A 57671-nucleotide genomic window follows, 5' to 3' on the forward strand; every position below is an offset into this window, starting at 1 on the left:
AAACAGAAAACACCCGCCGATCAACACACCGGCACGAACCAGCGACCATCACCGACCATCATGAAAAATCGAGGCTAACAAGGCAGCCACTGACCCAACAAAAGTGGAGTCCGGTGCGCCGACTCACACTGAATCTCAGGCAGGCGGTGCACCATGAAGCCTACTCACGCTGGGTCGTTCTTCAATCGCAGTGGTCCTCCGCTCTCAAAAAGCTGCACCGGCGAGACGCCAAGAAAGCGATCAAGGAGGCCAGGCTGTGGCGGACAAAGAACGGCCTTGAGCTGCGCTTTCTGGACTGCCGGCTGGAAGAGCGTCCCGGGAAAACCCGCATTAAGCGAGAGAGCGTCCCGGGAAGGGTTAGCTCCCCGAGTGCGCCTGCAGGAAGCTGTACACCTCGGTCTCGTCCACGCCGGGGAAAGCGCCCGGCGGCATGGCGGCCAGCAGGTGCGAGTGCGCCCGCGCCGACGGCCAGGCATTGCCCGCCCACTCGGAGGTCAGCGAAGCCGGCGGCCGGCGGCAGCAGTTCTCATCGGGGCAGGTGGACTTGGACCGCTCCGTGGTTTCCCGTCCGCGGAACCACTTCACCTGGGCGTACGGGACGCCAACGGAGAGGGAAAACTCGCCGGTGGCGGAGCGTTCCGTCCGCGCTGTGCACCAGTAGGTCCCCGACGGCGTGTCCGTGTACTGGCTGTAGGCACTGAACTTGTCCGGCACGTCGAAAACCACCCGCGACGTCCAGTTCTTGCACGACGGCTGGCCCTCAATGGCGCCGGTGTGATCCTGCGGGAACGTCACGCCGTCGTTCTCGTAGGCCTTGTAGATGATGCCGCTCTTGTGCGTCTTCTGGAAGTGCGTGCGGATGTCCAGGTGCTGCGTGGCCAGGTTGGTGAACCGGTGCGCCGCGGTCTCGTAGGACACGGCGAAGGCGTCCCGGATGTCCTCGACGGCGATTTCCTTGGCCTGCTTGGCCTTCTGCAGGAACTCCACGGTGGCCTGCTCCGGCAGCATCAGCGCCGCGGCGAAGTAGTTCGTGGCCACGCGCTGCATCAGGAAGTCCCCGTAGTTGGACGGCGTCTGGTGGCCCAGGACATAGTGTCCCAGCGCCTGCAGCAGCACCGAACGGGGGTCGTGATCGGTGCGCTGGTTCTGCGTGAGGTAAATTCTGCGGTTCTTAAGATCCGTCACCGAACGGGTGGAATGCGGCAGATCGCCCACGTGGTGGAGGCTGAAACCGAGGTGCCCGGCGATGTCCGCGATGACGTGGTGGGACAGCGGACCGCTGGTGTGACCCACCGACGCCAGGACCTTCTGCGCCTCCGCCTCGTACTCCGGGAAATAGTTGTTCCGCTCGCGCATCATGGCACGCAGCGCGCCGTTGGCACGGCGGGCCTCCTCAGGCGTCGCCGCCTGCTCATTGAGCCGGCGCTCCAGCTCGTGCTGCAGGCCCACCATGGACTCCAGCACATCCATCGGAAGCCGCGAGCTGATGCGGATTTTCGGCAGGTTCAAGGACTCGTAGAGGGGGCTCCGCTGGTAACGTTCCAGCTCGATCTCCAGCGCCGCACGACGGTTCGGCGGCTCCGCCCCGAGCAACTGGTCGATGCTGACATTGAGGGCGGCCGCCAGCTGCTGGAGCAGCCCCAGTTTGGGCTCCCGCTTCCCGTTCTCGATCAGGCTCAGCTGGCTCGGCGCGGTCCCGACGGCGGCACTCAGGTCATCGAGGGTCATGGCCGCCGCTTTACGCAGGTGGCGGACGCGGCGGCCCAGGCTGATGACGTCAAGTTCGGGGACCGAAGGGGACGACGGCGGGGTGGCGGCGGTGCGATTCCAGCTCGTAGGCGACATTTATTGAGAATACGCGAAGAAGTGCATTTCTTTCCAGACTTTTTCTCTAGCAACCCTCTTGAAAGTGCAGAAAAGTAGATCTCACGGAAAGAAACACCGCACCGGTCCAACCGGTCCCCCAACTGCAACGGCGCAGGGAAGGGGACCGGCCAGGACATCCGGAGCACAAACAAGGAGACAAAGATGACTGCAGCATTTGAGCCCACCCAGCAGACGCCCGAGCAGCAGGCCGCCGCACTGGAGCTCGAGTGGGCCGCCAACCCGCGCTGGGAAGGTGTGACCCGTGACTACAAGGCAACGGATGTCGTCCGCCTCCGCGGCCGCGTCTCCGAAGAGCACACGCTGGCCCGCCGCGGCTCCGAGAAGCTCTGGAAGCAGCTCACCGAAGAGCACAAGACCGGCGGCTACACCAACGCGCTCGGCGCCCTCACCGGCAACCAGGCCGTGCAGCAGGTCAAGGCCGGCCTCCGCGCCATCTACCTCTCCGGCTGGCAGGTCGCCGCCGACGCCAACAACTCCGGCCACACCTACCCGGACCAGTCGCTCTACCCGGCCAACTCCGTTCCCACCGTGGTACGCCGCATCAACAACGCCCTCCTCCGCGCCGACCAGATCGAATTCTCCGAAGGCATCCAGACCGTCGAGGACTGGATGGTGCCGATCGTCGCCGACGCCGAGGCCGGCTTCGGCGGTCCGCTGAACGCCTACGAGCTGATGAAGTCCATGATCCAGGCCGGCGCCTCAGGCGTTCACTGGGAGGACCAGCTCGCATCGGAGAAGAAGTGCGGCCACCTCGGCGGCAAGGTGCTCATCCCCACCCAGCAGCACGTCCGCACCCTGAACGCGGCCCGCCTGGCCGCCGATGTCGCCGGCACCCCGTCAGTGGTCATCGCCCGCACCGACGCCGAAGCCGCAACCCTGATCACCTCCGACGTCGACGAGCGCGATCAGGAATTCATCACCGGCGAGCGTACGGCCGAAGGCTTCTACAAGGTCCGCAACGGCATCGAACCCTGCATCGCCCGCGCCAAGGCCTACGCCCCGTACTCCGACCTCATCTGGATGGAAACGGGCACCCCGGACCTCGAGCTTGCCAAGAAGTTCGCCGAGGCCGTCAAGGCCGAGTTCCCGGACCAGATGCTCTCCTACAACTGCTCGCCGTCGTTCAACTGGCGCAAGCACCTGGATGACGCCACCATCGCCAAGTTCCAGCGTGAACTCGGCGCCATGGGCTTCACGTTCCAGTTCATCACCCTGGCCGGCTTCCACGCCCTGAACTACTCGATGTTCGACCTCGCCCACGGCTACGCCCGTGAAGGCATGAGCGCCTACGTCGAGCTCCAGGAGAAGGAATTCGCCTCCGAGTCCCGCGGCTACACCGCGACCAAGCACCAGCGCGAAGTCGGCACCGGCTACTTCGACGACATCGCCACTGCGCTCAACCCGAACGCATCCACCCTCGCCCTGGTCGGATCGACCGAAGAGGGCCAGTTCCACTAATTCTTCCCCAACTAGATAGCAGTAGGTGTCGTTTTGGAGGCTCAAAACGACACCTACTGCGACTCAGTTGGGCCTTGCACCAGGAGAACTCTCATGAACAGCTTCACTGACAACTTCACTATCAACGGGATCACGCTGACCGCGCAGCCTATTTGCCGGCAGGGCGAGGTTCTTACTCCGGACGCCCTGGCTTTTGTGGCCAAGCTGCACCGGGCGACGGCGGCGCGGCGCCAGGAGCTGCTGCAGGCCCGGCGGTCCCGCCGTGCGGACATCGCCAAGGGACTGGACCCGCGGTTCCTCCGCGAGACCGAGTCCGTCCGGAACGATCCGAACTGGCGCGTCGCTCCCCCGGCCCCGGGCCTCGAGGACCGCCGCGTGGAGATCACCGGCCCGGTGGACAAGAAGATGACTATCAACGCGCTGAACTCGGGCGCCAAGGTGTGGCTGGCCGACATGGAGGACTCCTCCACCCCGTCGTGGCGCAACGTCATCCAGGGCCAGCTGAACCTCACCGATGCCCTGGAACGCCGGATCGACTTCACCTCCCCGGAGGGCAAGGACTACAAGCTGCGTCCGGCGGACGAACTGCCCACCATCGTGGTCCGCCCCCGCGGCTGGCACCTGCCGGAAAAGCACATGCTGATCGACGGGACCCCGATCGCCGGCGGCATCGTGGACTTCGGCCTGTACTTCTTCCACAATGCCCGCCGCCTGCTGGCCCAGGGCAAGGGCCCGTACTTCTACCTGCCGAAGATCGAAAACCACCTCGAGGCACGCCTCTGGAACGACATCTTCATCCTGGCGCAGGACCTGCTGGGCATCCCGCAGGGCACCATCCGCGCCACCGTGCTGATCGAGACCATCACGGCCTCCTTCGAGATGGAAGAGATCCTCTACGAGCTCCGCGACCACGCGGCCGGCCTGAATGCCGGACGCTGGGACTACATCTTCTCGATGATCAAGAACTTCCGCACCCGCGGCCCCCGCTTCGTCCTGCCGGACCGCGTCCAGGTGACCATGACGGCCCCCTTCATGCGCGCCTACACCGAGCAGCTGGTCCGCGCATGCCACAAGCGCGGCGCCATGGCAATCGGCGGCATGGCCGCAGCTGTCCCCAACCGCAAGGACGAGGAAGCCAACGCGATCGCCTTTGAGAAGGTCCGCGCGGACAAGACCCGCGAGGCCGGCGACGGCTTTGACGGCTCCTGGGTGGCCCACCCGGACCTGGTCCCGGTGTGCCGCGAAGTGTTCGACGGCGTCCTCGGCGACCGCCCGAACCAGCTCGACCGCCTCCGCGAGGACGTCACCCCTGACGACCGCGCGCTGCTGGACATCGCCTCCACCACGGGCACCATCACCGAGCAGGGCATCCGGAACAACATCGAGGTGGGCATCCGCTACATCGAGTCCTGGCTGCGCGGCAACGGGGCTGTGGCCATCCACAACCTCATGGAGGACGCCGCCACCGCGGAGATCTCCCGCTCGCAGCTGTGGCAGTGGATCTACTCCCACGCCATCACCGACCACGGCGAAATCATCACCCGCGAGTGGGTGGAGGACCTGCTGGACGAGGAGTTCACCCGGCTGGAACGCTTCGAAGGCGACCGCTTCGCCGACGCGCGTGACATCTTCGAGGAAGTCACCCTGGCCGACGCGTTCCCCACGTTCCTGACCCTGCCTGCCTACGCCCGCTTCCTGCACGAGGCTCGGGACCGGTCAGAGGACCCCGTCGAGGACGCGGCGCTGGTGGCCGCCTGACCCCGCGCTAGTCCAGCCGAGATTTCCGTTCGCCGGGCAACCACGCCCTTCGCAACAGGCACCCCCGAAATCCGGGGCGGCGGCCCGGCAACGGAAGCACCATTAAGCGCGAACGGACAGTTGCGGCCCTTCTTCAAGGGGCCACAACTGTCCGTTCGCGCTTTTGCGTGGGGCTTAAGTGTACGTTCGCGCTTGGGGACACATAACAGGGAGTACGACGACGGCGGGACCCGTCAGCGGGTCTTCGGCACCTTCCGCACGGAGAGGGTGGTGCCCAGGAAGAACGCCGCCACCGAGCCGAGGATCAGCAGCAGCGGGTTGGTCCATGATCCGGACAGCCCGTGGACGTAGCCGAGGAGCGTCGGCGCAGTGGCGCCAACGGAGTAGCCCACGCCCTGGACCACCGCGGACATCCGCCCCGCGGACGCCTGGTCGCGGGCCAGTTTGATGATGGCAATGAAGATGACGGTGATGCCGCCGCCCTGCGCCGCGCCGCCCAGGGAGGACCAGAGCCACCACAGTTCCGGCGCCAGCAGCAGGCCAAGGGGAACGGTCAGCCACATAACGCCCAAGGTGACCGCCACCGCCGTCGTACTGGCAAACCTGGCCACCATGGGCACGCCGAGGCCGCCCACAATGGCGAGGATCTGGAAGAGCGAGGACCCGGCGCCGGCGGCGGAGGGCGCCATGCCCAGTTCGTCGATCAGGAAGGTCGGCAGCCAGGCCGTGACGCCGTAGTAGGAGAACGCCTGCCCGGCAAAACCGGCCGTGAGCCCCACAGTGATCCAGCGCGACGCCGGCCTGCCGCCGGCCGGACGGGGGTCTGAGTCCTCTACGGCGGCGGGCACGAAAGCCTGCCGGCCGGCGGCCAGCACCCAGAAAACGATGGCAGCCACGGCGAACAGCCCGCTGGCGGCCAGCGAGAGCCGCCACCCGGCCAGCTCGGCCAGCGGCGCGGTGACCACCGAGGTCAGGAACGATCCGATGTTCAGGGCTGCGGTATAGATGCCCATGGCAGTCCCCTGGCGCCGCGGCGAGAAGTCGCGCCGGATGATCAGGGGCACGGCGATGTTGCCGATGGTGATGGCCAGGCCGATGATCGCGGTGCCGAACAGCACCAGGACGCCGTTGCCGGCGGAGCGGACGATGACGCCGGCCAGCACACCCAGGAGGGTGAGCATGATGGCGAACTCAGCCCCGAATTTCCTGCCCGCGAAAGACGCGAGGGGCGCCGCGAGGGAAAAGCACAGCACCGGAATGCCGGTCAGCAGCCCCAGTTCCACCGGCGAGAAGCCAAGGTCCTGCTGCATCGGGCCCACCACGGGGGCAACCGCCACGAACGGGCCGCGCATGTTCAGTGCGATGAGTCCGATGCTCGCCAGCAGGATCCAGCCGCGCGGAACCCTGGCCAGGAAATTCGCCGTCATAAGGCGGGCTGCGGCTGGGTGCGGAAGCTGGAAATCGGTTTCATCCATTCATTGCTATCATGCCCGCGGCAAGATGACGGGCGTTATCCCGTTGCCTGCAGGGTGGCCTCGATCACGGCAGGTGACAACACATGTTGGGTGACCATTTGGCTGGCACCGAGGATCGCCGCCTGGTCGCCGGCCATCGCGAGCGCTATCCGCAGGTGCGACGTGGCCAGCGGCAGGGACCGCCGGTAGACCACCTCCCGGACTCCGGCCATCAGGTGGTCGCCGGCCTGGCCGAGGCTGCCGCCGATCACGATCACCGACGGATTCAACAGGTTGACCACCATGGCCAGCACATCCCCCACATCCCTGCCGGCCTGGCGGAGCGCCTGGATCGCCTGGAGGTTGCCCTCGCCGACGAGCCGCAGGACATCACCGCCCTTTTCAGCCGGAAGGCCCTGGCGTGCCAGTTCCCGGGCGACGGCGGGGCCGGATGCCAGCGCTTCGAGGCAACCGTAGTTGCCGCAGCGGCACAGGACGTCGTCGCCGCGCGGAACGCGCACGTGCCCCAGGTCTCCTGCTGTTCCGTTGGCGCCGCGCTGGAGTTCCCCGCTGCTGATGATGCCCGCGCCGATGCCCGTGGCCACTTTGATGAAGAGGAAGTTGTCGTGCTCGGGCCAATAGGCGGTGCGTTCGCCAAGGGCCATGATGTTGACGTCGTTGTCCACCAGCACCGGAACCGGCAGCGAGCGCTGGACGTAGCGGACCACGTCGAACCCGTCCCAGCCGGGCATGATGGGCGGCTTCACCGGCATCCCGGTGGCATGCTCCACGGGGCCCGGCAGTCCGATCCCGATGCCGGCGAGGTCCGCGGTGGTCCTGCCGGCTTCACCGAGGAGTGCCTTGCCCTCCTCGACCACCCGGCCCAGGACTGCTTCCGGGCCGTCGGCGACGTCCTGGGCCAGGCGGCGTTCGGACAGCACATTGCCGCCAAGGTCGGTGACGGCAACGATCACGTGCGTGGCCCCGACGTCGACCGCCAGGACGGCGCGGGCGGCGGGATTGAAGGCAAAGCGCGACGGCGGCCTGCCGCCGCTGGAGCTCGCCTCACCGGCGGGGCCCACCAGCCCGGAAGAGATCAGGGCGTCGATGCGGGCGGCCACGGTGGACCGCGCCAGCCCGGTGGTCAGGGCCAGTTCGGCCCGGGTGCGGGCTTTGCCGTCGCGGAGCAGCTGGAAGAGGTCGCCGGCCCGGGAAAGACTGCCCGCACCATCGGGGGCGGCGTCCGGTCCTGCTTCGGTGCCGGACTCTTTTCCAGGCGTGGGATTCATGAGTCAGTGATAGCACGAAGCTCTTATGCATGTCACGCCACCGAAAGATTGTCGGGAACTTTTCAACTTTTGCTTGACGATCGACAAAAGTAGTTCTAGCTTGATCTGTGAGCGGTGTCACTGAAAGCGGACGCCGGCCACCACGCTCCAGCTACTACAAAGAGGTAAGCAACTTGTCGAGCCAAGCACAGGCATCACCGGCCCTCCTGGGCGTCGGCATTCTGGGCGCCGGACCTGTAACCCAGGCCATCCACCTGCCGTCGCTCGCACGGTTGGGGAACATCCTGGAGGTCCGCCACATCATGGACGTCGACCCCGCAGTGGCAGCATCGGTGGCAGGCAGGGTCGGAGCACGCTTCAGCACCAGCATGGAGGAACTCCTCGCAGACACCGCCGTTGACATCGTGGCCATCTGCAGCCCGCACCAGTTCCACGCAGCCCAGGTCATCGCGGCCTGCCGGGCGGGCAAGAAGGCCGTCCTGTGCGAAAAGCCGTTTGCCATGAACGGCGAAGAGGCCGCCGCAATCTCCGCCGTATCAGCCGAGACCGGCGTCCCCATCATCGTCGGAGCCATGCACACCTTCGATCCCGGCTGGCTCGCGGCCGAAGATGCCTGGGGCGACCTGCCGGAGCAGGTGCACACCGTCCGGTCCTCCATCGTCCTTCCGCCGAACCCTCGCTTCGAAGACTTTGCCACGGAGATCGTGGGCCGCGTGTCCCTGCCGTCCAGTGACCCGACCGAGCCGGACGTCATCAAGGCCATGCTCACAGGCGGGGTGATGGGCCTGGCCATCCACGACCTTCCGCTGGTCCGCCGCTTCACCCCGGACTTCGCTGACGTGGAGGTCCTGCATGCTGAAATCGTCCGGCCTTTCGGCTACGTCATCTCCCTGCGGGCCGGAAACGTAACCATCGAGCTCCGTGCAGCCATGAACGCCACGTGGGAGCCCGCCTGGGAGTTTGAGGCCATCGGCGACGACGCGGCCCTGAAAATCGACTTCACCCCGTCCTACGTCCAGGCCGGCTCGGCAACCGCCCGGATCCGGACGGCCGGGCGCACCACGGTCCTTGGCCCCTTCGGCCACAACGGCTACGAGGGCGAGTGGCGAAAACTGGCCGAACTGGCCGGCGGCACCGGCCAGCCCCCGTCCGCCGAGACCCTGATCCATGACCTTGAGTTTGCACTGGCAATCGCCGATGCGGCCGCAGGCCGAGTGGATACAGGCCGGGTAGATACAGGCCGGGTTGATGCTGGCCGGGTTGATGCTGGCAGCGCCGCCAGCGGGACAACAGAAGACCAGGAGGTCAACGCATGACCACGCAGCTGTCCGTGTATGCGGATCCGCAGGCTGAAGCAGCAGGTGCGGTGTCCGCCGTCGTCGCTTCCCTGCCCTTGTCCTTTGCCCCCGCCGCCCCGGCAGCTTCCGCGCCGGACATCACCGCGGTCTCGGGCCATGCGGGCTGGACCGAACGGGCGGCCGCCGCGGTCCGCAAGGGAGCCAAGGGCATTGTGGTGTCCGCGCCGGTGGCTGAAGATCCCGCCGCACTGATCGGTGTCGCCGAAGCCGCCGGCTCCGTGGTGGTGCTCGACCAGCCGTGGGCCGGCAACCTGGCGCTGGCCGGCTCCAGCGAGAACGTGCACGGCGTCATCGCCGCTGCCCTCGAGGATGCCGTCCTGCTCGACTCGGTTGCCATTGGGGTACCCGGAACGGACCCCCGGGACCTGCTGACGGAACAGTTCTCCGTATTGGTCCAATGCGGGATAGCGGTGCAGAACGTGCGGATGGTACAGCGCAACGCAAACGGCTACACGGTTGCCGGAGTCCTGGCCAGCGGCGCACCGGTCGCTTTGCAGGGCATCCTCACCTCCGCGCTGCCGGCCACCGCGAGTGTCTCGATCCTCACCTCAACCGGCCGTGCCGACGTCGTGCTGCCGGACCCGGCAGCTGCATGGCCGGCCGTGGTCCGGGCTGTAACCAAAGAAGGAGCAACGGCGCTTCCCACCCTGTACGAATCGTCCCACCGGACCAGCTGGTCGAGGGTCCACTTGCATCTTTCGTCCGGGATCCCGGCCACCGACCTGGTCCAGTTCTCCACTGTCTTGTCCCTCGTCAGCCAACTCACCAGCTAGACAGCCTTACCGAACCACCAGCAGTTCCCGCTCTTCCAGTCAGCATCCACTCATTGTCGAGAAGGGCCCGGGCATTCAGTCACTCCGGGCCCTGAAAGGAAACCATCGTGTCTACCAAACCCTCCATCGCATCTTCCGCCTTCTCCCGGCGGGGGTTCCTGGGCTTCGCTGCCGCCGCGGCCTCCGTTCCCCTCCTCGCCGCCTGTGGCGGCGGTTCAGGTTCGCAGGGCGGAGGCGGCGGAGCCGGCGGAACCATCAAGTTCTGGGACATGCCGTGGGCCACCCCCGCCTACAACGACGCCGCCAAGAAGATCGCCGAAGGCTTCTCCGGAGCCAACAGCAAGGCCAGCTACCAGATCATCCAGTGGAACAACTTCTACCAGACGTTCTCCTCGGCGATCGCGTCCAAGACCGGCCCCGCGGTGTCCACCGGCGGCGGCTTCCAGGCCTTCCAGTTCGAGAAGCAGGGCCAGATTGCCTACGCGGACAAGGTCATCGAGACGCTGAAGAAGAACGGCCAGTTCGACGACTTCCTGCCGGGTGTGCTGGACCCGTTCAAGTCAGACAAGGGGTACGTAGCCGTTCCGTGGCAGCTGGACATGCGGGTGTTCTGGTACCGCAAGTCGCTGTTCGAGAAGGCCAACGTGGCCCTTCCGACCGACTGGCCGTCCCTCCTCGAAGCCGGCAAGGCACTCAAGAAGGTCGGCGCGTTCGGCTTCACCACCGGTGCCGGGTCAGGAAACAACTACGCCAACCACTCCATGATCATGATGATGGTCAACAACGGCGGCGGTGTCTTCACCAAGGACGGCGAACTTGACCTGATGAACGACCGCAACGTCGAAGCCATGGAATTCGTCCTGGAACTGGTGTCCAACGGAATCGTCGATCCCGCTGCCGTCAGCTACACCACCGACAACATGTCCGCCCAGTGGAAGGACGGCAAGGCCGGATACGGCCTGTTCCAGGCCAATGTCCCGCAGCGCGTCGGCGACACCTCCGGTGATCTGCTCGTCGCGGACCCCATCACAGGCCCGCACGGGGACAAGGCAACCATCGTTTTCCCGAACAACATCATGATGTACACGAACACCCCGTCGCAGGAGGCCTCCGAGGCGTTCCTGGTCTACTACCTGGGCCAGCTCAAGGAACTGTGGCGCCAGAAGCTCATGTCCGCCCTTCCGGTCTTCAAGTCCATCACCGAGCTGCCCGAGTTTGCCTCGGACCCCAACAACGTCAAGATCGTCAAGGATTGGCAGCCCATCGCCAAGACCTTCGCTTCCCAGGGCAACACGCTGAACGCGAACCTCGCAGCCCTCGACGGCGGCCAGGCGCTGAACCAGTTCACACAGACAATCATTACTGGCAAGTCTGATGCCAAGACCGCGCTGCAAACTTTCCAGTCCGCCCTCGAATCGGTCCTGAAAAAGTAGAGCGGCCCGTCCATGACAACCACCACAGCGCAGTCCGGACTTAGCCGGGCCCGCAAGGGAATCGCTCCCGGCGGGACCGGGAGCGGCAACCGCAAGAGCAAGCTGTCCGCTCAAACCACCAGGACCTTCTTCTGGCTCCTGCTCCCGTCCGTGGTCCTGCTGGTCCTGATCCACGGTTATCCCCTTATCTACGCGGCAGTCCAGGCCACGCATGACGGAGACCTCCTGCAAACTGGAGACTTCGTCGCAGGCGATAACTTCGCCAAGGTCCTGTCCTCCCCGGCATTCTGGAAAGCGGCGCAATTCACCCTGATGTTCACCATCGTGGGTGTCTTCGGATCGTGGCTGGTCGGCCTTGGACTCGCTCTCCTCCTGCGGACGAAGATCCCCGCCGGCGGCACCTTCAAGGTCCTCCTCCTGCTGCCCTGGGTGGTGCCGATCGTGGTGTCGTCCACCGCATGGAACTGGCTGGTGGCAACCCCGGACAGCCTGATTCCGTCCCTGTTCCGCAATCTGGGGCTTGGCACTCCGCTGTTCCTCGCCGATCCCAACCTCGCGGCCATCACCGTCATGGTGTTCAAGGTCTGGGTCAGCTTCCCGTTCATGATGATGATGATCTCGGCAGCCCTCGCCTCTGTGGACAGCACCGTCTACGAAGCGGCCAGCATGGACGGCGCCACGCGCTGGCAGCAGTTCAGCCAGATCACGCTTCCCTTGATCGCCCGGTCCACGTATATCTCCTGGATCTTGATGACCATCTTCTGCGTCAATGACTTCCCCACCATCTACCTGCTGACAGGCGGCGGCCCGGTCAACGCCACCACCTCGTTGGTGGTCCTGGCCTACCGTACGGTCTTCCAGGACTTCGCCACCGGACCCGGCGTGGCCATCGCCTTCCTCATGACCATGACCCTGGTTGTCATCTCCGTTCTTCTGTACCGCCAGATCCGAAAGTCGAGCGTCGAATAATGAGCGCAGTAGTCCACGCCCATCCCCAGTCCGGGCCCGTCCTCGGCGTCGCCGGACCGGCCAAGAACAAGCGCGTCCTCTCCGAAGCGGGCGATCGCGGCCGCTGGTGGCGGTTCACCGCCATCCTGATCATCACTGCGATAGTCCTCGTGCCGATCATGGTCACGGTGGTGCTCGCCTTCACCCCCGGGCCCACCAGCACCGCCACCGGCCTGACCTTCGAGAACCTCAGCAACGTCTTCTCGAAGACCCTTGCCGCCACCTGGCTGCAGAACAGCCTGATCACCACCCTGTCCACAGTGTTGGTATCAGTAGCCGTGGCCGCACCCGCCGGCTATGTCCTTTCCCGTGGCCGGTCCAAAGCGGTCTCCGGCTACTCCCTGCTCCTGTTCGTCATGCAGTCCCTGCCGATCATCACCTCAGTGGTGCCGCTGTTCATCCTCTTCGCAGCCATGGGACTGGTGGACAACCTGCTGGGCATCACCATCATTTATGTCGGCTCCACCATGACCGTCGCGACGTGGATGATGGCCGCCTACTTCGACTCCATCCCGATCAGCCTCGAAGAAGCGTCGTGGATCGATGGCTGCTCCGTCTTCGGATCGTTCACCAAGGTGGTACTCCGCAACTCGCTTCCCGGCATCCTCTCCACCGCGATCTTCGCCTTCCTGCTGGCCTGGAACGACTACCTCGTAGCCATCGTGTTCCTGCGCTCCAACGAGATCTTCACCCTCCCCATGGGCGTGCAGTCCTTCTTCCAGCAGAACGCCACCGACTGGACCTCAGTCATGGCACTCGCCGTGGTCATGATGCTTCCGCCCATCATCGTCTTCGCCACCCTGAACAAGTACTTCAGCGTCGGCGGCATCGGCGGATCCCTCGCCGGCCGCTAGGTCCAGGCCCTCCCCCAGAACCGCACTTCCGAAAAGAAAACTCCCGCAAAGGAACGATCATGTCTTACTCGCTTCAGCTGTACACCCTGCGCAATGCCATCCAGGAAGACCTGCCCGGCACCATCAGGAAGGTAGCTGAGATCGGCTTTACCCAGGTTGAGCCGTACAACTTCGTGGCCACGTCAGCCGAACTCGGTGCCGCGCTCAAGGAGAACGGCCTCACCGCACCGTCCGGCCACGCACCCCTGCTCAGCCAGGACCAGGACGAAATCTTTGCAGCTGCCAGGGAACTGGGCATCAGCACCGTCATCGATCCGTACCTGCCGGCCGAGCACTGGCAGAAGGCCGAGGACATCCAGGCCACCGCCGCAAAGCTCAACGCTGCAGCCAAGAAAGGCGCCGAATACGGCATCCGCGTCGGATACCACAACCACGCCTGGGAGCTGGAGTCCATCATCGACGGCCGTACGGCACTGGAACACTTCGCTGACCTCCTGGACCCCGAACTGGTCCTGGAAGTGGACACGTACTGGGTTGCCGTCGGCGGCCAGGATCCCGTGGACATCCTCGCCAAACTCGGCGACCGGGTGAAGTTCATCCACATCAAGGACGGCCCGGCCACCACCGACACTAAGGCCCAGCAGCCCGCCGGCCAGGGCAAGATCGCCGTGTGGGACGTCATCGGGGCCGCCAAGTCCCTCGAAGTGGGCGTCGTGGAGTTCGACGACTACTCCGGCGACATCTTCGACGGCATCGCCCAGTCCCTGGCGTTCCTGAACACCGAAGCAAACACCGAAGCAAGTGAAGGAGCACGGGCATGAGCACCCCCTCCACGAAGCGAGGCCCGGTGGGCGTCGCCGTCATCGGCGCCGGCAACATCAGCAAGCAGTACCTGGACAACCTGACCACCTTCCCGGACCTCAAGGTCCACGTCATCGCCGACCTGTTCGAGGATGCCGCGGCCGCCCGGGCAAAGGAATACGGGATCGCCGAATCCGGCGGGGTGGACGCGGCACTGAACCATCCCGACGTCGAAATCATCGTCAACCTGACCATCCCGGCGGCGCACGTGGAGGTGGCCACGGCCGCCGTCAACGCAGGCAAGCACGTGTGGACCGAAAAGCCGTTCTCGCTGGACCGCGAATCGGGTCTGGGGCTGCTCAAAGCGGCCGACGCTGCGGGGCTGCGGCTCGGCTGCGCCCCGGACACGTTCCTCGGCGCGGGGCTGCAGACCGCCCGGCGGCTGATTGAACGCGGCGACATCGGCACCCCGCTGACGGCGATGACCACGTTCCAGACGCCGGGGCCGGAATCCTGGCACCCGAATCCGGCGTTCCTCTTCCAGTACGGCGCCGGCCCCCTGTTCGACATGGGCCCCTACTACCTCACCGCGCTGGTCCAGACCTTCGGGTCCGTGCGCCGCGTGGCGGCCATCGGTTCCAAAGCCAAGGAAGTCCGCGTCATCGGATCCGGACCCAAGCTGGGCGAGGAGTTCACCGTGGAGGTCCCCACCCACGTGTCCGCGATGGCCCAGTTCGAGGGCGGCCAGTCGTCGCACAGTGTCTTTTCGTTCGAGTCACCCCGCCAGCGGATGGGCTTCGTGGAGATCACCGGCACGGAAGCCACCATCTCCCTCCCGGACCCGAACTATTTCGACGGCGACGTGCGGCTCTGGCGCGCGGGCGACGAGGAGTGGACCGTCGTCCCCGCAACGGGACCGTCCAACGGCCGCGGCATGGGCGTGCTGGACATGGCCCGCTCCATCCGGGCAGGGGTTCCGCACCGCGCCACGGGCAACCTGGCCTACCACGTGCTGGACACCATGGTCTCGATTTCCGAATCCGTTGAGTCCGGCGCCTTTGTCAACGTCGAAAGCTCCGCGCCCGCGTCCCCTGCCCTCCCCGAGGACTGGGACCCCACCGCTTCCACCCTCTAGGAACCAGGCAATGAACTCCCCCGAAAGCACGGACGGCACCAATCCCGACAACCCACCGCTGGGTGTGGCGATGATCGGCTACGCGTTTATGGGCAAGGCCCACTCGAACGCCTGGCGGAACGTCGCGTCCTACTTCGACGTCCCGGCCTTCGAGCAGAAAGTGCTCGTGGGCCGGGACGCCGGGCAGGTCGCGGCCGCCGCCGAGAAATACGGCTGGGCGGAAACAGCGACCGACTGGCGCTCGGTCCTGGAGCGGGACGACATTCACATCGTGGACATCTGCGCCCCGGGCTGGATGCACGCCGAGATCGCCGTCGCGGCGCTTGAGGCCGGCAAGCACGTCCTGGTCGAGAAGCCCCTGGCCAACACCCTGGCCGAGGCTGAAGCCATGGCGGATGCCGCCCGGTCCGCCCGGGAACGCGGTGTGCAGTCCATGATCGGCTTCAACTACCGCCGTGTCCCGGCCCTGGCCCTCGCGAAAGAGCTCATCGCCGAAGGCCGGCTCGGTACCGTCCGGCACGTCCGCGCCGCGTACCTGCAGGACTGGCTGGTGGATCCGGACTCCCCCATGACGTGGCGGCTGAACAAGGAAACCGCCGGGTCCGGCGCGCTGGGCGACATCGCCTCGCACGCCATCGACCAGGTCATGTTCCTGCTCGGCGGCACCGTCACGGAGATTTCGGGCCGGCTGCACACCTTCGTGAACAGCCGCCCGGGGGCGGACGGCCCCGAAGAGGTAACGGTCGACGACGCCGCCTGGGCCACGCTGACCCTGGACTCCGGGACCATCGCCTCGGTGGAGGTCTCCCGCATGGCGACAGGCCAGAAGAACTCCCTGAAGCTGGAAATCTACGGGGACAAGGGCTCCCTCCTGTTCGACCTGGAAACCATCAACGAACTCGGTTTCCTGGACGCCACCCTCCCGGTCCGCGAACAGGGGTTCCGCCGCATCCTGGTCAACGAACCCGAGCACCCGTACATGGCCGCCTGGTGGCCGCAGGGGCACGTGATCGGCTGGGAGCACACCTTCACGCACGAAATCCGCGACTTCCTTGCCGCAATCGACGGCGGCACCCCGCCCTCGCCGTCGTTCGATGAGGGCCTGGCCGTGCAGCGGGTGCTGGCCGCCATCGAAGAATCCGCAAACGCCAAGTCCTCCATCATCCAGCTCACTGCTTCCCCCGTCCCCGCCATTGAAGGAGCCTGACATGCCCCGCCCGTACACCCTGTTCACCGGCCAGTGGGCCGACCTCCCCTTCGAGGACGTCGCCAAGCTCGCCTCAGGCTGGGGCTACGACGGCCTCGAAATCGCCGTCTCCGGGGACCACCTGGACGCCTGGCGCTGGGACGAACCCGGCTACGTCGAATCCAAACTCGCCGTCCTGGAGAAGTACAACCTCAAGGTCTGGGCCATCTCCAACCACCTCAAGGGCCAGGCCGTCTGCGATGACCCGATCGACTTCCGTCACGAAGCCATCGTCGGGTCCAAAGTCTGGGGCGACGGGGACCCCGAAGGCGTCCGCCAGCGCGCCGCCGAGGAAATGAAACACACCGCCCGCCTCGCCAAAGCACTCGGCGTGGACACGGTCGTCGGGTTCACCGGCTCCTCCATCTGGCAGTACGTCGCCATGTTCCCGCCGGTGCCGGAAAAGGTCATCGAAGCCGGCTACCAGGACTTCGCGGACCGCTGGAACCCCATCCTGGACGTCTTCGACGAATGCGGGGTCCGCTTCGCCCACGAAGTCCACCCGTCCGAAATCGCCTACGACTACTGGACCACCGTCCGCACCCTCGAAGCCATCGGCCACCGGCCGGCGTTCGGGCTCAACTGGGACCCGTCCCACTTCATGTGGCAGGGCATCGACCCCGTTTCCTTCATCTGGGACTTCAAGGACCGGATCTACCACGTGGACTGCAAGGACACCAAGCTCCGCCCCACCGGCCGGAACACCGTCATGGGCTCCCACCTGCCCTGGGGCGATCCGCGCCGCGGCTGGGACTTCGTCTCCGCCGGACGCGGCGACGTGCCCTGGGAATCGTCCTTCCGCGCCCTCACCGCCATCGGCTACAACGGCCCCATCTCCGTCGAATGGGAAGACGCCGGCATGGACCGCCTCCACGGCGCCCCCGAAGCCCTCGCCGCCCTCAAGAAGTTCGACTTCCCGGCGTCGAACACCTCCTTCGACGCCGCCTTCAGCAGCAAGGACTAGTTCATGGCAGGCACTGCAACGCACGACGGCGACGACGGTTTTGTGCCGCTGTTCGACGGCACCACACTGGCCGGCTGGCGATCCGTGCCACGCGTCTATGGCACCGAGTATCCGGGCGGCCCGGCCCTCTCGGAACGCTTTGCCGCCCTGGGGTTGACCCCACCTGTGGAACCCGAGAAGCACCCGGCCCGCTGGTTCGTGGAAGACGGCGTCCTGGTGGGCGAGCAGGACTCCCCCGGCAGCGGCTACGGCGGCTACCTGGTGAGCGAGCAGGCCTTCGGCGACTTCGAACTCGTGCTGGACATGCGCCCTGACTGGCCGGCAGACACCGGCGTGATGATCCGGCGCCGGCCGGATACATGGGAAGGTTTCCAGGTTCTGGTGGACCACCGCCCCTCCGGCGGCATCGGCGGGTTCTTCGGCAACGGGCTGGCGAGCTTCTCCGCTGTGCCCTTCGCCGTCAATGTGGCAATGGACGCTGACGGCCGTCCAACCGGTTTGATTGCGGACAACCCGGCCACCTCGGTGGAGCCTGTTACGGAGGAAAAGCGTGCCCGCCTGAAGCACGCCGCCGACGTCGGGGACTTCCTCGACGTCTGGCGCTGGAGCGGCTGGAACGAACTTCGCATCCGCTGCGTCGGTGCCCTGCCGGTCATCACCACCTGGGTCAACGGACTCAAGATAGCCGAACTGGACACCACCACGCTGGACTCGCCGAACTACAACCCGGCGGATGTCCTGGGTGTCCTCGGGGAGCGCGGGCATATCGCATTGGAAGTCCACGACAACGACTCCATGTTCGGCGAAGCACGCTGGGGCAAGGGCGCGCAGTGCCGGTGGCGGAACATCCGGATCAAGGAGCTCTGAGCATGCTGCGCACCCTTCAGCCCGGCCAGCGCTGCGAAGTGTGGATAGCGTCCGCCACGGGCGAATCCGAACTTGTCTACAGCACCGACGAACTCCTCCTCGAAGCTCCGAACTGGACCCTGGACGGCTCGGCCCTGATCCTCAACGGGGACGGGAAGCTGTGGAGCTTCGATGTGGCGGACGGGAGGCTCAGCCACGTCCCCCTGGGCGGCATCCCGGATCTCAACAACGACCACGTCCTGGCGCCCGACGGGCAGGCGATCTACCTCTCGGCGAACGACGGGCACATCTACCGTGCCCCGCTTGGCGGCGGCGAGGCGGAGCGGATCACCGACGACGACGGCTCCTTCCATTTCCTCCACGGCGTCAGCCCGGACGGCCGCGAACTGGCCTACGTGGGTATCGAGGCGGGCGACTTTACGCTGCCGGGCCGCCTCAGGACCCTACCGTCCGACGGCGGCGTTACCGCCGGCGTTGATGTCGGCCCCGGCCATTGCGACGGGCCGGAATATTCGCCCGACGGCAAGTGGCTCTATCTGAACACGGAGTCCTTCACCGCCCTCCCCGGCCATGCCCAGCTTGCCCGTGTGCAGGTTGATGGCAGCGGTTTCGAACGCCTCCTTGAAAGCGGCACCGTCGACTGGTTCCCGCATCTCTCCCCCGACGGCGAGCTGGCCAGCTACATCCGCTTTCCCGCAGGCACGGCGGGCCACCCCGCGGACCTGCCGGTCGCCGTCGTGCTTGTCTCCACCGGTGACTGGACCGCACCGCTGCACATCTGGCCCCTCTTCGGCGGCCAAGGAACCCTCAACGTCAACAGTTGGTCGCCGGATTCCAGGCGCTTTGCGTTTGTGGCGTACCCGCTGGCCAACACCAACCCATCAAAGGACAACGTTCGTGGCTAATCAACCCACCGGCACTTCCGACGGAGCGATCTGCTGGGGCATCCTTGGCACCGGATTCATCGCCGGGCTGCAGGCGCAGGACCTGAACGAGAACGGCTTCACGGTCCAGGCCGTCGGGTCACGCTCGCTGGACTCGAGCAATGCGTTTGCCGAGCAGTACGGCGTGGCAACCGCGCACGGCAGCTATGAGGATTTGGTGGCGGACCCGCTGGTTGACGTGGTCTACATCGCCACGCCGCACCCTTTCCACCACGCGAACGCGCTACTGGCGTTGAATGCCGGCAAGCATGTGCTGGTGGAGAAGTCGTTCACCATGAACGCCCGCGAGGCCCGGGACATTGTTGACCTCTCGGAATCCAAAGGACTCGTGGCGCTGGAAGCCATGTGGACCCGGTTCCTGCCGCACATGGTCCGCCTCCGCGAAATCATCCAGGAAGGCACCATCGGCGAGGTCCGGAAAGTGGTGGCCAGCCACAACCAGAGCCTGCCCAAGGACCCTGCCCACCGGCTAAACGATCCTGCACTGGGCGGCGGAGCGCTGCTGGACCTCGGCATCTACCCGGTCTCCTTTGCGTTCGACATCCTGGGCACCCCGGAGAGCATTCGCGCCAGCGCCTCGATGACCGCGACGGGTGTGGACCGGCAGACTGCAGCGATCTTTGACTATGCCGGCGGTCAGCAGGCCATTGTGGACTGCGAACTGGACGCCGCCAGCGCCAACCGGGCCATGGTCATCGGGACCGAAGGGTGGATCGACCTCGAATCCACCTGGTACAACCCCGTGCCCTTCACCGTTCATGCCGTGGATGGCAGCGTCATTGAACGCTACGAGCAGCCCGTCAGCAGCCGCGGAATGCAGTACCAGGCCGCAGAACTGGAACGCCTCATCAGGGCAGGCGATACCGCCGGCACCATCCTTCCTCCAAGCGAATCAGTGGCCGTCATGGCGGCGATGGACGAAATCCGCCGCCAGATCGGGCTCAGCTACGACGCCGACGCTGCCGTTCAGGGGACTCCTAATGACTGACAGCGAATCACCGCGGATCACCGAACTGCGCCGGCACGAGGAAGAGCTCGTTTTCCCGGGCTTTGACCATCACGACGCCTGGCGCCTCGGCTCCCTCATCGCCAACCGCGCCATCGCCGCGGGCCATTCCGTGGCCATCGATATCCGGCGCCACAACATAGTGCTGTTCCGCTGCGTCCTGCCCGGCGCCACAGCCGACCAGGAGGAATGGATCCGCCGCAAAGCGGCGTCCACACTGCGCTTTGAGCACAGCACGGCATTGCTGTCCGAGGAGTTCTCGGCCAAGGCCTTCGATCCCACACAAGGAGGGTGGCTCACGCCGGAGGACTACACGCTGGCCGGAGGCTCCTTCCCTGTCCGGGTGCGGGGCACGGGCGTCGTGGCCGCAGTCACGGCCTCCGGGCTGTCCTCGGACGACGACCATCAACTGGTGGTCGACAGCATCAGGACCTACCTCGCGGAGGCCGCGGGCTAGGATTTTGGGCATGACGCACACCATCCGCAAAGCAACAGCGGATGACGCCGGGCCGCTGGCAGGGCTCGCCGCCGTCACCTTTCCGCTGGCCTGCCCGCCGCAGTCCTCCCCCGCCGATATCGCGGCGCACCTTGCCAACACCCTCAGCGAGGCGAACTTCCGGAGCTATCTGGCGGACCCCGGCATCACGGTCCTGGTGATCGATTCCGACGGGGACCTCCGCGGTTACAGCATGCTCGTGGACCGGCCGGCCGCTGACCCGGACGTTGCCGCCGCCCTGACCCTGTTGCCCTCGGCGGAGCTCAGCAAATGCTACGTCCACCCGGACCATCACGGGCTCGGTGCCGCGGCCGAGCTCATGCACGCGAGCCTCGGCCAGGCCGCAGCATCCGGAGCCCGCGGCATGTGGCTGGGCGTCAACAGCCAGAACGCCAAGGCCATCCGTTTCTACGAGAAATCCGGCTTCCGGAAGGTCGGCACCAAATCGTTCAACCTGGGAACCACGGTGGAGCACGACTTCGTGATGGAGCGGGCGGTCCCCCACCCCAAGCTGCCCAGTGACGAACGTGACATGCCTGCCGGGGAATGGACCCGGTAAGCACGCGGTTGTCGCCAGCATGAAGATTGAGATCTGGTCAGACGTCGCGTGTCCCTGGTGCTACATCGGCAAGCGCCGTTTCGAAGCCGCCCTGGCCGAGTTCCCGCACCGCGAGTCCGTGGAGGTGCAGTGGCGCAGCTACCAGCTGGACCCCACCCTTCCCGAGCACTACGACGGTACCGAACTGGAGTACCTCAGCACCCGCAAGGGCATGGCACCGGCCCAGGTCTCGCAGATGTTCGACCATGTGGCGGAACAGGCCAAGGGCGAGGGCCTCAACTACCGGTTTGACGCCGTCGTGGTTGCCAACAGCTTCACGGCCCACCGGCTGATCCACCTGGCTGCCGCCCACGGCAAGCAGGATGCCGCCAAAGAGCGCCTGCTGAGCGACCATTTTGAGCACGGCAAGGACATCGGCAGCCGCGAATACCTCACGTCCCTGGGACAGGACCTGGGGATCGACGCCGGCGAACTGGACGAGCTGTTCACCACCGACAAGTACGCGGACGACGTCCGGTTCGACTTCGAAGAGGGCCGCGCCCTGGGCATCAGCGGCGTGCCGTTCTTCGTGATCGACCGCAAGTACGGCCTGTCCGGCGCCCAGCCGTCGGCGATGTTCAGCCAGGCGCTCAACCAGGCATGGCAGGAAAAGCAGCACTTGGTCATGGCCGGCGCCGGCGCTCCGGGCAGCGAAGGCGGCAATGGCAGCGACGGCGGCGCGGAAGCCTGCGGCCCCGACGGCTGCGCCATCTGACTCCCCGGCGCCGGCGGCCGTGGTTTGCTGACAGATCACTGTAAAGTGTCTGTATGCCTAGGATTTCGGCCGCCACGAATGCTGCCCAACGAGCCGAGACCCAACGCCGCATCCTGACCGGCTTCGGCGAGCTCCTCTTCACCCACGGCCTGCCCGGGCTCACCATGACTGATGTGGCCCGCCATGCCGGCATCGGACGCACTGCCGTGTACAACTACTACGCGGACATCGAAGAGCTGCTGATCGCCTACGCGCTGGATGAAACCGAGCGCTTCCTCGACGGCCTGCGGGAGTCGCTGCAGTCCCTGGAGAACCCGGTGGAGCGCCTGGCGCTGTACGTCCGGACCCAGGTGGAGGACCTGAGCCGCCGCCACCTGCCGCCGGGTCCGGCCATGGCCGCCGTGCTGTCGCCGACGTCCTTTTCGAAGCTGGCGGACCACGTGGGCGAACTCAGCCTCCTCCTGCAGGACATCCTGCGGGACGCGATGGCGCAGGGCTACCTTCCCGAGGCGGACATCACCCAGCTGGCGCAACTCATCCACGGCACGCTGTCCTCCAGTGCCGCCCGCGGCGACGGCACCCCCGAAGCGGTGCTCCGCACCGTACGGTTCATCCAGCTGGGCGCGGGGGCACGGTTCGACGACGACGGCCGCCCCGTCAGGCTCACCGCACCGTAGCCTGGCTCAGCCTCCCAGGCTCGGCATCCTGGCTCAGCCCGCTTTCGGGATCACCGGCCACTTGGCGCTGTCGACGATCCGGCGGCTCTCCCGCGGGCAGCTGAGCCGGCCGGGCGTCTGGTCCACGAGGGCCGGCGCGGTCAGTTCCTTGAATTCTCCGGTGAGGATCACATCCACGCTGCCGTCCGAACGGCCGTCCTGGAAGTAGTCCGACTTGGGCAGGTTCCGCTGGACACTGAAGGCGGCCGCCTGGCCGGCAGCCCCCGAAACCACTGCGGCCACACCCCGGTAACCGGACTGCGTGTTGTCCACCACGGCAACCGCGAATTTCCTGGCCAGGAACTCGTCGGCCACGGAACGCGCCAGGCCGGGCCGGTTCGTGGCGTTGTAGACGTTGAGGCTGACTTTGTCGTTCGGTGTGTAGTCGAACGTTGTTGCGGGACACGCCGAGACGGCAGACGGGCTCCGCTCCGCCGTCGGAAGCTTGATCTGTCCGTTGATGATGGCCAGCGCTACGACGATCGCGGAGATGATCAGCCCCACCAGCAGGACCAGCACCACTCCGTGCAGGATCCGCCGGCGCAGCCGGACGGGGTTGTCTTCGGTGTCGTCATGTTCAACGAAGGTGGCCCTGAGTTCCTGCCCGGAGACTACGCGGTGGCCGTGCAGGACGGTGATGTCCTTGGGTTTCCTAGCCATCTATCACCAGCACACGGGCGTGGATGGCGGTGCGCTGATGCAGTGCGGTCCGGACGGCTCGGTGCAGGCCGTCCTCGAGGTACAGGGTTCCCCGGTATTGCACGACGTGGGGAAAGAGGTCGCCGAAGAACGTGGAGTCCTCGGCGAGGAGGGCCTCGAGGTCGAGGGTGCGCTTGGTGGTCACCAGCTCATCGAGCCTGACAGGGCGCGGAGGAAGGGCGGCCCACTCCTTGGGAGTGTTGTAACCATGGTCGGGGTAAGGGCGGCCCTCGCCCACAGCTTTGAATATCACCCTGCAAGCCTAAGGACGTTGCCCGCCCAAGGGAACGAATGACCGCGCACAGTTCCAAGGTTGTAGCCAAACAGTGACCATTGGCCGGCCGCAAACCTCAAGGCAACATTCTGCGCCGGGCCGCCCCGGGCTGAGAGAATGAAGCCATGACTGCACCCGAAAACCAGGCGGCCGCGTCGCCGTCGGCCCCTCCCCTTGCCCTCCTGCTCGACGTCGACGGTCCGGTGGCGAGTCCCGTCACCCGCGACGTCAAACCGGAGATCATTGCGGACATGGTGGCGCTGGCCACCGCGGGAATTCCCGTCATCTTCAACACGGGACGCTCGGACGCGTTCATCCGCGAACAGGTAATGGAACCGATGATCGCTGCCGGGATGCCCGCCGGAACCATCATCCACGCCATCTGCGAAAAGGGTGCCGTCTGGTTCAGCTACACGGCCGCCGGACCCGGTCCCGTCCATGTGGACCACGAACTCGCCGTCCCCCGCGCCTACGGCGATGACGTCCGCCGGCTGGTCTCCGAGGACTACGCGAAACACATGTTCTACGACGAAACCAAGCGTGCCATGGTGTCCGTGGAGCAGCATATCGAGGTGGCCAGCAAGGACTACCTCGAAGAACAGAAACTGTTCGACGCCGACGCCATGGAACTGATGGCCCGCCACGGCCTGGGCGTGGTGCGGCTGGACCACCACGCGCCCGATTCGGACGACCAGGTGGATTACCGCGTCGACCCCACCATCATTTCCACGGACATCGAGTCTGTCCGCCTGGGCAAGGACCTGGGAGCCAGCCGGGCCGTCGAAATGCTCGCTGCGCAGGGCATCCGCCCCCTCGCATGGCGCACGGTGGGCGATTCACGCACCGATTACGCCATGGCCGACTGGCTGCACCACAACGACCACGACGTGAAGCATGTGGACGTCCGCCCCGCGGACGGAGTGCCCGTCAAGCCGTACGAAGTACTGACTGCCGCCGATCTGGGTCTCGCAGACGACGTGATCCACGACGACGCCGGCGGGGCGTTCCTGCGCAGCTGGCGGGACGCGCTGGCCGGCTAAGTCCGGATTAGTCCAGTTTTTTTAGGCGGGTTATCATGCAGGTAGGACCTCTATAAACAAAAGCTCGGAGAAACACCATTACAGACGCACTGGTACAGGATGAGATCTACTACGGCGGCCAGCCATCCGACGACGGCAGGAGCCATGCCGAGGTAACGTCGGCGGCCGCTGTCGCACGGCTGAAAAACCGCCCTGACGTGGTCCGCCACCGGGGGCGCTATGCGCTGATCAATTCCACCCGCACGCCGTACCAGGCAATGGTGGAGGACCTGCTGTTCATCCGCGGCGTCCTCGCCAACGCGGGCCTGGACTACCTGCTGGTCCGCGGCAACAATCACCGGCCCGTTATTGCCTTGGACTGGGAGAACCGGAAGAAGCTCCGGGACGCGCTGGTTGAGGCATGCCGGGACGAGCCGGTTTACTCCATGACGGTGGATGCCAAGAAGAAATCCTCCGTCCTGGTTGCCGACGGCGAGCTCTCCCCCAACCGCCAGGCACGGATCTTCCGGCTCTACCGCCCGCGCGTGGAACCCGAAGGCGGCTTCGACTTCGGCTCGTCCGCCGGCGTGCAGATCGAACTGTGGAGCTTCGAAGGCAACCAGCTGATCCTGCCGATCGAAAACTCGCTCACCCGCCGCACCATGCTCACCACCGACGCCAAGCGTGGCACCGTGGAGCGGTACGGCCACACCTGGCCCACCATCGAGAACATGTTCGCTGACCACGCCAGCGACATCAGTTTCGATATTGACATGGTGTTTTCCTGGGTGGACGGCAGCTCGCCGGAGTACATCGCGGCACGGCGGGCGCGGATGGCCGGCGTCGTGGTGGGCGAAGGAGATGACCACGAGGCCCGCTTCCGCCAGATCAACGAACTGAAGTACGCCCTGCGCTCGGTGTACATGTTCGCGCCGTGGGTGCGGCGAATCTTCATCGCAACGGACTCGCCCGCACCCGAGTGGCTAGCTGACCACCCCTCGGTGACCATTGTGCGCAGCGAGGAGTTCTTCGCGGACCCGTCCGTACTCCCGACGCACAATTCACAGGCCGTCGAATGCCAGCTGCACCACATTGAAGGACTCTCAGAGCACTTCCTGTACTCCAACGACGATATGTTCTTTGGCCGCGCCGTAGGCCCGGACATGTTCTTCACCCCGGGCGGCGTCACCAAGTTCATCGAGGCGGAAACCCGCATCGGGCTGGGGGACAACGACGCCGAGCGAAGCGGTTTCGAAAATGCGGCCAGGGTGAACCGCAAGCTTTTGTGGGACCGGTTCGGCCGCATCACCACCCGCCATCTTGAGCACACCGCCGCCCCGTTGCGGCGCAGCGTGGTGGCCACCATGGAGAAGGAATTCCCGCAGGAGTTCGCCAAGACGGCCGCCAGCCGGTTCCGGGCGGCGGACAACATCTCCGTGACGAATTCGTTCTACCACTACTACGCCCTGCTGACCGGACGGGCGGTGACCCAGACGGCGGCCAAGGTGCGGTACGTGGACACCACCATGCGGTCCGGCCTGAATTACCTGCCCAAGCTCCTGGCCAAGCGCAACATGGACTTCTTCTGCCTGAATGACGGCAGCTTCCCCGAAGTGGAGGCCGAGGAGCGCGCGGAACTGGTCACGGACTTCCTGGAAAAGTACTACCCCATCAAGGCGCCCTGGGAAAAGTAGGGCGAAAAAGCAGGACGGGTCAGGCCAGGACTGGTCAGCGGCCCGCGCTGATCATGGGGATGGTCTGCGTTGGCGGGTTGCCGTGTTTGGCCTGACGCGGGATCCGGATGCCGGCCGCGGCCAGCCGGCGCTGGGTTTCGGCCGCACTGACCACTTCGCCCACTGCCGCCGCGCTGCCGATCGGCACCACGGAATGCACGATGGTGTGTTCGTACACGTGCACCAGGTTGAAAGCCTGTCCGCCGTCGCGCGGCCGGGTGCCGCCCACGGGGACGTTCAGGTCCTGGGTGTAACAGGTGGCGGAGGCCACCGATACCGGAATACCGGCGAAGGTGGCAGTGGTGGAGTAATGCAGGTGCCCGGCCAGGATGGTGCGGACATCCGAGTTGCGGAGCACTGCAGCGAGGGCCGGCTGGCCCCGGAGTTCGACGAGGACGGCAAGGTCCAGCACTGACGGCACCGGAGGATGGTGCAGGGCCAGGATGGTGCCGTCCGGGGCGGGGGTGGAGAGCTCTTCGGCAAGCCAGTCGAGCTGCGCCTGGCTCAGTTCGCCGTGGTGGAATCCCGGCACGGAGGTATCCAGGGTGATCACCCTGAGTCCGTTGATGAAGTAGCTGTGATCCACCGGTGCGTCGTTGCCGGTCTGGCCAAGCAGCCCGGTCCGGAAATTCTCACGGTCGTCGTGGTTTCCCATGGCCCAGATGACCTGCGCGTTCATTGCCTTGCACGCGGGTTCAACGATGGCCCGGAGTTTCGCATAGGCCTCGGGCTCACCCTGGTCGGCAAGATCGCCGGTGAAAATCACGGCTTCCGGGCGGGCACCTGAGGCGATGACTTCCTCAAAAAGTTGCTTCAGGCGGGCTTCGCTGTCTACTGCGCCATAAAGATGATCCGGACCTCCCAACAGGTGGGGGTCGCTCAGGTGGAGAAGAAAATGACGCGGCCGCGGGTGTTCGGCCTCGATGAGCTCCATTACTGCCTTCGTGGTTGGTTGGAAGCCGGTGCTTCCAGTGTCCCTCTCAGTAAGATCTATCCAACCAGACATTCGGCCAACAATGTGCAAACTCCAGTAGGCATGTTTGAAAATACCGAAAAAACGAGTAGTCCGGCGGACACACTCCGTGCTCAGAATGTGTCCGCCGGCACGTGGTTACTCGGTCCCTGACGGCTTAGCTCAGGTAGCCGTTCGGGTTCAGGACATACTTCGTGGCGGCGCCGGCGTCGAACTCGGCGTAGCCCTTGGGCGCCTCCTCCAGGGTGATTGCCTTGGCATTAACGTTCTTGGCGATATGCACCTTGTCGTTCAGGATCGCCATCATCAACTGCCGGTTGTACTTCATGACGGGACACTGGCCCGTGGTGAAGCTCAGCGACTTGGCCCAGCCCGTTCCCAGGCTGAGGGACAGCGCGCCCTTCTTGGCAGCCTCATCAACACCGCCCGGGTCTCCCGTGACGTAGAGCCCGGGGATGCCCAGCGCGCCGCCGGCTGCGGTGATCTCCATCAGCGAGTTCAGCACCGTGGCCGGAGCCTCCTTGGCGTCGTGTCCGTGGCCCCTGGCCTCGAATCCGACCGCGTCGACGCCGCAGTCGACTTCCGGAACACCCAGGATCTGTTCGATCTGTTCGGCGGGGCCGCCCTCGGACAGGTCGACGGTTTCGCAGCCGAAGCTGCGCGCCTGCGCCAACCGACCCTCATTCAGGTCGCCCACGATCACGACGGCGGCGCCGAGCAGGTGGGCGCTCGTCGCCGCTGCCAGGCCCACCGGGCCCGCACCGGCGATGTAGACCGTTGAACCCACGCCAACGCCGGCACTGACTGCGCCGTGGAATCCCGTCGGGAAGATGTCCGAAAGCATGGCCAGATCGAGGATCTTTTCCATGGCACGGTGCTTGTCCGGGAATTTCAGCAGGTTCCAGTCCGCATACGGCACCAGGACGTAGTTGGCCTGGCCGCCCACCCAGCCGCCCATGTCGACGTAGCCGTAGGCGCTTCCCGGCCGGTCCGGATTGACGTTGAGGCAGATGCCGGTCTTGCGTTCCTTGCAGTTCCGGCAGCGGCCGCAGGCGATGTTGAAGGGAACGGAGCAAACGTCCCCCACCTTGATGAATTCGACGTCGGGCCCCACTTCCACCACTTCACCGGTGATTTCGTGGCCCAGCACGAGGTCTGCCGGCGCAGTGGTCCGGCCGCGAACCATGTGCTGGTCGGAGCCGCAGATGTTGGTGGCGACGGTCTTGAGGATGACGCCATGACGTACTGAACGGCCCACGTTGGCGGGGTTGACGCCCGGCCCGTCCTTGAGTTCGAAGCTGGGATAGTCAATGTCGATCAGTTCGACTTTGCCCGGTCCCTTGTAGGCAACGGCTTTGTTCCCTGTCATCTCTTTCCTCCTGTTTTCACGGCGCCACGAAGGGTGCCCAGTGTGATTCACGAAGTTTTGATGCGCCCTCCCGGGCAGGTATTGACCGGCCGCGCCGTCCGCAGTGCCGCCACCGGGAAGCCGCGGCCGTGCTGGACAGATGGGAGGGTTCGGCCAGTCTAGGCGGTAAGCATACTTAGGAACAGGGGCCGTTGGGCCCTAGCGGCCGGAGCCGACCCGCTCCGGCCGGAGCCGGTCAGGCCAGTGCATCTTCAATGGCGGCGAGGACCTCGGGTGAGTCGGGCTCCACCGTGGGAGCAAAGCGTGCCACCACCACGCCGTCGCGGTTTACCAGGAACTTTTCGAAGTTCCACTTCACGAGGCCGGGAAGGAGTCCGGTCTTAAACCGGGTGAGTTCGGTGTACAGCGGGTGCTGGTCCTTACCGCGCACGTCCGCCTTCGCAGTCAGCGGGAAGGTGACACCGAAATTGCGTTCGCAGAACTCGGCGATTTCGTCGTCGTTACCCGGCTCCTGCCCGGCGAACTGGTTGCACGGGACGCCAAGGACCTCGAATCCGCGGTCCCGGAACTTCCCGTACAGCAGTTCCAGGCCGGCGTACTGCGGCGTGAAACCACATTGGGAGGCCACGTTGACCACCAACACCACGCTTCCCTTGAAGCGGCCAAAATCAGTCTTCGTACCGTCGTTGAGGGTCAGCGGAATGGAGTGGATCGAATTCACGGAGGGCTTCCTTAAGAAACTGGTCATGGCTGTTATTCGTTGACAACGGCCAAGTGTATGGGTTGGTGCCCGGGGTGAGTTCGGCGGCCGGCTTTCAGCCGGTGATAGGAGATGCTGTCACGGCGTGGGGGTGGCTGTCCCGGTTGGCGACGGTTCCGCAGTGGCTGTCGGCTCGGGCCCTGCTGTTTGGGTGAGCGTGGGCTCGGCGGTCGGTGCGAGCGTGGGCTCGGCGGTCGGGGCGAGAGTGGGCTCGGCAGTCGGCGCGAGAGTGGGCTCGGCCGGAGGCGTGAACGTGGGCTCGGCCGGGGGCGTGAACGTGGGCTCGGCCGGGGGCTCAGCCGTCACGGTCTCCGTCGGAGTCGCCGTCGCGGTGGACGGGTCGGTCTGGGTGGGCGACGGCGCTGGCGAGGGCGTTTCAGTGGGTGAAGGAGTGGCTGACGGTGTTGCCGTCGTGCTGCCCGTGGGCGGAGGCGTTGTGGTCGTCGTCGAACTTCCCGGAGTGGCCGACGGCGTCGCCGTCGCACTCGGCGTTGCACTAGCAGTCGGCGAAGGCGTCGCCGAGGCGGAAGGCGTCGCAGTGGCCGGCGCTGAAGGCGTCCCCGGAACGGGTGCTTCCGCGTCCCCGCCCTCCACCGCGTGCGAGGTGCTCGCAGAGACGGGAATGGCCCAGGTGGGATCACCCGCAGGGGCGCCAGCCCCGGGGACGTAACTGATCATGTCGATGTTCCCGAGCTCATCCAGTTGCCTGGTGGGCAGGAGCGTCCAGTCCAACGGGTTCGCATGGACGCCGTTGAGGATGGTCTCGAAATGCAGGTGGCACCCTGTAGATGACCCTGTGGTGCCGACTTTCGCGATGACCTCGCCCACCTGGACGGAGTCGCCCTTCTTGACGGCAATCCCCTCCAGGTGGTTGTAGGTGGTGATCAGCCCGTTGCCGTGGTCGATCTCCACGCGGTTGCCGCCGCCCCAGGGGTGCCAGCCAACGGCCCTGACCACACCGGCGTCGGCCGCGTAGACCCGGGTGCCGCAGGCAGCCGCGAAGTCCTGCCCCCAGTGGAACTCACCCGCAGTAGCGGTCAGAGGGCTGACCCGGAGGCCGAAGCCTGAGGTTTCGGTCAGCACTTCGAGGGGGGCCATCAAGGAACCGGCGGGTGGCCGCCGCGCTTCTTCGGAGGCCACGTTCAGTTCACGCTTGCCGCTCTTGGAGATGGTCCGGATATCGCTGCGGCTATAAGAAATCAGGGCATTCGCATTGGCGTTGATTGCCGCCGGCGCGATGCCCAGCGGTTTCATGAAAGCATCCGGCGCTGCCGACGGCGGCGAGGCGGGCCCCTGGAGGCCCAAGGCAATCACGCCAAGCGTGGAAACGGCGCAGACGCCAAGTATCCGTGCAGCGACGAGGCAAGGCCTGCCGGGATGTTCGTCGTGTCCATATCCCCAGTGATTTCCCACGTGCTGACTCCTGCGATAGGCCCGCCAGACCCCAATCTCGACGGACTTACGATTCCTATGGGAACACAGCCCCTTCCCGTCTGTGAACCCCCAACATCGTGCCGGCCACTACGCTCCCCCGGGATTCCGCCAATTCCGGCCGGAATTCCCAGCTGATTCACAGGTGCCGGGGTTCTTGAGGATCCCCCGTTGCGGGCTCCGGCCGACTACTTGGGACCCAAATGCGCAAGAATGGACCATGCGCAATGTCCTCAGGGAGTGGCGGGCCGAGCTCCGGCAAACATTCACCGGAACGCGGGGTGCAGTGCCGGCCTGGGTGCCCCGGCTGGAAGAGGGTGACGACGCCGGCTATCACCTTCCGGGGTCCGCCGTCTGGGCTGTCCACGGCTCCATGACCACCATTGTGGCGGGAATCCGCGCCCTCCTGATGCAGGCCCTCCACCCGGGCGCCCTTGCCGGCGTCCAGGACCATTCACGGTTCCGCGAGGATCCGCTGGGGCGGCTTGCCGGAACAATCCGCTGGATTTTCACCGTGTCCTATGGCTCCACGTCCGCCGCGCATGAGGCATCCGGATTCGTCCTGCGGCTGCACGAATCGGTGCAGGGAGACTACGTGGACGCCCATGGCATCGCCAGGAGCTACGCGGCCAACGACCCGGAACTGCTCCGATGGGTGCACATCGCCTTCACTGACGCGTTTCTCTCGGCACACAAGATCTGGGGCCGGCCCATCCCCGGCGGCCCGGATGCCTACGTCCGGGAGTGGGCTCACGCCGGGCGGCTGATGGGAGTGGATTCGCCGCCCCTCAGCGAGGCGGAGATGCGGGCACAGCTGGACAGCTGGTACGACGCCGGCGATCTCCGCTCCGATGAAAGGGTGGCAGAAATTGTGGCCTTCATCCGTAATCCGCCGCTTCACCCGTCACTACGGCCCGGATACCGGATGCTGTTTGCCGCCGCGGTTTCAAGCCTCGAACCGAAATACCGGGACATGCTGGGACTTCGGGCGCCTCGGCTGGGCCCTGTTCCGCTTCCGGTGAGGTTCGGCACCAAAGTGACGCTCGCCGTCGTCGGGGTGGCCCTGGGCGGGGTCCGTCCAGGCGGCAGGATGGGACCGAGCGAGCAGGCCGCACGACGGCGGCTTCGCCGTCTGGGATTTGCCGCCTAAGTCCGGAACGGTTTGCCGGTTGGGTCCCGACGGGGATTTGCCGGTTGGCTCCGGAACGCAAAAAGGCCCCGGTCCAAGGACCGGGGCCAATACGCGGAGAATGGGGGATTTGAACCCCCGAGGGCGTTAACCCAACACGCGTTCCAGGCGTGCGCCATAGGCCGCTAGGCGAATTCTCCAGTAGCTTCTGAATCAAAAGCAGATACTAGAATACCTGAACTTCCCGGCATCACCCAATTGGGCCGGATTGAACGTGACGGCTGCACGGCCGGTGGCCGCCCAGACCCCTGCGCCGCAAGGCCAATCCGGCTGACCGAAAGCACCGCTTAACGCAAAAATGGACGCCCCCAATGCGCCCACTCTTCCGGAACACCGTTGAGCTGCCGGGTCCGGCCCTCGCGCCAGGCCCTGCAGCTCACAACCTTGAGTTCAAGTTGAGATTGCCCCAATCGGTGTACATATCCATCGTCCGCTTTGTGCCTTTGATAAGCAAGGGTTCCTACCGCATTATCGGCGGACCGTTACCGACTTGTGGCGTTATCCCCTCTGCGCCGCTGCCCTTCTGCGGGGTACTGAGAAGATGGTTGGATGTCGCAACTGCATGCCCTGGTGACCTACGTTCCCGCAGACCACGCGGAGGCTGTCCTTGCTGCCGTGGGCGACGCGGGCGCCGGGAGGATCGGGAATTATTCACACTGTGCGTTCACCTCCCCCGGCACCGGCCGGTTCACTCCGCTCGCCGGCTCCCGGCCGTTTATCGGCTCGGAAGGCCGGAGCGAGCAGGTCCCGGAGGTAAGGATCGAATGCGTTGTTGACGAAGACATGCTCGACGCCGTCGTGGCCGCCCTCCGCCTGGCCCACCCCTATGAGGAGCCCGCGCTGATGAGCTGGGCGGTCAACGGGCACCCCTCCTCAACAGCCCGGGAGGGGCCCCGGAGGTAGCTGGAGCGGGCAGCGGCGGGCCTCCAGGGGGCCTCCAGGCGCCGATTCGGGGCACACCAAATCATCGGGTAAACTCATTGACGGCCCCTCATGTGGCGTCATCCTGTTGAACTCCCCCAGGACCGGAAGGTAGCAAGGGTAAATGGGCTCTGGCGGGTGCATGGGGGGTCTTTACTATTCCCCCACAGGGCGGCAAACTGTCAGCCCGGATTGGTAGGGTTTTCTCTGTGAGTGTTACAACCGCCCTTTATCGCAGATACCGTCCAGACTCCTTTGCTGACGTTATCGGGCAGGAACACGTCACGGAGCCGCTGATGACGGCGCTGCGCAAGAACCGCGTCAATCACGCCTACCTGTTTTCCGGTCCGCGCGGCTGCGGCAAGACCACCTCGGCACGCATCCTGGCCCGCTGCCTGAACTGTGCCGAAGGCCCCACGGACACCCCCTGCGGCACATGCCCCAGCTGCATTGAGCTTGCGCGCGGCGGCTCCGGTTCCCTCGACGTGATCGAGATTGACGCCGCCAGCCACGGCGGCGTGGACGACGCCCGCGACCTTCGCGAACGCGCCACGTACGCTCCGGTCCGGGACCGCTACAAGATCTTCATCATCGACGAAGCCCACATGGTCACCTCGGCGGGCTTCAACGCCCTGCTCAAGATCGTGGAAGAGCCGCCGGAACACATCAAGTTCATCTTTGCCACCACGGAGCCGGACAAGGTGATCGGCACCATCCGTTCGCGGACCCACCACTACCCGTTCCGGCTGGTCCCGCCCGAGCCCCTCATGGCCTACCTTGAGCTGCTCTGCAACCAGGAAAACGTTCCCGTGGCGCCGGGAGTGCTCTCCCTGGTTATCCGCGCCGGCGGCGGTTCCGTCAGGGATTCGCTTTCGGTCCTGGACCAACTGATGGCCGGTGCCGGCCCCACGGGACTGGACTACGAACTCGCCGTCGCCCTGCTGGGCTACACCCACGCCTCCCTGCTGGACGACGTCGTGGAGGCCGTGGCAGCGTCGGACGCCGCGACTGTCTTCCGCGCCGTGGACCGGGTGATCCAGACCGGCCACGATCCGCGCCGTTTCGTGGAGGATCTGCTGGAGCGCTTCCGCGACCTCATCATCGTCCAGGCCATGCCGGAGAGTGCCCAGTCGATCCTGCGCGGCATGCCGGCTGACCAGATTGCCAGGCTGAAGAACCAGGCCCACAACCTGGGCGCGGCCGAGCTGTCACGGGCGGCTGACGTCACCAACACTGCGCTCACCGAGATGACCGGGGCAACGTCGCCGCGCCTGCACCTTGAGCTGCTGTGCGCCCGCATCCTCCTCCCCAATTCCGAGCAGACCGAACGCGGGATCGCCGCCCGGATCGACCGCGTGGAGCGGCGCCTGAACTACGGCGGGAACGACGTCGGTGCTCCCGCCGCCGCTTCGGCGTCGGCCGCGCCACAGCCGGCAGCACCTGCAGCGGCACCTGTTGCCGCCCCGGCGGCTTCCGCTGGGCCTGCAGCTTCCCCAGCGCCCGCCGCCGCACCGGAACCCGCTCCGGCCGCGCCCGTACAGCCCGCGGCCGTTCAGGCCCTGCCCGTTCAGGCCCTGCCCGTCCAGGCACCGCCGGTTCAGGCACCGCCCGTTCAGGCACCGCCCGTTCAGGCCACCGGCCCCGTGGCGGACGCCGCCGGACGAAGCGAGGCGCCCGCGCGCGAAACCATCACTCCGCCGCGGGTTTCCACCACCGACTGGCCCGTTGACGAGCCGTCCGCGGCAAATCGGGGCACGGCCGGCCACGTTCCCTCCGGCTCCGCCGCTCAGCAGGTCCCGCCTGCGGCTGCTGCGGCTTCCACGCCCGCAACGCCAACACCGGCTGAACCGGCAGCGGCAGAGCGCACACCCCTGAAGTCCGAAGCGGCCCAACCGGCTGCGGCAGGCATTCCTGCAGCCCCAGGTCCCGCCGGCGACGTCGAGGTACTGCGCCGCGCCTGGCCTGATGTCCTGCAGACCCTGAGCAAAATCAAGCGCAGCACCTGGGCCCTTGTGGAACCCAACGCCCAGGTGAGCCAGTTCGACGGCCAAGTGCTCACCCTGGCCTTCACCACGTCCGGACTGGCCGGGGCCTTCGGCCGGGCCGACCATTCGGAAAACCTTCGGCAGGCAATCCACAAGACCGTGGGGATCGACTGCCAGATCAATGCAGTGGCCGGCGGCGCCAGCAGCTCAGCGAGCTCTGAGCCAAACCCAAAAGCACCCGCTAGCCCGGAAGCTCCGGCACTCAGCCAGCAAGCCCCGGCAACGTCCGCCGACGTTGCCTGGGGTCTTGCCCCGGCGCCCGCCGCGCCGGCCGCCGGACCCGCGGTAAGCCCTGCGGTTCAGCGCCCGGCCGCCACGCCTGCCGGCGGTCAGGCCGCGGACACACCTCCGGCCCGTGCCGCCGCCGCAGCCGAACCTGCCGACGCGGTCAACGCGGCCGCCATGGCCAACGCCGCCAGCGCTGCCAACGAGCGTGAGTCCGCGCAGGTCCCCCCGGCACCGCGGCCTCAAGATGACGCGTCCGGTTCCTACAGCTACCCCGACGATGACTGGGGCCCGCCCCTGGACGAAGACGCTCCCCCGCTGGACGAGGAGCCGCCCATGGACTGGGCTCCATCCGCTCCGGCGCAACCAGGTCCGGCGCAGTCCCGCAGGACCTCTCCCGGCGCACCGGAACGTGCACGCACGAATAGCGGGAACTCCAGCGAACAGCCTTCCGGGCGCTCAAGTGCCGCAGACTCTTCACGTGCCGCAGGCGAACTCTCGAACGACGATCCATGGTCCCGTGCGAAGGAAGAGGCTCCGGGCGTCTGGACCGTGGGTGCCGAGTCGAACGTCGGCAAGTCCGTGGAAGATCCGGACCGCGCCGGCATGCCCGTGGTTCCGGAACCTCAGGCGCCCCGGTACGAGCCGGCCACGGCCCAGTTCCCCCGGCCCGCCGGGATGCCTGACGAGGCTTCGACCCGCCAACCGGACGACTCCCCGCACCCGGCCGAAATCCGGCAGCCGGTGGGTGCACTTGCTGATGCGAACAGTTCCGCCGGTGCAGGCTGGGCAACCTCGGCGCAGTATGTTCCGGCCGCGGCCACCGACCCGTCGACAGCAATGGCCGGCCCGGATGTCCGGAGCATCGCGCCCGCGGCTGCGCCGTCGTCATACGCGTCCGCCCCCGCCCAGGCTGCCCCGGCCCCCGCAACCGCGCCCGGCGCGGTGAAGCAAAGCCTGTACCAGCGGCTGTCCAACAGCCCCGAGGCCGAAGCCGGCCGGGCCAAGGCCCCTGCGCGGCAGGCCGAGGCGGTCAAGACCTATGTCCAGGACACACCCAGCCCGGACGACGAAACAATCGAGGAATCAAGCGTGTTTGGCCGCGCCGCCGTCGAGCGTATTCTGGGCGGAAAACTGGTGGAGGAGCGGTCGTTGGACGGCAGCCCGATCGCGCCCCGCTTCTAGACTGCCACTCGGGATATCCGGGAATCCTTCCAACAAACGAGTCAAACGAACGAGGACATTGTGTACGAAGGTGCAGTTCAAGAGCTGATCGACGAACTGGGCCGGCTCCCCGGCGTGGGGCCCAAATCCGCCCAGCGGCTAGCTTTCCATATCCTCGAGGCGGACCCGCAGGACATGAAGCGGCTCGTCGAGGCCATCACCACGGTGAAGGAACGGGTGAAGTTCTGCACGGTCTGCGGCAACGTCACGGAGCAGGAATTGTGCAACATCTGCCGCGACCCGCGCCGGGATCCGTCGGTCATCTGCGTTGTGGAGGAGTCCAAGGACGTCCTGGCTGTCGAGCGCACACGTTCCTTCCGGGGCCGGTACCACGTCCTGGGCGGAGCGATTAACCCCATCGCCGGAGTCGGTCCAGAGCAGCTGCGCATCCGGGAACTCCTTACCCGGTTGAACGACGGCGCCATCCAGGAAATCATCATCGCCACCGACCCCAATCTCGAGGGCGAGGCCACCGCCACCTACCTGGCCAGGATGCTGAAGTCGATCGGCATCACTGTCACCAGGCTCGCCTCGGGCCTGCCGGTGGGCGGAGACTTGGAATACGCCGATGAGGTCACCCTGGGGCGCGCCTTCGAGGGCCGCCGCAACGCCCTGAGTTGATCCGGATAGCGACGGCACACCATGGAACTGTTTCCCGCCATCGTCACTGAACGCCTGGAACTGCGCCTCGTGGCGGAAGCCGACGCCGCCGCGCTCCGAGGATTCCGGGGTCATCCCGGCGCGGTCCGCTATTTGTCGCACCATCCTCTGACGGCGGGGCAGACGGACCGGCTCCTCGCTGAACTCCTGGTCCGTGCTGAACGCTCCACGGCCGATTGGTTCCACTACGCCTGGGCGGTGGTGCTCCGCTCGACCGGCACGGTGATCGGCGACGCCCGCACATGGAACACAGCCGAGCCGCCTCTGCCCGGCGGCATTCCTGCGGACTTTGCCAGCCTCGGCTACCTCATCCACCCGGACCACCACGGCAAGGGGTACGGCAGCGAAGCCGCCGGGGCTCTGGTCCGCTGGCTCTTCACCAGGCGAGGAACGAACGCCATCTACGCCGGCGTCTACGAACCGAATACTGCTTCGCGGCGCCTCCTGGAAGGCCTCGGCTTCGTCCAGGATCACTACTTCACCGCCGCCCAGGATACCCATGGCAAGGGTCTGGCCTCGTGGCGCTACCGTCTTGACCGTACGGCGTGGCACCTCGTTGAAGATGACTAACGGGAGGCCACCATGCGGTCACAATTCAGCGCGGCGCTATTCCCGGCGATAAACTGGGCACATCAGTTACGCCGTCGCGCCGTTTTGGTTGCTTGGCCCCGGAACCCCGATTTGATGCAGTGAGGGTGCGCGCATGAGTATGCCCACTACCGAAGTGAAAACCGAGAACCAGCCCGGCGTGCTGCCTGTCGCTACCGCCCGCACCAAGCAGCTCATCGTGCAAAAGTTCGGCGGCTCATCGGTTTCCGACGCTGACGGCATCAAGCGGGTTGCCAAGCGCGTCGTCGACGCTCAACGGGCCGGCAATGAAGTCGTCGTGGTGGTCTCGGCCATGGGTGACACCACCGACGAACTGCTGGACCTCGCCGCACAGGTCACCGATGCTGCCCCCGCACGTGAAATGGACATGCTCCTCTCCGCCGGTGAGCGCATTTCGATGGCCCTGGTGGCCATGGCCATCAACAAGCTCGGCGCCTCCGCCCAGTCGTTCACGGGCTCGCAGGCCGGCATGATCACCGACGGCATCCACGGCAAGGCGCGCATCATCGACGTCGACCCGCACCGCATCCGCACCGCCCTGGACAAGGGCCACATCGCCATCGTTGCCGGTTTCCAGGGAATGAGCCGCACCACCAACGAGATCACCACCCTGGGACGCGGCGGATCCGATACCACCGCCGTGGCGCTGGCCGCAGCACTGGACGCCGATGTTTGCGAGATCTACACGGACGTGGACGGCATCTACACGGCGGATCCCCGCGTTGTGCCCTCCGCCCAGAAGATCGACCGCATTTCCAGCGAAGAAATGCTGGAGCTGGCAGCGTCCGGCGCCAAGATCCTGCACCTGCGTTGCGTGGAATACGCGCGGCGATTCGGCGTGCCCTTGCACGTTCGTTCGTCATTCAGCCAGAACGAAGGCACCTGGGTCATGCCCGGAGCCGACGACAAGATCAAGACTCAAGAGGGAGTTGCCTTGGAGCAGCCAATCATCTCCGGCGTTGCACACGACCGTTCCGAAGCCAAGGTCACCGTGGTGGGCGTCCCGGACATCCCGGGCAAGGCCGCAGCGATTTTCCAGGTGATCGCCGACGCACACTCCAACATCGACATGATCGTCCAGAACGTCTCCACGCATGGCACGGGCCGGACGGACATTTCCTTCACGCTCCCCATCGTGGAAGGCGCCGACGCCCTCGCCGCCCTCCGTGCCGCCCAGCCGGAAATCGGCTTCGAAAGCATCGAGTACAACGAAAAGATCGGCAAGCTTTCGCTGATCGGCGCCGGCATGCGTTCCCACCCCGGCGTCTCCGCCACGTTCTTCAAGGCGCTTTCCGATGCCGGCATCAACATCAACATGATCTCGACGTCGGAAATCCGCATCTCCGTGGTGACGCACGCCGACCTGCTGGATGATGCAGTCCGGGCCATCCACAAGGCATTCGACCTGGACAGCGAAGACGAAGCAACGGTCTACGGCGGCACCGGCCGCTAAGGCAGGCCCGCCCCGGTCCCAGGACCAGCACTGAAGTACGCCAAAAAGGAACGGCACCGCGGAAATCCCGCGGTGCCGTTCCTTTTGGCGTTGGTGTGCTGCACAACGGGGTCGCAGTTCCGTTGCGCCGCAAGGGGGCTAAGTGATGTCTTCCTTGCGGACTGCGTAGTGGTGTCCCTCAGAGTCTGTCTCTACCTCGAAATGGGCCAGGTCCTCTTCGGAAGCAGCCTCAAAGTCGTCGTGCCTGTGAACAACGGGGACTGTTGGATCACCGCGTGTGGCGGGTCCAAAGAAGAACCGCAGCTTGTCAGTCTTCCTCATAAAGCGCTGTATCGCCTTTGCCACAATTCCCACCCCCTTTCCCTTGCTCGGGTCAAGCAGTGATGCATTGGCCGGTTGGTATCTGTGCCCATATTTTACGCCCGGGGACAGAAAAAGGCCCCGGCCCGCACCCCACTGTGCGGCACCCCGGTTCGCAGACTAGCGCGGTTCGCAGACTAGCGAAGGGACTTGTCCTCCGGATTCCTGGGCACCACGTACGTGCTGCCGTCCGGCCTGCGGATCGTTTCCCACTGCTGGGACTCCGCTTCCCGGCGCAAAAGCAGGGCTTTGTTCTCGTCGGTCATCTCATGGCCGAGGGCACTGCGGTTGGCCGGCCCGAAGATGGCACGGAGCTTGCCGGTGGCGCGCATGAACCTTTGGGAGGCGTTTTCCTTGTTAGCCATTGCGGGTTCCCTTCAGAACGGTCGAGTCCAATCCAGTGTACGCTAATGATTAGCCCACTAACGATTGAGAGGACGCCGATGAACCAGCGCTCGGCCGAAGCCATCGAAGCCCCTGACGAAGACCTCCTGCTGGAACACCAGCTCTGCTTCGCCCTCACGGTAGCGTCCCGTAGCGTCGTGGGCGCGTACAAGCCGGTCCTGGACACCTTGGGACTGACCCACCCGCAGTACCTGGTGATGCTGTGCCTGTGGGAATCCAGCCCCCGCACGGTGCGGGACATCAGCGATGCGCTGGCCCAGGAACCGGCCACCATCTCGCCGCTGTTGCGCCGCCTCGAAGCAGCCGGCTACATCACCCGCGGCCGGGCTGCCGGCAACGAGCGCGCACTGGCCGTGGGGCTGACGCCGAGCGGCGCCGCGCTCCGGCAGCGGGCGACGGCGGTTCCCGGCACCATGATGGAACGCCTGGGCCTGACCCGCGACCAGGTAGGCGCACTACACCAGGCGATGATGAACCTGATCGCCGCCACCAGATCCGCAGCCGAACGGGATGCAGGCGAACCGGACGCAGCCGATCTGGTCGCGGACGGGGATACGGCCGGGGCCTAGCCCCGCCCCGCCCGCCCTGCCCGCAGCCAGGAAGGCAGTGCGGCTGGCAATTACTGCGCTGTTACGCCGACGTTCAGCTGCGTTGTGGGCCCCGTTCCGTACTTGATCAGGCCCACCCAGTTGCCCGCCGCCAGTCCGGCCCAACTGGCAGTGAGCTCACCGGTGGTGCCGTTTTCAATGCTGAGGGGGTTGGGGCTCACCGTCAGGTTTCCCGCGTCACCGCCAAGGACCATCACCTCAACCGAAGCTGCGGTCGCCGCGCCGCCGGGGCTGGCGAACAGGTTGGTGGTCACCTTCCAGTCGCCCGCCACGGGATCCGTGATGGTGACTGCCTCGTTGGCAGCAGGCGTGGCCCCCGGATACAGGAGCCCAGCCGGGGAAACCACGTACAAATCGAAGTCCGCTGCCGGGTTGGCGGAGGTCACGGCAAACTTGGCCAGGGTGGAACCTGCCGCAACAGTGACGATCTGCACGTCGTTCGCGGCGTCCTTGACCCCGGTGTACGGCCCGGGAACCAGGCTGATCGCCGTTGAGTTTGCCTTGGCGAGCCCCTTTACGGTGACGTCGATCGGCTCGGGGCTGCCGGACGTTACCGGAATGACGATGCTGCCCGTGCCGCCGGCGGAGGCGGCATTAACCACCGCCGGCGCAACAGCGGTCACTGAACGGATTGCCACCGGCGCACGGACAGTGGCTTCATCCGAGGTCCAGGTCAGCGATCCGCCAACAAAGGTGTCCAGGGCGGCGCCGGATTTCGTGAATTGCACCGTGAAGGTGGCTTTTTCTCCTTCGGCCAGGGTCAGCACGTCCGGGGTGACCTCAGCCGTGATCCCGGGGACGTCGACTTCCGCGCTGTAGCTTCCGGCCGACAGCGCGGTCACTGTCCGCGTCACGGTTTGCGTGCCCGTGAGCCCGCCGATCGCAATGGAGGGCAGGTTGACGTCCTTGGCGGCCACCGGAGCAACGCCCAGCTGATAGCCCTGGCCCTGCAGGAAACCGAGCCAGTCGCTGGGGCCCGCGTCGTACACCAGCCCCGGCGTTGCCATCCGGGCCGGATCGATCTGTCCGGCACCCTGGGCAAAGACGTCGTGGACGGGAGATCCCTCGGCATCCACCAGATCGTAGGCCGTGGTCATCATCGCTGATTTGACCGTCGCCGGGGACCACAGGGGGTTCTTGCCCAGCAACAGCGCCCCGAGACCGGCAATATGCGGCGCTGCCATGGACGTTCCGGACAGGAACCCGAAGTTCTGCCCGTTGGAACCGGCCAGCGAGACAGCAGCAAGGACGCCCACGCCGGGAGCTGCAATGTCCGGCTTCAAGAGGTCGCTGCTGGCCGCAAGGGTCGGCCCGCGGGAGGAGAACCCGGCGATCTGCGGGACCGGCGGCGGGTCAAGGCCCGTGGTGTCGGTGGACACCAGGCTGGCCGTCAACGTCGCGTCCGCCCCGACCGCCTCCTTGATGGCGGGATCGTCGAGGTGGACCGTGGGAACGCTGTGCAGGTCCACGTCCAGGGAGTTGGTTGTCAGGTTGACCAGGACCATGCCGACGCCGCCGGCCTGGGCCACGGTCATGCTCTTGGCCGTCCGGTCCACCACGCCGCGGTCGCAGACTACGATCTTCCCGGTTGTCTTGGCCGGGTCCAGCGTGCCGGGCGCGCACAGTGCGGCATTGGCGTCGAGGGCACCTGCGGCCTTCACCGTCACCGCGAGCGCGATCGGCGCATCCGCAACCTCAGTGGCCATGATGCTGGCGCCCGCGAACTTCTCTCCGCTGGACAGTTCCACTGTGCCGCGGAGGCTGCTGCTGTGGGTTGAGGCAGCCACGCTGGTAATCCAAGGAGCGGCATGGTTGACGGTGCCGGCCGTCGGTCCGGAGTTGCCGGCCGACGCGGCCACGAAGATCCCGGCCGCTGCGGCGTTCAGGAAGGCAATGGACACCGGGTCCGCAGCGGAGTTGTTGGTGCCGGAGATGGAGTAGCTCAGGACATCGACGCCGTCCCTGATCGCATCCTCAATGGCCTCGACCGCGCTGGAGGCAAAGCAGCCGGTAGTTGCAGGGCTGGCACCCTCCCAGCAGATCTTGTAGATGGCGAGCTTTGCGCCCGGGGCAACGCCCGAACCCTTGCCGAAGTCCCGGCCGCCCACAGCCTGGCTGACATCGGTGTTTCCCGCGGCGGTGCTGGCGGTGTGTGAGCCGTGGTTGTTGATGTCCAGTGGCGAGAACGTTTCCTTCGGCGAGCGCAGCCCCGGCGGTACGCCTGCCTTGAAGGCTTCATCGTAGTACCGGGCGCCGATAACCTTGCTGTTGCACTCTGTTCCGGCGAATTGGACGCCCGCCTCGCAAACGCCCGCGAAATTGCTGCCGTCCGCTTTCAGCATGGTGATCTGGTTTGTGGGCGACAGGTAGGGTTCGCCCACTTGGGGCGCTCCGGCCAGCGGCTTCACCTGTTCGCCGGCAAAGAACGGATTGCCCGGGGTGTAGCCCGTATCCAGGACACCCACGACAGTTCCCTTGCCGGCGTTGGCTGCGCCGGCAAACTGTTGCGCCCAGAGCCCGTCAGGTCCGGGCAGGCCCAGGAACTCGGTGCTGGAGTAGTCAATTTTGTTCAGGCTGTCCTTAACGATAGCAAGGACGCTTCCGTCCTTGCTAAGTGCGCTGGCCTGCTCTGCGGACAGCTCCGCACTGAAGCCGTTCACCGCCAGTGTGTAGCTGTCGTCGATGGCCACGCCCTCCTCCGCGGCCAGCCTGCCTTGCTCTGACTCCAGGTGTGCCGAGTAGCGCTGGGACTCAGCGCTGCCGGCGTCGAGCCTTCTGCCGTTGGACGCTGCCGTCCCGGGGATGCCTTCGATGCCGCCCGTGTAGGCAGCCAGGGGTTTGTCCTTCAGCATCACGATGTAGCGGCCGGCCTCCAGTGACGGCGTGTCTTCCGCCACAGGGTCCGCGGCCGCCCGCACTGGCGCCGCCAGCCCCTGGCCGAACATGAGTGCGATTCCCAACGCGACGGCGGCGCCAAGGCGCATGGCCGGTTTTCTGGTTTGAAGGCGGGAGTCCACAGGCGGGTGAGTCATGATGTACGGCCTCCTAGGTTGCCGGACCGGGGGCATAGCCGGTCCCACCTCCCGGATGCATCCGTCCACGTCGGCGAAACGTGGGCGTGAGGCCATACATCCAGTGATGTGAGAAACATACCGGAGTGGGGCCGCGGAATCGAGATGTTCGGGACAGATTTAATCTCCCGGCCCCCACGGTGCGCCTGGGCCGGGGGCGCACCGCGGCGGCCGGGCCGAACGGCAGGGTTCATCGTGGGGCTGCGGCGATAGAATGGACCAAAATGAGGAGGACCGGTAATGCGTAAGGCATGGATTCACGCGCTCGTTCTGGTATCCGTCGCCGGTCTCGCAGCCTGCTCGCCGGGCGGTGGCGGCCCGACACCTTCCCCCTCGGCCACCTCCAGCATTGCCAGCCCCACTGCCACGCCGTCACCGGACACCGAAACAACGGTCCCGGCACCCTCTCCCCCGCCGTCGTCGGCGGCCGCCACATCAGGGCCGGGCAAGGGGGACGCCGAGCTCGCCATCATGGTCAAGCCGTCGGAATCGGAAGCCGCACTGAACTACACACTCGTCTGTAAAGACGGCGTTCCGACCGACGAAAGCAGCCACCCCTCAGCCGCCGCGGCCTGCACCGCGTTGAAGGACAACCCGGCTGTCCTGAGCCCCGCTCCCCGCGGCACCGACCAGGCCTGCACCCAGCAATATGGCGGCCCGCAGGAGGCCACCGTCACCGGGATCGTTGACGGGTCCCCGGTGGATTCATCCTTCGCCCGCAGGGACGGCTGCGAAATCGGCCTGTGGAATGCGGCCAAGGACATCCTGGGCTCCGCAGGAGGAGTTTCCTAGGCTGATGCAGATTCTGAAGCACGGCCGGCAGAAGGCGCTGCCGGCGGACGCCTGGCAGCACCTCGAAGAAGCCCATCAGGCCCGGGTCAAGCGCTATGCCGACCCCTACCTTGCCCGCCGTTCGGCGGGCAAGAAACACCCTGTTGAGGATTTCCTCTTCACCTACTACACCCAGAAACCCGGCCAGCTCCTGCGCTGGCACCCGGGCGCCGGCGTCGTCCTGACCGGGCCGGAAGCCGCCGCCCGCTCCGGCTGGAAATACTACAAAATGCTCGACGACGGCGGCCTTGCCGCCGCAGGCCTGCCGGCCGGGACCACGGCCGCGACCGTTGACCTCGCCTTGTTCCTGGCCGAGCGCCGGGAAGCGTTGGGGTTCGCCGGGATCATCCTGCGCGGCACCGCGTTGCGGCCCGCCCAGTTTGGCTGCTTCGGCCTGCACGAGTGGGCGATGGTGTACCGCCAGGACAAGTTCGAGCTCCGCCACGAATACCTGAAGCTGCGCCTCGGGGCAGCAGGCACCGACCAGGTGGTGGAGGAGAACCGGATCCGGTGCTCCCACTTTGATGCCTTCCGCTTCTACACGCCCGACGCCACACCCCTGAACGAACTCACTCCGAGCCGCGACAACCAGCGGTCCATGGAGCAGCCCGGCTGCCTGCACGCCAACATGGACCTCTACAAGTGGGCCTACAAACTGGCGCCTGCCCTGCCCAGTGACCTCGTGATGGACTGCTTTGAACTGTCGTGGCGGGTCCGCGCCATGGATATGCAGGCCTCCCCCTACGACCTGGAAGAGTGGGGCTACCCGCCCATTCCGATTGAAACCGCCGCCGGCAAGGCGGAGTACGTTGAATACCAGCGGGGATTCTCCGCCGAGGCGCAGGAACTGCGCGGCCGGTTGCTGGACGCCCTGGCGCCGCTGCTCGACCGGATTGGGGACGGCGGATGACGGCCGGCGCGGACCCGGACGTGGACCTCACGGTCCGGCTGACCGAGGCTCCGGGCGCGCCGGCGCATGAGTTCCGCCTGGTGGTGCGCCGGGGAACGGTGCCGGACACTGCGGCCACCGGCTCAACGGTGCCGGACCCTGCGGCGGCGATTGCCGCCGTCGAACGTTTTGGTGAGGAAGCCTTCTTCACGCCGCGGCGGGCCGACATGCTCTGCACCCAGCAGTACGGCGGCCCGCAGGTTGCCGTGGTGACGGGGATGTTCCATGGCCGCCCGGTCAACAGTCACTTCAGCCTGACCGACGGGTGCGAAATTGCGCGCTGGCGGTCCCTCGCGCCGCTCTTCGGCGGCACACCCGGATCCACCGGCCAGGTCTGAGCGAACAGGCGCACCACACAGGAACGTCCCGGGAGCCTCGCGGCTGCCGGGACGTTCCTTACTGCTGCTTACAGTAGGTGTTCGGGATTAGGACCCCGGAACGGCGTCAGCGGCAGTGATCGCCGGAGCTCCGGCAGGGTTGGACACCGCTGCGGCACCCACCTTGACGTTGACCCACGTCTTGATCCCGTTTCCGCCCAGGCTCAGGCGTCCCAGGTAGGATCCCGATTCCAGGCCGGTCCAACTGGCTGTCGCCGTGGTGGCCGTGCCGTTGGGGGCAACGATTGGATTCGGGTTGACAGCGAGCTTCGTCTCCGGCTTTCCGGGGAACGAAACCGCCTGGACGACCGCGGAAGCGGGTCCGTTGTCCGGGGTGGAGTAGAGGTTCGCCACGATGTAGTAGGTGCCCGCACGCGGCGATTCAAGATCCAGGAACTCGCTGGCGGACGCCGTTGCTACCTGGGTTGCCACAAGTCCGCCGCTTCCGTTGGGTGCGTAGACCACCATGTCCCAGTCGACGTCGTCCGTTCCGGCCTGGATGCCCAGCCGGGCGAAGGTGGCGCCGGCGGGAACGTCCACCTTGACGAGTGCGTTGTGCTCGTCGTTCTTGGCCGCGTAGGCGCCGGGCGTCTTGGTGATGGCCGTCTCGGCCAGGGGCGCAAGCCCTTCGACTCCCACCGCGATGGGGGCGTCCGAGCCGGAAACCAGGTCCAGGGTTCCGCTGCCGGTGCCGGTGGCCGAGCTGAACGCGAATGACGGTGCGATCTGCGCGTCCACCGGACGGACCGCAATAGGCGAGCTGACCGTGCGCGGGCCCTTCCACGTCAGGGTGCCCGTGGTGAACTTGCCCACCGGCGCGCTGACGTTCTTGATGGTGAGGGTGACCTCGCGGGTCTGCCCTGCCTTGGCGAAGTTCAGCATCTGCGGCTCCACGTGGACGCTGACGCCGGGCATGTCCACCACGGGCCGGTAGGTTCCCGGCACCAGAGCTGTGATCTGGCGCTTGACCTGGATCTCGCCCACGAGGCTGCCCAGTGCAATGGAGGGCAGGTTGAGGTCGCGCGCGGCAATGGTGCCGGCCTGGGGTGCACCGGTCGCCACGCCCTGGCCGTTCAGGAAGGCCAGCCACTGCTTGATGTCCGAGTTGTACACGAGTCCCGGGTCCAGGACGCGGGTGGCGTCAATATGTCCGGCGCCGCCTTCGAACGGGTTCCGGTTGGGAGTGCCGTCGGCGTTGACCAGCGGGTAGGCGGTGGTCATCATCGCGGACTTGACCGTGGCAGGCGACCATTTGGGCTGCTTGCTGAGCACCAGGGCTCCGAAGCCGGCGATGTGCGGGGCAGCCATGGAGGTGCCGGACATAAAGCCGAACTGCGCGCCGTTGTTGCCGATAGTGGAAACGCCCGCGAGGACGTTCACGCCGGGAGCCGAAATGTCCGGCTTCAGGAGGTCGCCGCCGGAGGCCAGGCTGGGCCCCCGGGAGGAGAATCCTGCCACCTGGGGCGCCGGGGAGAGCGGCTGGCCGGTGAGGTCACCTTTGAGGAGGCTCACCGTCAGCGCCGGATTGGCGGCAAGCTTGGATTTGAGTTCCAGGCTCTTGGGGGCGTTGACGTGGACGGTAGGCAGTACATGGTTGTCTGCATCTTCGGAGCTGGAGGACAGGTTGACCAGGATCATGCCCACGCCGCCCTTTGCCTGGATCTCGAGGCTCTTGGCCGTGCGGTCCACGACGCCGCGGTCACAGACGACGACCTTGCCGCTGACCTTGGCGGCGTCCAGGGTTCCCGGGCCGCACAGGTTCGCGGCCGTTGGCGCATCCGGTGCCGCAGCGTCGGCGGCAACCACCACGCCGGCGTCCTTGACTTCGGTCTTCATGATGGACGCACCGCGGTACATGCTGCCATCCGATACCTTGACCGTGCCCAGCAGGTCGCTGGGGAAGGTGGAGGCTGCGACGGTGGTCAGCCACGGCGAGGCGTGGTTCACGGTGGAAACGGTGGGGCCGGAGTTGCCGGCCGAGGCCGAAACGAATACACCGGCGGCGGCTGCGTTCAGGAAGGCCAGCGCAACGGGATCCGAAGTGCTGTTGGTGTTTCCGGAGATGGAGTAGTTCAGGACGTCCACCCCGTCCTTGATGGCCGCGTCAACAGCTTCGACCGAGGCGGACGAGTAGCAGCCGCCCGTTGCGGGATTGTCGTCTTCCCAGCAGACCTTGTAGACGGAGACTTTCGCGGCCGGGGCAACGCCGGAGCTCTTGCCAAAGCTGGCGCCGTCGATGACCTGTTCCACGTTGGCGTTGCCGGCAGCGGTGGTGGCCGTATGCGTGCCGTGGCTGCCAACGTCCACCGAGGAGATCAGTTCCTCCGGGGCCCGGTGTTCGGGCGTCACGTACTGACGGAAGGAGTCGGCGAAGTAGCGGGCGCCGACCACCTTGGAGTTGCAGAGCGTGCCGTCAAACGAGGCCCCCGATTCGATGCCCTTCTGGCATTCGCCTTCAAAGGTGGTGCCGTCCGACTTGAGCATGGCGATCGTGCCATTCGCCGTGAGATAGGGGACGCCCACCTCGGCCTTGCCCTTGAGCGGCTGCACCGCATCCCCCTGCAGGAAAGGATTATCCGGGGCGTAGCCGGAGTCGATCACACCGACCACCACGCCCTTGCCGGCACCGGCTTCGCCGCCGAACTGCTTCGCCCAGGCGCCCTCGCTGCCCGTGAGCTTCAGGAAGTCAGTGGTGGTGTAGTCCGGGGCGTTCTCCACATCCGGAGCCACCAGGAGCACATTGGCGTCCTTGGCAAGTTCGGTTGCCTGCAGCGCAGTGAGCTCAGCGACGAAGCCGTTGAGCGCGCCAGTGAACTGCTTGGACGGGGTGACGCCCTGCTGGGACGCGACGTCACGCTGGGCCTTGCGGAGGTGTGCGTCGTACGCCTTGTAGTTCTGGCTCCCGGCATCCAGCTTGCGGCCCTGTTGCGGTTTGGTTGCCGCGATGCCGTCCGTTCCGCCCTCGTAGGCGGCCGCGGCCTTCTCAGCCAGGACAACGATGTAGCGGCCGTCCTTGTAATCTGTCGGGTTGACGTTTTTTGCCTGTTCAACCCCGCTGGGTTCGGCGGGCGCCGCGGTAGCGGGACCCACTGCAACGGAGGAGAGCAGCAGCGGGAGGCCAACAGCCAACGCTGCAGCCTTCCGGAGTCCCCCGCCCCGGACAAGGCTTATTCTGTGTGATTTCACGAGCGACTGAAACCTTTCATGAGGTACGGGTCCGGCGGTGCGGCCGGACTCGGTCAGCTGGGAAATGGCAGCCGGATCGACAGTTCCTGTCATCCGGCGAGACCAGCCGAGTCAAACAGTACAGAGTGAGAGCCGGATATGACATAGGACACAAGTATCGTTTTGCTTTTGTCATCTCGAGGCTTGCCCCGGGCATGGCTGAGGGCGGTTTCCGCGATGGAAACCGCCCTCAGTTCACGTCAAAATATTCAGTTCAGAAGTTCAGTTCAAGACTTCGGGAAGCGGGCCTTACTGGCGCGGAGTCCTGACAACCTCACTGATCCACTCGCGTGTCTTCTCGTCGATGGGGCCGGCGACGTTTGTCTCGCGGGCCGCGCGATCGGCCTTGATCTTCTGGATGACCATCCGGCCCAGGCCTGCGAACACTGCCGCGGCCATGACCGGAAGAAGGACGGATCTGGGTTTCTGAGCCATGCCGCAATCCTACTGAGCGCACCAGCGCACCACCAGAGCCGGCGTCGTTCTTCACATTCCGGCGAGTGCCCCATTTCACAGTCCACGGCCGAATGCGGCTTGACGCATTGCGCCCGGTAGAATGGGCAGGCAAGCTCGCGGAGCGCTCGTTCCCCGCTGTTCTGATGCCGCTGGTCTTATGTTTGGAGTCCGCAGTGGCTGTGAATACAGCAGCAGACCGGCGTGAGACGGCATCACTCCGCTGCGCCCTTACCCAACGCTCACGCACAGGAGTTACCGGATGCCCCGGATCGTCGTCGACGTCATGCCCAAGCCCGAGATTCTGGACCCGCAGGGGAAGGCCATCGTGGGTGCACTCCCGCGGCTGGGCTTCACTGCCTTTAGCTCTGTCCGCCAGGGCAAGCGCTTTGAACTCACTGTCGACGGCGAGGTGACCGAGGAAATCCTGGCCCAGGCCCGGAACGCCGCAGAAACCCTGCTGTCGAACCCCGTCATCGAGGATGTCGTCAACGTCGAGGTCGTCGAGGCCTGAGATGACTGAACTCCCCCTGATCGGCGAGGCAATCGCCGTCGCCGCGCACCCCCAGCTCGCGGGTGCGAAGATCGGCGTCGTCACCTTCCCCGGCACCCTGGATGACCGCGACGCCGCCCGTGCAGTCCGGCTGGCCGGCGGCACCGCAGTGCCGCTCTGGCACGCGGACAGCGCGCTGGGCGACGTCGACGCCGTCGTGATTCCCGGTGGATTCTCCTACGGAGACTACCTCCGCGCCGGCGCCATTGCCCGCTTTGCGCCGCTGATGTCCAAGATCATCGACGCGGCCAACTCCGACGCCAAGCTGCCCGTGCTGGGCATCTGCAACGGCTTCCAGATCCTGACCGAATCGCACCTGCTGCCCGGTTCCATGATCAAGAACGACCACCTGAAGTTCATGTGCCGTGACCAGGTCCTGCGGGTTGAAAACAGCAACACTGCGTGGACGCTCGACTACGAGGCCGGCCAGGAAATCACCGTTCCCCTGAAGAACCAGGACGGCCAGTACATCGCGGACGAGAAGGTCCTGGATGCCCTGGAGGCCGAAGGCCGCGTGGTGTTCCGCTACGTGGGCTTCAACCCGAACGGCTCACGCCGCGACATCGCGGGCATCTCCAACGCCGCGGGCAACGTGGTGGGCCTTATGCCGCACCCGGAGCACGCCGTGGAGGCCGGTTTCGGCCCCTCATCCCTGGACGGGGTCGGCGGGTCCGACACCGACGGCCTCGGTTTCTTCACCTCCGTATTGAACAAGATTGTGGGAGGCGCCAAGTGAGTACCTCAGCTGAAACCGTTGGCAGGAAGTTCAACATCGACACGGTCGAGAACGCTGCCAAAACCCCGGACACCGAACTCCCCTGGGCCGAGCTGGGCCTGAAGCAGAACGAGTTCGACGAGGTTGTCAAGGTACTGGGCCGCCGCCCCACCGGCGCCGAGCTCGCCATGTACTCCGTGATGTGGAGCGAGCACTGCTCCTACAAGTCCTCGAAGAACCACCTGCGCCAGTTCGGCGAAAAGGTGACCGACGAGATGAAGAAGGACATGCTGGTGGGCATCGGCGAAAACGCCGGCGTCACCAACCTGGGCGACGGCTGGGCCGTGACGTTCAAGATCGAGTCCCACAACTCGCCGTCGTTCGTGGAGCCCTACCAGGGTGCCGCCACCGGCATCGGCGGCATCGTCCGCGACATCATCTCCATGGGCGCCCGCCCGGTGGCCGTGATGGATCCGCTGCGGTTCGGCGCCATCGACCACCCGGACACCGCCCGCGTCATGCACGGCGCGGTGGCCGGCATCGGCGGCTACGGCAACTCCCTGGGCCTGCCGAACATCGGCGGCGAGATGGTCTTCGATTCCGTCTACCAGGGCAACCCGCTGGTCAACGCCCTCGCGGTCGGGGTCATGCGGCATGAGGACATCCGCCTCGCCAACGCCTCCGGGAAGGGCAACAAGGTGGTGCTGTTCGGTGCCCGCACCGGCGGCGACGGGATCGGCGGCGCCTCGGTGCTCGCCTCGGAATCCTTCGACGACACCAAGCCCTCCAAGCGCCCCGCCGTCCAGGTGGGCGACCCCTTCGCCGAGAAGGTCTTGATCGAGTGCTGCCTGGAACTGTTCAAGGGCTCGCTGGTTGAGGGCATCCAGGACCTCGGCGCCGCGGGCATTTCCTGCGCCACGTCCGAACTGGCCTCCAACGGCGACGGCGGCATGGAGGTCGAGCTGACCTCGGTTCTGCTCCGCGACCCCACCCTGACGCCGGGCGAAATCCTGATGTCCGAGTCGCAGGAACGCATGATGGCCGTGGTCACCCCGGAGAACATCGCCGCGTTCGAAGCGGTGATGGACAAGTGGGCCGTGGAGTACTCCTGGCTGGGCGAGGTGACCGACACCGGCCGCCTGATCATCACGTGGGAAGGCGAAGTTATTGTCGACGTCGACCCGCGCACCGTTGCCCACGACGGCCCGGTCTACGACCGTCCGTACGCACGCCCTGAATGGCAGGACTCCGTCCAGGCCGACTCGTTCACCGGATCGGTCCAGGACGCCGGCCGGCCCGCCGCCCCCGCGGAACTGGCCGCTGCCGTGACCGAGCTCATTTCTTCGCCGAACATGTGCAGCAAGGACTGGATCACCAACCAGTACGACCGCTACGTCGGCGGCAACACCGCGCTGGCGTTCCCGGACGACGCCGGCGTGGTCCGCGTGGACGAGGAAACCGGACTGGGCGTGGCCCTGGCCACCGACGCCAACGGCCGCTACACCTACCTCGATCCGTACCATGGCGCACAGCTCGCCCTGGCTGAGGCCTACCGCAACGTCGCCACCTCCGGCGCCGCTCCGATGGCCGTCAGCGACTGCCTGAACTTCGGCTCCCCCGAGGATCCGGATGTCATGTGGCAGCTCGCCGAGGCCATCCGCGGCCTGTCCGACGCCTGCATGGTGCTGGGCATTCCGGTCACCGGCGGCAACGTCTCGCTGTACAACCAGACCGGCACCACGCCGATCCACCCCTCCCCCGTGGTGGCAGTGCTGGGCAAGCTCGACGACGTCGCCCGCCGCACGCCGTCGGGCTGGCGCGAGGACGGCCAGGCCATCTACCTGCTGGGTACCACCGCGGCAGAACTGGACGGATCCGAATGGGCGAACATGCGCGGCCACCTCGGCGGCCTGCCGCCCAAGGTTGACCTCGCCGCCGAACGCGCGCTGGGTGAGATCCTGATCAACGCCTCCCGTGACGGCATGGTGGACTCCGCCCACGACCTCTCCGAAGGCGGCCTCGCGGCAGCCCTGGTGGAGTCCTCGCTGCGCTACGGCGTGGGTGCGCGGATTGCACTGCAGGACGTCATGGACCGCGACGGCGTGGACCTTTTCACGGCGCTGTTCTCCGAGACGCAGGGCCGCGCGGTTGTTGGTGTGCCGCGTTCCGAGGAAGTCCGCTTCACGGACATGTGCACCGCCCGCGGCTTCGCCCACACCCGCATCGGCGTGGTGGACGCAGCCAGCGGTCAGCTGGAGATCAACGGCGTGGACACCCTGTCCCTCGCCGCCCTCCGCGAAGCCCACGAGGCCACGCTGCCGAAGTACTTCGACTAATCCCGCTGCACCACTAAGCGCGAACGGCTAAGCGCGAACGGACACTTGAGGCCCCTTGTTCCAGGGCCTCAAGTGTCCGTTCGCGCTTAAGCGCTGGTCAGTCGTCGCTGCGGAGCTCCCGCTGGCGGGCGCTGAGGAGCTCGAGTTCCGGGCGGAAGGCCACGAAGCGTTCGACGGCGGTAAGCACCTCCACGAGGTGCGCGCGGTCTGCTGCCACCAGGCCCGCTCCCAGCTGCGTCCGCCGGTACTGTTCCTGGTCACCCACCTCGGCAACGGAAACCTCGAAGCGCCGCTTCAGCTCCGCCAGCAGGGGACGCACCACGGAACGCTTCTCTTTGAGGCTGTGAACGTCGCCCAGGAGAATGTCGAATTCGATCCATCCGATCCACATGCCATAAGCCTATCCATTGCTCCCCACCGGCACCCTCGCCTCGCAAGCAGTCGATGACGTCAGATGGTGAGTTCGCCCATCCGGTCCCAGCCGTCGCCGTCGAGCTGGCGGCTGATGATCCGGGGCGTTTCCGCGAGGGCCTGCGGCATGTCCGCCATGGCCTTCTGGAAGTGTGCGCTGTTGACGTGGTCGCCCGCGGCGTCGTCCTTGAAGGCTTCCACGAGGACGAACTCGTTGGGGTCATCCACGCTGCGGGACCAGTCGAACCACAGGTTTCCCGGCTCCTGCCGCGTCGCCTGGGTGAAGTCCTCCACCAGGCCCAGCCACTTCTCCGACCAGTCGGGCTTGACCTTGAACTTGACGACAATAAAGATCACTGGGGTTATCCCTTTCGTTGTGTTTCTGCTGTCAGCCCGCCGGAAAGGGAGTGCTCGCACTCCTCGATCGCCTCACGGGCCCATTTCTGCTGCTGGGGAGTGCCGACGCGTTCCGCCCATTGCTCGGCCAGCTGGAACTCCACCAACGCTTCGGTAAAGCGCCCGGCCTGGTGCAGCGTCCAGCCGAGGTTGTTGTGCAGCGAGACCATCCAGCGCTTGGTCCGCGGTTCGTGAACCGTGGAGGCGTACTCGAGGGCGCTGCGGGTCCAGGACTCGGCATGCGCAGGGTCGGCGATAGCCAGCATGTGCAGCGCGTCAACGGCCAGGAATTCCTCGCTGAGATGGTCCGCGAGTTCTGCAGCCTGTTCAAACAGCGGGACGGCCATTGCGGCATGGCCGCTGGAGTTCAGCAGCCGGCCGCGCTCCAGCAGCACCCGCACGGCCACGGTGGGCTCGTCGGCGTCGATCGCATCCAGGAGCGCATCGGCTTCCTCGTAGCGGCCCTGCAGGCCGATGGCCCGCCCCACCTGGGTGGCGAGTTCCGCCTGTTCGTCGGCGTCGTACTGTTCGTCTGCAGCGGCCGTCCGGAAGCGGACTTCCGATCCGGCGGGGTCATCAAAATTCCACAGTTGGTCAAGGGTTTTCTGTTCCAGCATCCACCTGCTCCTGCTCAGCTTTCACCTGCGGCCAGTTCGTGTGCACTCCCAATGTATCGGGAAGTGACATGCCTTTGTGCACGGGCCGTGACGGCGCTGCCGGCAGCGAAAAACCAGTTCGACGGGCGGCTGAACGCTGTGATCTTCAGGAACACCCGGCCCTGGCCGTCCAGCTCCACTTCAAAGGCCTCCTCGCCTTGCACCGGGTGGCCGGGCAGCGTTCCGTAGCCGAAACCGGCGCTTTGCGGACCGCCGCCGGGCACCGGGCGCCGGACCCACACCACCTCGCAGGGAGCGTTGATCCGGAAAGGCCCGACGCCGAATCCGCTCACCACGCGCGCGCCGGGCCTCACGGTGTCGGAGTCAGTGCGGACGCGCAACCCGGACCGTTTCTGCAGCTGCCAGGCCAGGATGCCCTGGGCCACCCTCCGGTAAAGCGCCGGCCCTTCGCCGAGGTAGGCCTGTGTGACCACGCAGGGCATGCCGTCCGGCGGCCGGCCATGTTCGGTGGACCCGATGCCGGGGTAATCCAGGCCTCCCCGGGCAAAACGGCGGGCGCCGCGACCCAGGCGGAGCCTGCCGGTTCGGGCCTCCCCGCGGCCACGCCTCATGCGCTGTCACCCCGGGCGAGCCCTGCCCATCCAAGCTGCTCGCGCTGCTTCCTGCTCAGCGTGGCCACCACCAGGTCGTAGGAGTCCTCCACCATGTCCCGGATCATGTCGTCCGGCAGTGATCCGTCCAGCCTAACCCCGTTCCAGTGGGTTTTGTTCATGTGCCAGGCGCCGGTGATCTCAGGGTGGATCGCCCGCAGCTGTTCGGCCAGCGCAGGCTCGCACTTAAGGCTTACGCTCCAGTCCGCCGGGTCCATGGCGGACGCCGCGAACATCTTGGCATCGTGCCGCGCGCCGCCCGGCACCGCCGCCCTCACCTTGAAGACTGATGTTTCAGGCCCGAACGGGAAGTCTTCAAAAGTGCCGGGAAAGCCCAGGCAGATCGCGCGGAGGGTGGCAACGTCCATGGCACGAGCCTATCCGGACTCCTGGTGGATCAGACAGGGCATCAGATGCCCACGCGCCAGCCTTCGCGGGCGGGGCACTCGTTGACCACCACGTCCAGCCCGGCTGCCTTGGCCCGCTCCACGGCGGCGTCGTCGAAGACGCCGAGCTGCAGCCACACCGCCTTGGCACCCACGGCAATGGCCTGGTCGATGACGGCCCCCACCCTGTGGGAGTTCACAAAGCAGTCCACGACGTCGATCGGGTGCTTTTCCGCGGGGATGTCCGCCAGCGAGCGGTACCCCTTCTCGCCGTGGACGTCGTCGCCGGGAAGGTTGACCGGGATGATTTCCATGCCCATCCGGTCACGGATGTACAGGGAAACGTCATACGCCGAGCGCCATTCGTTGGTGGTGAGGCCCACCACCGCCCAGGTTCCTTTGGTTCGCATGAGTCGCTCAATGACTGCCGGATCGTTAACGTGGGCCATGTATCAACCTTACTCCTGCGGCGATTCCGGCCAATCCCCGAATATATGAATGAATGGAACCGGCACGCCCGGGCGATGAACGAATATTACAGCCCGAAAGCCCCGGATTTTGTGAAATCATGCATCTCGGCTCTAGTAGGTAATGACCATCCCGAGCGGCCGAGAGACCTGGATCGATGAAGCCGCAGCAACCCCCGGTGACGTGAGACGACCATTCCCACGGAACTGTTCCATTCTCTTTCGATGAAGATCGAGGGAACCAAGGGAACTACGGGTGCTACTGCCAGGACCGATGGAGTGCTGCAATGACCCCAGAGATTTCTTCCGCCCTGCCCACCCTTGCCCGGATTCCGTCCGAGGCAACCCCACAATCCACTTCGGACGCGACGGCGAACGAAGCAGGGCTGCGTGACGCGCCCGGCTCCTCTCGCGGCTCTTCGGGATGGTCCCTGACCGAGCCCACGGACGGCGCAGTGCACGGCGTCCCCATTGACGGACCGGCGCGTCACCGCAGTACCACCCAGGTTGAATTCTGGGAAGAACAGGCCCTCCGCCTCGACTGGGCTGAGCCCTGGCACACAGCCCACCGGCGCGTACCGGCAGACCTGGATGCCGGCACCGGCCCGGACATCACCTGGTTTGAAGGCGGCAAGCTCAACGTCTCCTACAACTGCGTGGACCGCCATGTTGCGGCAGGCCGCGGCGACAAGGTGGCGCTGCATTTCGAGGGCGAGCCCGGCGACCGCAGGGCCATCACCTACGCCGAACTGCAGCGCGAAGTGGCGAAGGCTGCCAACGCGCTCCTGGCACTGGGCATCACCCAGTGCGACCGCGTGGTCATCTACCTTCCGGTCATCCCCGAAACAGTCATCATCACCCTCGCCGTGGCACGCATCGGCGCCATCCATTCCCTGGTGTTCGGCGGCTTCTCCGCCGAGGCGTTGAAATTCCGCGTCGAGGATACCCGGGCCAAGCTGCTGGTCACCACGGACGGCCAGTTCCGCCGCGGCGTGGCCGTGCCGGTCAAGGACAACGCGGACGCCGCTGTGGCCGGGGACAACGCAATCGAGCACGTCCTGGTGGTCAACCGCACCACCCCTGCCGACCAGCTCGCAACCGTCCCCATGACCGCCGGCCGCGACGTGTGGTGGCACGACGCCGTCGGGCAGGCCTCCGACAACCACGAACCCGAAGCGTTCGACGCCGAGACGCCCCTCTTCATCATGTACACCTCCGGGACCACCGGTAAGCCCAAGGGCCTGGTGCACACCTCCGGCGGCTACCTGACGCAGGCGTCCTGGAGTTTCGAGCACCTGTTCAGCAACCCGGACCCGGCGCTCCGGGACCGGGACGTGCACTGGTGCACCGCCGACCTCGCCTGGGTCACGGCCCACACCTACGAGATCTACGGCCCGCTCTCCAACGGCGTCACCCAGGTGATCTTCGAAGGCACCCCGAACACTCCGCACCCGGGCCGGCACTTCGAGATCATCGAGCGCTACGGCGTGACCCAGTACTACACCGCGCCCACCCTG

54 protein-coding genes, 1 tRNA gene and 1 other RNA gene (1 of these 56 running past the window's edge) are annotated in these 57671 nt (G+C 66.1%); 35 read left to right on the top strand and 21 right to left on the bottom strand.

Features of this window, described 5'->3' with window-relative positions:
• Positions 1–357 precede the first annotated feature (357 nt).
• Complete coding sequence (locus tag PV761_RS16130) at positions 358–1845, bottom strand: helix-turn-helix transcriptional regulator (protein WP_028271130.1); 1488 nt, start codon at positions 1843–1845, stop codon at positions 358–360.
• Positions 1846–2028: 183 nt separating this feature from the next.
• Between PV761_RS16130 and aceA the strand changes: the two genes are divergently transcribed.
• Together aceA and aceB are read left to right on the top strand one after the other, a co-directional pair.
• A complete protein-coding gene (gene aceA, locus PV761_RS16135) occupies positions 2029–3345 on the top strand; it encodes an isocitrate lyase (RefSeq protein WP_347898279.1) in 1317 nt (438 codons plus the stop codon).
• Between the two features lie 93 nt (positions 3346–3438).
• Complete coding sequence (aceB, locus tag PV761_RS16140) at positions 3439–5103, top strand: malate synthase A (protein ID WP_028271132.1); 1665 nt, start codon at positions 3439–3441, stop codon at positions 5101–5103.
• Between the two features lie 233 nt (positions 5104–5336).
• On the opposite strand, the gene PV761_RS16145 is transcribed toward aceB, so the two are convergent.
• Together PV761_RS16145 and PV761_RS16150 are read right to left on the bottom strand one after the other, a co-directional pair.
• Positions 5337–6530, bottom strand: a complete 1194-nt coding sequence (locus tag PV761_RS16145; protein ID WP_347898370.1) for an MFS transporter — start codon at positions 6528–6530, stop codon at positions 5337–5339.
• A gap of 83 nt (positions 6531–6613) precedes the next feature.
• The gene (locus tag PV761_RS16150) at positions 6614–7846 is read right to left on the bottom strand and encodes an ROK family transcriptional regulator (RefSeq protein ID WP_347898281.1); all 1233 of its coding nucleotides are present in this window, start codon (positions 7844–7846) and stop codon (positions 6614–6616) included.
• A gap of 173 nt (positions 7847–8019) precedes the next feature.
• Here PV761_RS16150 and PV761_RS16155 point away from each other — a divergent pair, with 173 nt between their 5' ends.
• The 16 genes from PV761_RS16155 to PV761_RS16230 all read left to right on the top strand — a co-directional run bounded on the left by PV761_RS16155 (position 8020) and on the right by PV761_RS16230 (position 22721).
• Complete coding sequence (locus PV761_RS16155; RefSeq protein ID WP_347898283.1) at positions 8020–9162, top strand: Gfo/Idh/MocA family oxidoreductase; 1143 nt, start codon at positions 8020–8022, stop codon at positions 9160–9162.
• The gene (locus PV761_RS16160) at positions 9159–9977 is read left to right on the top strand and encodes a hypothetical protein (protein WP_347898285.1); all 819 of its coding nucleotides are present in this window, start codon (positions 9159–9161) and stop codon (positions 9975–9977) included. Before PV761_RS16155 ends, PV761_RS16160 begins: the two co-directional genes overlap by 4 nt.
• Positions 9978–10084: 107 nt before the next feature.
• Positions 10085–11410 carry an extracellular solute-binding protein gene (locus PV761_RS16165; RefSeq protein WP_347898287.1) on the top strand — a complete coding sequence of 442 codons (1326 nt, stop codon included), beginning with the start codon at positions 10085–10087 and terminating at the stop codon, positions 11408–11410.
• A 12-nt stretch (positions 11411–11422) separates the two neighbouring features.
• Complete coding sequence (locus tag PV761_RS16170) at positions 11423–12379, top strand: sugar ABC transporter permease (protein ID WP_028271137.1); 957 nt, start codon at positions 11423–11425, stop codon at positions 12377–12379.
• Positions 12379–13272 (top strand): carbohydrate ABC transporter permease, encoded by an 894-nt coding sequence (locus PV761_RS16175; RefSeq protein ID WP_028271138.1) that lies wholly within the window; start codon positions 12379–12381, stop codon positions 13270–13272. Before PV761_RS16170 ends, PV761_RS16175 begins: the two co-directional genes overlap by 1 nt.
• A 59-nt stretch (positions 13273–13331) precedes the next feature.
• On the top strand, positions 13332–14093 hold the full coding sequence (locus tag PV761_RS16180) for a sugar phosphate isomerase/epimerase (RefSeq protein ID WP_347898290.1): 762 nt from the start codon (positions 13332–13334) through the stop codon (positions 14091–14093).
• Entirely contained in the window at positions 14090–15208 is a 1119-nt protein-coding gene (locus tag PV761_RS16185) for a Gfo/Idh/MocA family oxidoreductase (RefSeq protein ID WP_028271140.1), read from the top strand. The genes PV761_RS16180 and PV761_RS16185 overlap by 4 nt, the downstream gene beginning before the upstream one ends.
• 10 nt (positions 15209–15218) lie before the next feature.
• Positions 15219–16415 carry a Gfo/Idh/MocA family oxidoreductase gene (locus tag PV761_RS16190; RefSeq protein WP_347898292.1) on the top strand — a complete coding sequence of 399 codons (1197 nt, stop codon included), beginning with the start codon at positions 15219–15221 and terminating at the stop codon, positions 16413–16415.
• Position 16416: 1 nt separating this feature from the next.
• The gene (locus tag PV761_RS16195) at positions 16417–17418 is read left to right on the top strand and encodes a sugar phosphate isomerase/epimerase family protein (RefSeq protein WP_347898294.1); all 1002 of its coding nucleotides are present in this window, start codon (positions 16417–16419) and stop codon (positions 17416–17418) included.
• Positions 17419–17421: 3 nt separating this feature from the next.
• Positions 17422–18285: a DUF1080 domain-containing protein gene (locus PV761_RS16200; RefSeq protein ID WP_347898296.1), complete on the top strand. Its 864-nt coding sequence runs from the start codon at positions 17422–17424 to the stop codon at positions 18283–18285.
• 2 nt (positions 18286–18287) lie between these two features.
• A complete protein-coding gene (locus tag PV761_RS16205; protein WP_347898298.1) occupies positions 18288–19190 on the top strand; it encodes a biopolymer transporter Tol in 903 nt (300 codons plus the stop codon).
• On the top strand, positions 19183–20217 hold the full coding sequence (locus PV761_RS16210; protein ID WP_347898300.1) for a Gfo/Idh/MocA family oxidoreductase: 1035 nt from the start codon (positions 19183–19185) through the stop codon (positions 20215–20217). Before PV761_RS16205 ends, PV761_RS16210 begins: the two co-directional genes overlap by 8 nt.
• Positions 20210–20692, top strand: coding sequence for a heme-degrading domain-containing protein (locus PV761_RS16215; protein WP_347898302.1), 483 nt, complete (start codon positions 20210–20212; stop codon positions 20690–20692). The genes PV761_RS16210 and PV761_RS16215 overlap by 8 nt, the downstream gene beginning before the upstream one ends.
• Positions 20693–20702: 10 nt before the next feature.
• Complete coding sequence (locus tag PV761_RS16220) at positions 20703–21290, top strand: GNAT family N-acetyltransferase (protein WP_347898304.1); 588 nt, start codon at positions 20703–20705, stop codon at positions 21288–21290.
• 19 nt (positions 21291–21309) lie between these two features.
• A complete protein-coding gene (locus PV761_RS16225; RefSeq protein WP_347898306.1) occupies positions 21310–22044 on the top strand; it encodes a DsbA family oxidoreductase in 735 nt (244 codons plus the stop codon).
• A 53-nt stretch (positions 22045–22097) separates the two neighbouring features.
• Complete coding sequence (locus tag PV761_RS16230; protein ID WP_347898308.1) at positions 22098–22721, top strand: TetR/AcrR family transcriptional regulator; 624 nt, start codon at positions 22098–22100, stop codon at positions 22719–22721.
• 33 nt (positions 22722–22754) lie between these two features.
• Here PV761_RS16230 and PV761_RS16235 read toward each other — a convergent pair whose 3' ends face one another.
• Both PV761_RS16235 and PV761_RS16240 read right to left on the bottom strand, forming a co-directional pair.
• Positions 22755–23420, bottom strand: coding sequence for a LytR C-terminal domain-containing protein (locus PV761_RS16235; protein WP_347898310.1), 666 nt, complete (start codon positions 23418–23420; stop codon positions 22755–22757).
• The gene (locus tag PV761_RS16240; protein WP_028272925.1) at positions 23413–23712 is read right to left on the bottom strand and encodes a type II toxin-antitoxin system VapB family antitoxin; all 300 of its coding nucleotides are present in this window, start codon (positions 23710–23712) and stop codon (positions 23413–23415) included. The genes PV761_RS16235 and PV761_RS16240 overlap by 8 nt, the downstream gene beginning before the upstream one ends.
• 146 nt (positions 23713–23858) lie before the next feature.
• Between PV761_RS16240 and PV761_RS16245 the strand changes: the two genes are divergently transcribed.
• Positions 23859–24773, top strand: coding sequence for a hypothetical protein (locus PV761_RS16245; protein WP_347898312.1), 915 nt, complete (start codon positions 23859–23861; stop codon positions 24771–24773).
• Positions 24774–24970: 197 nt separating this feature from the next.
• Entirely contained in the window at positions 24971–26446 is a 1476-nt protein-coding gene (locus tag PV761_RS16250; RefSeq protein ID WP_231511441.1) for a stealth family protein, read from the top strand.
• 34 nt (positions 26447–26480) lie between these two features.
• On the opposite strand, the gene PV761_RS16255 is transcribed toward PV761_RS16250, so the two are convergent.
• The 4 genes from PV761_RS16255 to PV761_RS16270 form a co-directional block, all read right to left on the bottom strand.
• Positions 26481–27419 carry a phosphodiesterase gene (locus PV761_RS16255; protein ID WP_043439880.1) on the bottom strand — a complete coding sequence of 313 codons (939 nt, stop codon included), beginning with the start codon at positions 27417–27419 and terminating at the stop codon, positions 26481–26483.
• Between the two features lie 196 nt (positions 27420–27615).
• Entirely contained in the window at positions 27616–28827 is a 1212-nt protein-coding gene (fdhA, locus tag PV761_RS16260; RefSeq protein ID WP_347898315.1) for a formaldehyde dehydrogenase, glutathione-independent, read from the bottom strand.
• Positions 28828–29062: 235 nt separating this feature from the next.
• The gene (locus PV761_RS16265) at positions 29063–29548 is read right to left on the bottom strand and encodes a glutathione peroxidase (protein WP_347898317.1); all 486 of its coding nucleotides are present in this window, start codon (positions 29546–29548) and stop codon (positions 29063–29065) included.
• A 117-nt stretch (positions 29549–29665) separates the two neighbouring features.
• Positions 29666–31000, bottom strand: coding sequence for a peptidoglycan DD-metalloendopeptidase family protein (locus PV761_RS16270; protein WP_347898319.1), 1335 nt, complete (start codon positions 30998–31000; stop codon positions 29666–29668).
• 238 nt (positions 31001–31238) lie between these two features.
• On the opposite strand from PV761_RS16270, the gene PV761_RS16275 reads away from it, so the two are divergent.
• Positions 31239–32168 (top strand): oxygenase MpaB family protein, encoded by a 930-nt coding sequence (locus PV761_RS16275; protein WP_347898321.1) that lies wholly within the window; start codon positions 31239–31241, stop codon positions 32166–32168.
• Positions 32169–32262: 94 nt separating this feature from the next.
• On the opposite strand, the gene PV761_RS16280 is transcribed toward PV761_RS16275, so the two are convergent.
• A tRNA-Ser gene (locus PV761_RS16280) sits at positions 32263–32347 on the bottom strand.
• Positions 32348–32756: 409 nt separating this feature from the next.
• On the opposite strand from PV761_RS16280, the gene PV761_RS16285 reads away from it, so the two are divergent.
• From PV761_RS16285 to PV761_RS16310, 6 genes are all read left to right on the top strand, one after another.
• Positions 32757–33110 carry a hypothetical protein gene (locus PV761_RS16285; RefSeq protein WP_347898323.1) on the top strand — a complete coding sequence of 118 codons (354 nt, stop codon included), beginning with the start codon at positions 32757–32759 and terminating at the stop codon, positions 33108–33110.
• A gap of 79 nt (positions 33111–33189) precedes the next feature.
• An RNA gene (gene ffs / locus PV761_RS16290) (signal recognition particle sRNA small type) lies at positions 33190–33286 on the top strand.
• 51 nt (positions 33287–33337) lie between these two features.
• On the top strand, positions 33338–36583 hold the full coding sequence (locus PV761_RS16295; protein WP_347898325.1) for a DNA polymerase III subunit gamma and tau: 3246 nt from the start codon (positions 33338–33340) through the stop codon (positions 36581–36583).
• A 60-nt stretch (positions 36584–36643) separates the two neighbouring features.
• Positions 36644–37243, top strand: coding sequence for a recombination mediator RecR (gene recR / locus PV761_RS16300; RefSeq protein ID WP_028272227.1), 600 nt, complete (start codon positions 36644–36646; stop codon positions 37241–37243).
• 21 nt (positions 37244–37264) lie between these two features.
• Entirely contained in the window at positions 37265–37852 is a 588-nt protein-coding gene (locus tag PV761_RS16305) for a GNAT family N-acetyltransferase (protein ID WP_028272228.1), read from the top strand.
• 133 nt (positions 37853–37985) lie between these two features.
• Positions 37986–39344, top strand: coding sequence for an aspartate kinase (locus PV761_RS16310; RefSeq protein WP_028272229.1), 1359 nt, complete (start codon positions 37986–37988; stop codon positions 39342–39344).
• Between the two features lie 138 nt (positions 39345–39482).
• Here the strand turns inward: PV761_RS16310 and PV761_RS16315 are convergent, their stop codons facing one another.
• Complete coding sequence (locus tag PV761_RS16315; RefSeq protein ID WP_156037185.1) at positions 39483–39665, bottom strand: hypothetical protein; 183 nt, start codon at positions 39663–39665, stop codon at positions 39483–39485.
• Positions 39666–39841: 176 nt separating this feature from the next.
• A complete protein-coding gene (locus tag PV761_RS16320; protein ID WP_028272231.1) occupies positions 39842–40069 on the bottom strand; it encodes a hypothetical protein in 228 nt (75 codons plus the stop codon).
• Between the two features lie 78 nt (positions 40070–40147).
• Between PV761_RS16320 and PV761_RS16325 the strand changes: the two genes are divergently transcribed.
• Positions 40148–40678, top strand: coding sequence for a MarR family transcriptional regulator (locus tag PV761_RS16325; RefSeq protein ID WP_347898328.1), 531 nt, complete (start codon positions 40148–40150; stop codon positions 40676–40678).
• A gap of 50 nt (positions 40679–40728) precedes the next feature.
• Here the strand turns inward: PV761_RS16325 and PV761_RS16330 are convergent, their stop codons facing one another.
• Positions 40729–43749 (bottom strand): S8 family serine peptidase, encoded by a 3021-nt coding sequence (locus PV761_RS16330; RefSeq protein WP_347898330.1) that lies wholly within the window; start codon positions 43747–43749, stop codon positions 40729–40731.
• A 279-nt stretch (positions 43750–44028) separates the two neighbouring features.
• Between PV761_RS16330 and PV761_RS16335 the strand changes: the two genes are divergently transcribed.
• The 3 genes from PV761_RS16335 to PV761_RS16345 are packed head-to-tail and all read left to right on the top strand — an operon-like array spanning position 44029 to position 45906.
• Positions 44029–44580, top strand: a complete 552-nt coding sequence (locus tag PV761_RS16335; protein ID WP_028272233.1) for an SSI family serine proteinase inhibitor — start codon at positions 44029–44031, stop codon at positions 44578–44580.
• A 4-nt stretch (positions 44581–44584) separates the two neighbouring features.
• A complete protein-coding gene (locus PV761_RS16340; RefSeq protein ID WP_347898333.1) occupies positions 44585–45529 on the top strand; it encodes a 3-methyladenine DNA glycosylase in 945 nt (314 codons plus the stop codon).
• Complete coding sequence (locus PV761_RS16345; protein ID WP_028272235.1) at positions 45526–45906, top strand: hypothetical protein; 381 nt, start codon at positions 45526–45528, stop codon at positions 45904–45906. Before PV761_RS16340 ends, PV761_RS16345 begins: the two co-directional genes overlap by 4 nt.
• An 87-nt stretch (positions 45907–45993) precedes the next feature.
• Here PV761_RS16345 and PV761_RS16350 read toward each other — a convergent pair whose 3' ends face one another.
• Positions 45994–49074 carry a S8 family serine peptidase gene (locus PV761_RS16350; protein ID WP_347898335.1) on the bottom strand — a complete coding sequence of 1027 codons (3081 nt, stop codon included), beginning with the start codon at positions 49072–49074 and terminating at the stop codon, positions 45994–45996.
• A 345-nt stretch (positions 49075–49419) separates the two neighbouring features.
• Positions 49420–49605: a hypothetical protein gene (locus PV761_RS16355; RefSeq protein WP_028272237.1), complete on the bottom strand. Its 186-nt coding sequence runs from the start codon at positions 49603–49605 to the stop codon at positions 49420–49422.
• A 280-nt stretch (positions 49606–49885) separates the two neighbouring features.
• On the opposite strand from PV761_RS16355, the gene purS reads away from it, so the two are divergent.
• From purS to purL, 3 genes are read left to right on the top strand one after another with little or no spacing between them, the layout of a single operon-like run.
• On the top strand, positions 49886–50137 hold the full coding sequence (purS, locus tag PV761_RS16360) for a phosphoribosylformylglycinamidine synthase subunit PurS (protein WP_011690410.1): 252 nt from the start codon (positions 49886–49888) through the stop codon (positions 50135–50137).
• Position 50138: 1 nt separating this feature from the next.
• Complete coding sequence (gene purQ, locus PV761_RS16365; protein WP_347898338.1) at positions 50139–50912, top strand: phosphoribosylformylglycinamidine synthase subunit PurQ; 774 nt, start codon at positions 50139–50141, stop codon at positions 50910–50912.
• Positions 50909–53227 (top strand): phosphoribosylformylglycinamidine synthase subunit PurL, encoded by a 2319-nt coding sequence (gene purL / locus PV761_RS16370; protein WP_347898340.1) that lies wholly within the window; start codon positions 50909–50911, stop codon positions 53225–53227. The genes purQ and purL overlap by 4 nt, the downstream gene beginning before the upstream one ends.
• Positions 53228–53324: 97 nt before the next feature.
• Here the strand turns inward: purL and PV761_RS16375 are convergent, their stop codons facing one another.
• The 6 genes from PV761_RS16375 to PV761_RS16400 are packed head-to-tail and all read right to left on the bottom strand — an operon-like array spanning position 53325 to position 56136.
• Positions 53325–53618, bottom strand: coding sequence for a DUF503 domain-containing protein (locus tag PV761_RS16375; RefSeq protein WP_347898342.1), 294 nt, complete (start codon positions 53616–53618; stop codon positions 53325–53327).
• Between the two features lie 59 nt (positions 53619–53677).
• Positions 53678–53995 (bottom strand): putative quinol monooxygenase, encoded by a 318-nt coding sequence (locus PV761_RS16380; protein WP_028272240.1) that lies wholly within the window; start codon positions 53993–53995, stop codon positions 53678–53680.
• A 5-nt stretch (positions 53996–54000) separates the two neighbouring features.
• Positions 54001–54651, bottom strand: coding sequence for a hypothetical protein (locus PV761_RS16385; protein ID WP_347898345.1), 651 nt, complete (start codon positions 54649–54651; stop codon positions 54001–54003).
• Between the two features lie 14 nt (positions 54652–54665).
• Positions 54666–55262, bottom strand: coding sequence for a DUF1990 domain-containing protein (locus tag PV761_RS16390; RefSeq protein ID WP_347898347.1), 597 nt, complete (start codon positions 55260–55262; stop codon positions 54666–54668).
• The gene (locus tag PV761_RS16395) at positions 55259–55669 is read right to left on the bottom strand and encodes an MmcQ/YjbR family DNA-binding protein (RefSeq protein WP_347898349.1); all 411 of its coding nucleotides are present in this window, start codon (positions 55667–55669) and stop codon (positions 55259–55261) included. The genes PV761_RS16390 and PV761_RS16395 overlap by 4 nt, the downstream gene beginning before the upstream one ends.
• A 41-nt stretch (positions 55670–55710) precedes the next feature.
• Positions 55711–56136, bottom strand: a complete 426-nt coding sequence (locus PV761_RS16400) for a CoA-binding protein (protein ID WP_028272244.1) — start codon at positions 56134–56136, stop codon at positions 55711–55713.
• A gap of 305 nt (positions 56137–56441) precedes the next feature.
• Here PV761_RS16400 and acs point away from each other — a divergent pair, with 305 nt between their 5' ends.
• A protein-coding gene (acs, locus tag PV761_RS16405) for an acetate--CoA ligase (RefSeq protein ID WP_347898351.1) crosses the window boundary here: on the top strand, positions 56442–57671 show its 5' portion. The gene runs 903 nt beyond the window's last position; 1230 of the gene's 2133 nt are visible here — the first part of the coding sequence; the start codon lies at positions 56442–56444; the stop codon falls past the right edge of the window.

The organism is Arthrobacter sp. CC3 (assembly GCF_039907775.1).
Lineage (GTDB): Bacteria > Actinomycetota > Actinomycetes > Actinomycetales > Micrococcaceae > Arthrobacter.

Bases quoted from the DNA above. Each gene is read 5' to 3' on its own strand.
- PV761_RS16130 (WP_028271130.1), bottom strand. From the start codon at position 1,845: ATGTCGCCTACGAGCTGGAATCGCACCGCCGCCACCCCGCCGTCGTCC.
- aceA (WP_347898279.1), top strand. From the start codon at position 2,029: ATGACTGCAGCATTTGAGCCCACCCAGCAGACGCCCGAGCAGCAGGCC.
- aceB (WP_028271132.1), top strand. From the start codon at position 3,439: ATGAACAGCTTCACTGACAACTTCACTATCAACGGGATCACGCTGACC.
- PV761_RS16145 (WP_347898370.1), bottom strand. From the start codon at position 6,530: ATGACGGCGAATTTCCTGGCCAGGGTTCCGCGCGGCTGGATCCTGCTG.
- PV761_RS16150 (WP_347898281.1), bottom strand. From the start codon at position 7,846: ATGAATCCCACGCCTGGAAAAGAGTCCGGCACCGAAGCAGGACCGGAC.
- PV761_RS16160 (WP_347898285.1), top strand. From the start codon at position 9,159: ATGACCACGCAGCTGTCCGTGTATGCGGATCCGCAGGCTGAAGCAGCA.
- PV761_RS16170 (WP_028271137.1), top strand. From the start codon at position 11,423: ATGACAACCACCACAGCGCAGTCCGGACTTAGCCGGGCCCGCAAGGGA.
- PV761_RS16175 (WP_028271138.1), top strand. From the start codon at position 12,379: ATGAGCGCAGTAGTCCACGCCCATCCCCAGTCCGGGCCCGTCCTCGGC.
- PV761_RS16180 (WP_347898290.1), top strand. From the start codon at position 13,332: ATGTCTTACTCGCTTCAGCTGTACACCCTGCGCAATGCCATCCAGGAA.
- PV761_RS16185 (WP_028271140.1), top strand. From the start codon at position 14,090: ATGAGCACCCCCTCCACGAAGCGAGGCCCGGTGGGCGTCGCCGTCATC.
- PV761_RS16190 (WP_347898292.1), top strand. From the start codon at position 15,219: ATGAACTCCCCCGAAAGCACGGACGGCACCAATCCCGACAACCCACCG.
- PV761_RS16195 (WP_347898294.1), top strand. From the start codon at position 16,417: ATGCCCCGCCCGTACACCCTGTTCACCGGCCAGTGGGCCGACCTCCCC.
- PV761_RS16200 (WP_347898296.1), top strand. From the start codon at position 17,422: ATGGCAGGCACTGCAACGCACGACGGCGACGACGGTTTTGTGCCGCTG.
- PV761_RS16205 (WP_347898298.1), top strand. From the start codon at position 18,288: ATGCTGCGCACCCTTCAGCCCGGCCAGCGCTGCGAAGTGTGGATAGCG.
- PV761_RS16215 (WP_347898302.1), top strand. From the start codon at position 20,210: ATGACTGACAGCGAATCACCGCGGATCACCGAACTGCGCCGGCACGAG.
- PV761_RS16220 (WP_347898304.1), top strand. From the start codon at position 20,703: ATGACGCACACCATCCGCAAAGCAACAGCGGATGACGCCGGGCCGCTG.
- PV761_RS16225 (WP_347898306.1), top strand. From the start codon at position 21,310: ATGAAGATTGAGATCTGGTCAGACGTCGCGTGTCCCTGGTGCTACATC.
- PV761_RS16230 (WP_347898308.1), top strand. From the start codon at position 22,098: ATGCCTAGGATTTCGGCCGCCACGAATGCTGCCCAACGAGCCGAGACC.
- PV761_RS16235 (WP_347898310.1), bottom strand. From the start codon at position 23,420: ATGGCTAGGAAACCCAAGGACATCACCGTCCTGCACGGCCACCGCGTA.
- PV761_RS16245 (WP_347898312.1), top strand. From the start codon at position 23,859: ATGACTGCACCCGAAAACCAGGCGGCCGCGTCGCCGTCGGCCCCTCCC.
- PV761_RS16255 (WP_043439880.1), bottom strand. From the start codon at position 27,419: ATGGAGCTCATCGAGGCCGAACACCCGCGGCCGCGTCATTTTCTTCTC.
- fdhA (WP_347898315.1), bottom strand. From the start codon at position 28,827: ATGACAGGGAACAAAGCCGTTGCCTACAAGGGACCGGGCAAAGTCGAA.
- PV761_RS16275 (WP_347898321.1), top strand. From the start codon at position 31,239: ATGCGCAATGTCCTCAGGGAGTGGCGGGCCGAGCTCCGGCAAACATTC.
- PV761_RS16285 (WP_347898323.1), top strand. From the start codon at position 32,757: ATGTCGCAACTGCATGCCCTGGTGACCTACGTTCCCGCAGACCACGCG.
- PV761_RS16305 (WP_028272228.1), top strand. From the start codon at position 37,265: ATGGAACTGTTTCCCGCCATCGTCACTGAACGCCTGGAACTGCGCCTC.
- PV761_RS16310 (WP_028272229.1), top strand. From the start codon at position 37,986: ATGAGTATGCCCACTACCGAAGTGAAAACCGAGAACCAGCCCGGCGTG.
- PV761_RS16315 (WP_156037185.1), bottom strand. From the start codon at position 39,665: ATGAGGAAGACTGACAAGCTGCGGTTCTTCTTTGGACCCGCCACACGC.
- PV761_RS16320 (WP_028272231.1), bottom strand. From the start codon at position 40,069: ATGGCTAACAAGGAAAACGCCTCCCAAAGGTTCATGCGCGCCACCGGC.
- PV761_RS16325 (WP_347898328.1), top strand. From the start codon at position 40,148: ATGAACCAGCGCTCGGCCGAAGCCATCGAAGCCCCTGACGAAGACCTC.
- PV761_RS16330 (WP_347898330.1), bottom strand. From the start codon at position 43,749: ATGACTCACCCGCCTGTGGACTCCCGCCTTCAAACCAGAAAACCGGCC.
- PV761_RS16335 (WP_028272233.1), top strand. From the start codon at position 44,029: ATGCGTAAGGCATGGATTCACGCGCTCGTTCTGGTATCCGTCGCCGGT.
- PV761_RS16340 (WP_347898333.1), top strand. From the start codon at position 44,585: ATGCAGATTCTGAAGCACGGCCGGCAGAAGGCGCTGCCGGCGGACGCC.
- PV761_RS16345 (WP_028272235.1), top strand. From the start codon at position 45,526: ATGACGGCCGGCGCGGACCCGGACGTGGACCTCACGGTCCGGCTGACC.
- PV761_RS16355 (WP_028272237.1), bottom strand. From the start codon at position 49,605: ATGGCTCAGAAACCCAGATCCGTCCTTCTTCCGGTCATGGCCGCGGCA.
- purS (WP_011690410.1), top strand. From the start codon at position 49,886: ATGCCCCGGATCGTCGTCGACGTCATGCCCAAGCCCGAGATTCTGGAC.
- purQ (WP_347898338.1), top strand. From the start codon at position 50,139: ATGACTGAACTCCCCCTGATCGGCGAGGCAATCGCCGTCGCCGCGCAC.
- PV761_RS16375 (WP_347898342.1), bottom strand. From the start codon at position 53,618: ATGTGGATCGGATGGATCGAATTCGACATTCTCCTGGGCGACGTTCAC.
- PV761_RS16385 (WP_347898345.1), bottom strand. From the start codon at position 54,651: ATGCTGGAACAGAAAACCCTTGACCAACTGTGGAATTTTGATGACCCC.
- PV761_RS16390 (WP_347898347.1), bottom strand. From the start codon at position 55,262: ATGAGGCGTGGCCGCGGGGAGGCCCGAACCGGCAGGCTCCGCCTGGGT.
- PV761_RS16395 (WP_347898349.1), bottom strand. From the start codon at position 55,669: ATGGACGTTGCCACCCTCCGCGCGATCTGCCTGGGCTTTCCCGGCACT.
- PV761_RS16400 (WP_028272244.1), bottom strand. From the start codon at position 56,136: ATGGCCCACGTTAACGATCCGGCAGTCATTGAGCGACTCATGCGAACC.